33 protein-coding genes are annotated in these 47,630 nt (G+C 72.2%); 16 read left to right on the top strand and 17 right to left on the bottom strand.

Annotation, left to right across the window (positions count from 1 at the left end):
- Window positions 1–290: 290 nt before the first annotated feature.
- The 5 genes from ACZ63J_RS38310 to lepB all read left to right on the top strand — a co-directional run bounded on the left by ACZ63J_RS38310 (window position 291) and on the right by lepB (window position 6,099).
- A complete protein-coding gene (locus ACZ63J_RS38310; RefSeq protein ID WP_465407180.1) occupies window positions 291–2,621 on the top strand; it encodes a CapA family protein in 2,331 nt (776 codons plus the stop codon).
- Window positions 2,618–3,574, top strand: a complete 957-nt coding sequence (locus tag ACZ63J_RS38305) for an NlpC/P60 family protein (RefSeq protein ID WP_465407182.1) — start codon at window positions 2,618–2,620, stop codon at window positions 3,572–3,574. Before ACZ63J_RS38310 ends, ACZ63J_RS38305 begins: the two co-directional genes overlap by 4 nt.
- 305 nt (window positions 3,575–3,879) lie before the next feature.
- On the top strand, window positions 3,880–4,905 hold the full coding sequence (locus ACZ63J_RS38300; RefSeq protein WP_465337062.1) for a S1 family peptidase: 1,026 nt from the start codon (window positions 3,880–3,882) through the stop codon (window positions 4,903–4,905).
- Window positions 4,906–4,985: 80 nt separating this feature from the next.
- Entirely contained in the window at window positions 4,986–5,315 is a 330-nt protein-coding gene (locus tag ACZ63J_RS38295; protein WP_465407184.1) for a nuclear transport factor 2 family protein, read from the top strand.
- A gap of 34 nt (window positions 5,316–5,349) precedes the next feature.
- Window positions 5,350–6,099: a signal peptidase I gene (gene lepB, locus ACZ63J_RS38290; RefSeq protein ID WP_465407185.1), complete on the top strand. Its 750-nt coding sequence runs from the start codon at window positions 5,350–5,352 to the stop codon at window positions 6,097–6,099.
- 3 nt (window positions 6,100–6,102) lie between these two features.
- Here the strand turns inward: lepB and ACZ63J_RS38285 are convergent, their stop codons facing one another.
- From ACZ63J_RS38285 to ACZ63J_RS38275, 3 genes are all read right to left on the bottom strand, one after another.
- On the bottom strand, window positions 6,103–7,956 hold the full coding sequence (locus ACZ63J_RS38285) for a glycoside hydrolase family 9 protein (RefSeq protein WP_465407187.1): 1,854 nt from the start codon (window positions 7,954–7,956) through the stop codon (window positions 6,103–6,105).
- Window positions 7,957–8,315: 359 nt separating this feature from the next.
- Window positions 8,316–12,932 (bottom strand): RHS repeat-associated core domain-containing protein, encoded by a 4,617-nt coding sequence (locus ACZ63J_RS38280; protein ID WP_465407189.1) that lies wholly within the window; start codon window positions 12,930–12,932, stop codon window positions 8,316–8,318.
- 373 nt (window positions 12,933–13,305) lie between these two features.
- On the bottom strand, window positions 13,306–13,998 hold the full coding sequence (locus tag ACZ63J_RS38275; protein WP_465407191.1) for a M15 family metallopeptidase: 693 nt from the start codon (window positions 13,996–13,998) through the stop codon (window positions 13,306–13,308).
- 97 nt (window positions 13,999–14,095) lie between these two features.
- Between ACZ63J_RS38275 and ACZ63J_RS38270 the strand changes: the two genes are divergently transcribed.
- Window positions 14,096–14,917 (top strand): HEAT repeat domain-containing protein, encoded by an 822-nt coding sequence (locus ACZ63J_RS38270; RefSeq protein ID WP_465407193.1) that lies wholly within the window; start codon window positions 14,096–14,098, stop codon window positions 14,915–14,917.
- Here the strand turns inward: ACZ63J_RS38270 and ACZ63J_RS38265 are convergent.
- The 5 genes from ACZ63J_RS38265 to ACZ63J_RS38245 all read right to left on the bottom strand — a co-directional run bounded on the left by ACZ63J_RS38265 (window position 14,903) and on the right by ACZ63J_RS38245 (window position 23,856).
- The gene (locus ACZ63J_RS38265) at window positions 14,903–19,237 is read right to left on the bottom strand and encodes an Hsp70 family protein (protein ID WP_465407195.1); all 4,335 of its coding nucleotides are present in this window, start codon (window positions 19,235–19,237) and stop codon (window positions 14,903–14,905) included. The genes ACZ63J_RS38270 and ACZ63J_RS38265 overlap by 15 nt on opposite strands.
- On the bottom strand, window positions 19,234–20,028 hold the full coding sequence (locus ACZ63J_RS38260) for an FHA domain-containing protein (protein WP_465337073.1): 795 nt from the start codon (window positions 20,026–20,028) through the stop codon (window positions 19,234–19,236). The genes ACZ63J_RS38265 and ACZ63J_RS38260 overlap by 4 nt, the downstream gene beginning before the upstream one ends.
- A gap of 2 nt (window positions 20,029–20,030) precedes the next feature.
- Window positions 20,031–21,218: a right-handed parallel beta-helix repeat-containing protein gene (locus ACZ63J_RS38255; RefSeq protein ID WP_465407196.1), complete on the bottom strand. Its 1,188-nt coding sequence runs from the start codon at window positions 21,216–21,218 to the stop codon at window positions 20,031–20,033.
- A gap of 66 nt (window positions 21,219–21,284) precedes the next feature.
- Window positions 21,285–23,060, bottom strand: coding sequence for a serine/threonine-protein kinase (locus ACZ63J_RS38250; RefSeq protein ID WP_465407198.1), 1,776 nt, complete (start codon window positions 23,058–23,060; stop codon window positions 21,285–21,287).
- 220 nt (window positions 23,061–23,280) lie between these two features.
- Window positions 23,281–23,856, bottom strand: a complete 576-nt coding sequence (locus ACZ63J_RS38245; protein ID WP_465407199.1) for a TetR/AcrR family transcriptional regulator — start codon at window positions 23,854–23,856, stop codon at window positions 23,281–23,283.
- A 103-nt stretch (window positions 23,857–23,959) separates the two neighbouring features.
- Here ACZ63J_RS38245 and ACZ63J_RS38240 point away from each other — a divergent pair, with 103 nt between their 5' ends.
- The gene (locus tag ACZ63J_RS38240) at window positions 23,960–25,009 is read left to right on the top strand and encodes an aldo/keto reductase (RefSeq protein WP_465337082.1); all 1,050 of its coding nucleotides are present in this window, start codon (window positions 23,960–23,962) and stop codon (window positions 25,007–25,009) included.
- 18 nt (window positions 25,010–25,027) lie between these two features.
- Here ACZ63J_RS38240 and ACZ63J_RS38235 read toward each other — a convergent pair whose 3' ends face one another.
- From ACZ63J_RS38235 to ACZ63J_RS38220, 4 genes are all read right to left on the bottom strand, one after another.
- Window positions 25,028–26,434: an SMP-30/gluconolactonase/LRE family protein gene (locus ACZ63J_RS38235; RefSeq protein ID WP_465407201.1), complete on the bottom strand. Its 1,407-nt coding sequence runs from the start codon at window positions 26,432–26,434 to the stop codon at window positions 25,028–25,030.
- Entirely contained in the window at window positions 26,431–28,209 is a 1,779-nt protein-coding gene (locus ACZ63J_RS38230; RefSeq protein ID WP_465407203.1) for an RICIN domain-containing protein, read from the bottom strand. Before ACZ63J_RS38230 ends, ACZ63J_RS38235 begins: the two co-directional genes overlap by 4 nt.
- 221 nt (window positions 28,210–28,430) lie before the next feature.
- Window positions 28,431–29,438, bottom strand: a complete 1,008-nt coding sequence (locus tag ACZ63J_RS38225; protein ID WP_465407205.1) for a right-handed parallel beta-helix repeat-containing protein — start codon at window positions 29,436–29,438, stop codon at window positions 28,431–28,433.
- Between the two features lie 13 nt (window positions 29,439–29,451).
- Window positions 29,452–31,347, bottom strand: coding sequence for a pectate lyase family protein (locus ACZ63J_RS38220; RefSeq protein ID WP_465407206.1), 1,896 nt, complete (start codon window positions 31,345–31,347; stop codon window positions 29,452–29,454).
- 498 nt (window positions 31,348–31,845) lie between these two features.
- On the opposite strand from ACZ63J_RS38220, the gene ACZ63J_RS38215 reads away from it, so the two are divergent.
- From ACZ63J_RS38215 to ACZ63J_RS38195, 5 genes are all read left to right on the top strand, one after another.
- Window positions 31,846–34,473, top strand: a complete 2,628-nt coding sequence (locus ACZ63J_RS38215; RefSeq protein ID WP_465407208.1) for a HAMP domain-containing protein — start codon at window positions 31,846–31,848, stop codon at window positions 34,471–34,473.
- A gap of 1 nt (window position 34,474) precedes the next feature.
- Complete coding sequence (gene pgsB / locus ACZ63J_RS38210) at window positions 34,475–35,656, top strand: poly-gamma-glutamate synthase PgsB (RefSeq protein ID WP_465407210.1); 1,182 nt, start codon at window positions 34,475–34,477, stop codon at window positions 35,654–35,656.
- Window positions 35,653–36,135, top strand: a complete 483-nt coding sequence (locus ACZ63J_RS38205; protein ID WP_465305687.1) for a poly-gamma-glutamate biosynthesis protein PgsC/CapC — start codon at window positions 35,653–35,655, stop codon at window positions 36,133–36,135. The genes pgsB and ACZ63J_RS38205 overlap by 4 nt, the downstream gene beginning before the upstream one ends.
- Window positions 36,136–36,149: 14 nt before the next feature.
- Entirely contained in the window at window positions 36,150–37,058 is a 909-nt protein-coding gene (locus ACZ63J_RS38200) for a hypothetical protein (RefSeq protein WP_465407211.1), read from the top strand.
- 227 nt (window positions 37,059–37,285) lie between these two features.
- On the top strand, window positions 37,286–37,675 hold the full coding sequence (locus ACZ63J_RS38195) for a hypothetical protein (RefSeq protein ID WP_465407213.1): 390 nt from the start codon (window positions 37,286–37,288) through the stop codon (window positions 37,673–37,675).
- A 1-nt stretch (window position 37,676) separates the two neighbouring features.
- Here ACZ63J_RS38195 and ACZ63J_RS38190 read toward each other — a convergent pair whose 3' ends face one another.
- Both ACZ63J_RS38190 and ACZ63J_RS38185 read right to left on the bottom strand, forming a co-directional pair.
- Window positions 37,677–40,424 (bottom strand): AfsR/SARP family transcriptional regulator, encoded by a 2,748-nt coding sequence (locus ACZ63J_RS38190; protein WP_465407215.1) that lies wholly within the window; start codon window positions 40,422–40,424, stop codon window positions 37,677–37,679.
- 144 nt (window positions 40,425–40,568) lie between these two features.
- The gene (locus tag ACZ63J_RS38185; RefSeq protein ID WP_465305695.1) at window positions 40,569–41,087 is read right to left on the bottom strand and encodes a lytic polysaccharide monooxygenase auxiliary activity family 9 protein; all 519 of its coding nucleotides are present in this window, start codon (window positions 41,085–41,087) and stop codon (window positions 40,569–40,571) included.
- Window positions 41,088–41,363: 276 nt separating this feature from the next.
- On the opposite strand from ACZ63J_RS38185, the gene lexA reads away from it, so the two are divergent.
- Entirely contained in the window at window positions 41,364–42,017 is a 654-nt protein-coding gene (gene lexA, locus ACZ63J_RS38180; RefSeq protein ID WP_465305697.1) for a transcriptional repressor LexA, read from the top strand.
- A gap of 6 nt (window positions 42,018–42,023) precedes the next feature.
- Here the strand turns inward: lexA and ACZ63J_RS38175 are convergent, their stop codons facing one another.
- Window positions 42,024–43,229, bottom strand: a complete 1,206-nt coding sequence (locus ACZ63J_RS38175; RefSeq protein WP_465407217.1) for a cytochrome P450 — start codon at window positions 43,227–43,229, stop codon at window positions 42,024–42,026.
- A gap of 99 nt (window positions 43,230–43,328) precedes the next feature.
- On the opposite strand from ACZ63J_RS38175, the gene ACZ63J_RS38170 reads away from it, so the two are divergent.
- Both ACZ63J_RS38170 and ACZ63J_RS38165 read left to right on the top strand, forming a co-directional pair.
- Window positions 43,329–44,777, top strand: a complete 1,449-nt coding sequence (locus tag ACZ63J_RS38170) for an MFS transporter (protein ID WP_465407219.1) — start codon at window positions 43,329–43,331, stop codon at window positions 44,775–44,777.
- 112 nt (window positions 44,778–44,889) lie between these two features.
- A complete protein-coding gene (locus ACZ63J_RS38165; protein ID WP_465407221.1) occupies window positions 44,890–45,642 on the top strand; it encodes an SDR family NAD(P)-dependent oxidoreductase in 753 nt (250 codons plus the stop codon).
- Between the two features lie 20 nt (window positions 45,643–45,662).
- Here ACZ63J_RS38165 and ACZ63J_RS38160 read toward each other — a convergent pair whose 3' ends face one another.
- Together ACZ63J_RS38160 and ACZ63J_RS38155 are read right to left on the bottom strand one after the other, a co-directional pair.
- Entirely contained in the window at window positions 45,663–45,914 is a 252-nt protein-coding gene (locus tag ACZ63J_RS38160) for a DUF4287 domain-containing protein (RefSeq protein ID WP_465407223.1), read from the bottom strand.
- Between the two features lie 77 nt (window positions 45,915–45,991).
- The gene (locus ACZ63J_RS38155; protein WP_465407224.1) at window positions 45,992–46,774 is read right to left on the bottom strand and encodes a class I SAM-dependent methyltransferase; all 783 of its coding nucleotides are present in this window, start codon (window positions 46,772–46,774) and stop codon (window positions 45,992–45,994) included.
- A gap of 77 nt (window positions 46,775–46,851) precedes the next feature.
- On the opposite strand from ACZ63J_RS38155, the gene ACZ63J_RS38150 reads away from it, so the two are divergent.
- A complete protein-coding gene (locus ACZ63J_RS38150) occupies window positions 46,852–47,454 on the top strand; it encodes a TetR/AcrR family transcriptional regulator (protein WP_465407226.1) in 603 nt (200 codons plus the stop codon).
- Window positions 47,455–47,630: the final 176 nt, after the last annotated feature.

The raw sequence follows: 47,630 nt of genomic DNA, 5'->3' as shown, positions 1-47,630 counted from the left end.
AAATCCTCCCCCCCCCCCCCCCCTCGAACCCCCCCCCCCACACCAAACACCCCACCCCCCCCCCCCCCCCCCCCCCCCCCCCCCCCCCTTTCTTCCCCCCCCCCCCCCCCCCCCAGGTCCGGGGTTTTGTTCGTAAAGTTCTTTAACTAACTCGGCCCGAGAGCTGGACAAGCATCTCGTGAATGAGTTACAACAGAGGCATCGAGTGCTCGCCTGCCGCAGCGCACTGGACTCAGTGGAGTTGTCCCCTCATCAACGTCGAGCGGGTGGAGCGCAGCGGTGGGAATCACGTGAAGACGTTCGGCGCCTTCTTGATGGCTGTGGTCGTTTCGGCGGCCGTCCTGTACTTGAGCTTCGAGGACACGGGCCAGTCCAGCACTCCCGACGCTCCGACCGCGACAGTCTCCGTCACCGACGAGGCCGGTGCGCCGGTCGCGGCGACCGTGGCCGCCGACGGCGCTACCGGACGGGCTTCGAGCGCGGGTCTCGCCCGGGTGCCACTGGGCAGCGGCCCCGCGCTCGCCGTGGTGTCCGCTCCGGGGTTCCTCGCCGAACCCGTCCCGCTCGGACTGGCGGACGTCGGCCGCACCGTGCCCGTGCGGCTGCTGTCCGACCACGGAGGAAAGCGCTTCGCCGTGCACTCCGCGGGTGACGTCATGTTCGGCCGCCGTTACCAGGACGCCCCGGGCACCCCGCTGATCCCCGGCGCCGACGCCGCCCGGGGCGCGGCGGACGTCGTCGCGGCCGTGGCTCCCGCGTTCCGGCTCGGCGACCTGCGCACGGTCAACCTGGAGACGGTCGTCAGCTCGGCGCCACCGGAAGCCTCGTACCCGGGAAAGCGGTTCATCCTCCAGTCACCACCCGCCACGACCGAAGGGCTCAAACGGCTCGGCGTCGACGTCCCGTCGCTGGCCAACAACCACACTCGCGACCTGCAGGACACCGGGGTGGCCGACACCACGAAGGCCCTGACCTCGGCGGGTTTCCCGATCGTCGGGCTCGCCGACGGCGACCGGCCGCAACCGGCGTACCACACGCAGGTGCACGGCACGGACGTGACGATGTTGTCCTACACCAGTGTGGACGGCAGCTTCGTCAACAACAGCTATCCCCACGCAGGTGACGACGCCGAGGCCTGGCAGCACGAGCTCCGCCACTGGCGGTTCGGCTCGCGCGTGCCCGACGCCGCCCGGACCATCGGCGACGCCTGGCGCCTGTACCAAAAACTCGAGCCGAAGCTGACCCCGGCCGAATCCGGTCCGATGTGGACATCGCTCACCCGGGTCTACCCCGAGCTGCAGGACTGGGTGGCCGGACGCGGGCACAGCGGCCCGGCGCCCTGGAACCCGGCGACGTCCCCCGGCGAGATCACCGCCGCGAAACGCGGGCTCACGATCGTCCAGCTGCACTCCGGGTTCCAGTTCCAGACCGCTTCGGCGAAACCGACGCGGGACATGGCCCGCGCCGCGATCGACGCGGGCGCGGACATCGTGATCTGCCACCACCCGCACGTCCTGCAGGGAATGGAGTGGTACAAGGGGCACCTGATCGCCTACAGCATGGGCAACTTCGTCTTCGACCAGGACTTCCTCGCGACCTTCTCCAGCGCTTTCCTGCGCACGGTCTGGGAAGGCAACCAGCTCGTCGAAGCGCGGCTCGTGCCGGTCGAGATCGACGGCTACCGGCCCGCGGTCGCCACCGGCGCCGCGGCCCGGCGCACGGTGAACGGCGTCTGGGCCGCCGGCCTGCGGGACGCCCAGACCCAGCGCGCGAAGGACCGGAGCGTGGTGACCACGCCGATGACGCGGGACGCGGACTCCCGCCCGGCGCAGTTCCGGTTCGACCACGGCACCGCGCGGATCACCGCCGACCCGCCCCCCGAACAGCGGGTCGCGGTCACGGTTCCGGCGCACGGCGACGCGCCCGTTCCGGGCGGCGGGCTCGTGCGCCCGGACCCCGGCGGGCCGCCGGGCCTGGCGGTCGGGCGCGACCTGTTCGGCTGGGGGCACTTCGAAGACAACACCGCCGACGGGGTCGCGAGCGGGGCGACGCACTGGCCCGCGAGCGCCGGCCCGGTCGTCGGGGGTGGCGCCCTCGGCACGGCCGGCTACCTGCGGGCCGGCGGCCGGCCGGCACACCCGGTCGCGCGGGTCACCCTGCCCCGGCACCGGGAGCAGGCGCCGGACGGCGCCCCGCTGGACCCCGAGCCCACCTACAGTGTCCGCGCCCGGGTGCGGGTGCCGGCCGGGACCACGGCGTTGCTGCGGGTCGCGGCCTACCACTTCGACGACAGCGATCCGACCGAAGCCCCGGACTCCCGGCTCCTGCGCACGGTGGACCGCACAGTCGCGGTTCCGGCCGACGGCGCCTGGCACGAGATCTCCGCCGACCTCTCCCCCGCCGACCTCGACCGCGACGGCGTCCAGGCGAACATGGCCCTGCTCTATGCCGGGGCGGGCCCCGGAACCGGGCTCGTCGACGTCGACGACCTGGAGCTCGTCGAATGGCGGGCGGTCGCCGGGCTGCCGCCCGAATGGGCTCCCTACGACTACGTCCGCAACCCGGGTGACACTCCCGCGAACGCCGTCTTCAGTGGACTGAAAGCCGAGCCGCAACCATGAAACCCTTGCTGTCACTGGCCATCACCGCGTTGACCGTCCTGATCGGACTGCCGGCTCAGGCGGCTCCGCCCGCGTACCACTACGAGCGTGCCGCGGACCCGGCACGCACCCTCGTCGTGAACAGCTCCGGCGTCACCGTCGCGACCCTGACCGACGGCGCCCGGACGGCAGTCTTCCGCGGCCCCGCCCGGACGTTCGCCGAGCCGGCGGCCACCACCGCCACCGTATCCACTCAGGACCGGATTCGCCTCGCGCCGCGGGCCTGGCACCTCGGCGGGGAAACCGACGGCGAGCTGGGCGCGTGGCTCGCGAACACCCTGGCGGGCAGCCTGCCCGACGACGGTCCCGACGTCCTCGACCTCGCGATGCAGTACCGCCGGGACACCCCGGACCTGGTCACCGGCGCCGGGGTCCGCTACGCCGGCCGCGCCTTCTTCGGGCCGATGGTCGGCGGCAAGCGGGTCACCGGCTCGGACTTCGTCGACTATCTCGGAGTGCCCTGGACCTACGACGACGGTGTGGTGCAGGAGCCCGATCCCCTGCATAAGGACGCGTTGGACTGCAGCGGGTTCCTGCGGATGGTGTTCGGCTACCGGGCCGGCTACCCGCTCGGGCGGGACCCGGCGCCCGGGCGGCTGCCCCGGCAGGTCGGGGACATCGCGACGGCCGGGCCGGGCACGGTCGTCGTCGCCGACACCGGCGCCGCGCCGCCGGCGGCCCAGCTCGCCCGGCTGCTGCCCGGCGACCTGCTGCTGTTCGACCTGGACCCCGAAGACGGCCCGGTGCTCGACCATTCCGGCATCTACCTCGGCCTGGATTCGGCCGGGCAGCCGCGGTTCGTCTCCAGCCGGAAGTTCCACAACGGCCCGACGATGGGCGACACCAACGGCGCGTCGGTGCTCACCGGGGCCGGGGTGTTCGCCCGCGTCTTCCGGCTGGCCCGGCGGCTCTGACCCGCTCGTCACCGACGGCCCACGCGTGATCGCCGGGCCGGTCGCGAGCGGGAACCCGTGCTGCGGCAGGCCAAGCGGCTCGCCCCGAGTGCGACCCGGCGCGGACCCGGCCGACTTTCGTCGGACCTTTCCGTGTGGTTTTTACCCACCATGTCCTGTTTGGGGGATTTACCACTGACCGTTCGGTGGGAAACAAACCTTCGTCGGTGGTGCGGCCCTCGCGGAAGCTGGATCGTCTCGCGGTGTCCCACCGTGGCACTCCCCTCTCGCCAGTCTTCTCCCCCAAGACGTCCCGGAGGATTTTGATGACTTCCCGGAAGAAACTCGCCGGCTTCACCGCGTTCGCCTCGGCCGCGCTGGCGTGCGCGCTGTGCGTGCCGGCCGCCCACGCCGCGCCGCTGTCGGCCGAAGCCGCGTTCACGCTCGCGCAGAGCAACGCGATGGCGCAGGCCGACCAGGTGACCGACGCGCTGGGCGCCGCGTCGGGCGGTTACTACCTCGACAACGGCAAGGCGATCGTCAACGTGACGACCGACGCGGACGCCAAGAAGGTCGAAGCGGCCGGGCTCACCGCCAAGAAGGTCGCGCACACCTTCGCCGCCCTGACCGGCGTCAAGGAGGCCTTGGACAACGTCCGGAACGTGCCGCAGACCGCCTGGGGCATTGACACTTCCACCAACCAGGTGGTGGTGACCATCTTCTCGGCCGCCACGAAGGCCACCGCGGACAAGGTCACCACCGCCGCGAAGCAGTACGGCGACAGCGCCCGCGTCGAGTACCAGACGGGCAAGCTGGAGCTGTACATCGCCGACGGCGACGCCATCCAGAACAGCCAGGGCCGCTGCTCGCTCGGCTTCAACGTCAAGCGCGGCAGCACCCCGTACCTGCTCACCGCCGGGCACTGCACCAACCTCGGCGGCACCTGGAGCGGCGGCGACGTCAGCGGCGCCCGGGTCGTCGAAAGCGACTGCCCCGGCGCGGACTCCGGTCTGCTGACCCGCCCGAACGGCACCGGCCCCGGCCGCATCAACACCGGCCAGGCCATCACCAGCGCGGCCGCGCCGAAGGTCGGCGAGCGCATCTCGAAGCAGGGCTCGACCACCGGCGGCGGCACCGGCCAGGTGACGTCGGTCGACCAGTCGGTCAACTTCGACGTCGGGGTCCTCAACCACGAGTTCGGCACCACCGCCCACACCGACCACGGTGACTCCGGCGGCCCGGCGTACGACGGCTCCAAGGGTCTCGGCACCCTGTCCGGCGGGAACACCACGGTCAGCTACTTCTACCCGCTGACCCGGGAGCTCTCCGCCTACGGCCTCACCCTGGCCTGACGCGCCACCCGTGGCGCCGCTCCCGGTGGGGGCGGCGCCACGGTTCGCGTGCGCCCGCGGATCGGGTAAGGATGGATGTCATGACCGACGCCGCCGTGCCGCCCGCCGTCCAGCGGATGATCGACGCCACCAACCGCGGGGACGACGCCGCGTTCGTCGACACCTTCGGCGAGGACGCCTACCTCAACGACTGGGGCCGCGAGTTCCGCGGGAAGGACGGCGCCGCGAGCTGGAACTCCACCGACAACATCGGTGTCGGCGCGCGGTTCGAGCTCCGCGGCGTCCGGCCCGGCGAGGCCGAGGGTGAGTACCTGGTCGACCTCACCGTGACCAGCCGGCGGTTCAACGGCGACGGAACGTTCGAGATCCGGATCAGCGACGGCCTGATCACTCGCCTGGTCATCAGCTGAGGCGACCCGGCACCATGATCAGTAGCCTGGTGCCGTGGCCGACTCCGATTCTCCCGACCCCGCCGCCGATGCACCTGGAGAGCACGGGGACCACCCGGCCCCGGCCGGGCGGCGCCGCGCGCGCAAGAAGCGGCCGTTCTGGCAGGAGCTGCCGATCCTGCTCGTGGTCGCGCTGGTGCTGACCATCCTCATCCAGCAGTTCGTCGCCAAGGTCTTCCTGATCCCGTCGGAGTCGATGGAAACCACGCTGCACGGCTGCACCGGCTGCTTCGGCGACCGGGTGCTGGTCGACCGCGTCACCTACGACTTCACCGGCCCCTCCCTCGGCGACGTCATCGTGTTCCGGGGCCCGCAGTCGTGGACCGAGAACGAGATCGCCCCGCCGGAACCGGCGAACTTCGTCACCAAGGCGCTGCGCGAAGCCGGGTCGCTGGTCGGCTTCGCCCCGCCGGACGAGCGCGACTTCGTCAAGCGGGTCATCGCCGTCGGCGGGCAGACCGTGCAGTGCTGCGATCCCCAGGGCCGCGTCCTGGTGGACGGCAAGCCGCTCGACGAGCCGTACGTCCGCCCGCTCCCCGCCGACAGCCCGGGGCAGACGTTCGGCCCGGTCACCGTCCCCGCGGGCCGGCTCTGGGTGATGGGCGACAACCGCGGGAACTCGTGCGATTCGCGCTGCCAAGGTGGTGGCGGTGTCAACGGCACCGTGCCCGTCTCGGACGTCATCGGCAAGGTGCGCCTGATCGTGCTGCCGCCGTCGCGCTGGAACACCGTGACCGCGCGCTGATCCTCAGCCGGCCGCGGTCAGGCTGAGGGCGAGCGTGCCGGTCGCGGTGTAGTCGTCGGCCGGCTCGTTGGTCGCCCACGTCAGGATGTTGTCCAGGTAGCGCGACGTCGTCGAGTCATACGTCTTGTACGACGGGTCGCTGCATTCCCGGTAGCCGTCGGGCAGCGGGTCGATCGTGTCGAACTGGCCGGCGCCGGTCGGGCCGTTGGCCACCCCGCCGACCGCGACCGTGCCGGAGCCGGTGAGGCTGCCCGCGAGGTTGGCGACCTGGTTGTGCACGCACTTCGGCCAGGTGCTGCCCTCGCCGATCATCATCGAGATACCCCACGCGTTCGAGCCCAGGAGGTACCCGCGCTGCTGGGTGGCGAAGGCGTCGTAGTCGTGCTTGCCGGTCAGCCGGCCGTACAGCAGCGCCGTGGTCAGCAGGCCGAACGCGTGGGTGGCGCCGTCGCCCTGCGAGACCGGGACGCCGGTGCGGAACGGGCTCTTGGCCGCCTGCGCCGTGCCGCCGGCCAGCTGGCGGGCCAGGTCGGCGGTCAGCTGGGCCTCGGTGACGGCCAGTTTCGGCGCGCCCGCCTGCCGCAGCAGGCCGACCAGGTCGGCGTGGGCGAGCGCGCTGACGTCGTAGAGGTTGAGCGAGTCCTGGTCGCCACTGGCGAGGTAGGACTTGGCGTATTTCCCGGCATCGGTCGCCCAGCCGGCGGTGCGGCTGTCACCGAGTGCCTTGGCCGCCAGGGACAGCTCGGTCGCGCCCAGCTCCAGGTCGTCCAGGTACGACGACTCCGGGTAGTACCCGTGCGGGAAGACCGAGACGATGCTGCCGCCGCCGGTGTTGGCGCGCGCGTAGATCGCCGCCGCCGTCGTCAGGTACTGCGTGGCCTTCGCCCGGTCCGTGGCCGCCAGGTTCTGGGCCGCCAGCGCGAACGTCGCGGCGACGCGCCCGGCCAGGTTCGGGCTGATCTTCGCGCCGGGCTTGTTCGCCGCGAACACCGGGCGGTACTTGATGAAGTAGTCCGGGTCGCCGGCCTTGACGTCGAGCGCGTCGTCGGCTTCCGGCAGCCGCCACACTTCGTGGTCGCCGACAAAGCCGTCCTTCGTGCTGCCGACGCCGATGCCGACCTGCGCGTAGAGGACGCCGTGCCCGGCGTCCCACATCTTGTCGAGGTAGTCCAGGCCGAACCGGGCCTCCGCGGCGAGCGACGCGCTCGGGTGGGATCGCTGGGACAGCAGCAGGTTGGCCACTGTGTAGGAGGTGGTCGCGGTGAACTTCAGGAAGTCACCCGCGTCGAACCAGCCGCCCGAGACGTCGACGGTGGCGCCCGTCTTCGTCAGCTTGCCCGTGATGGTCTCGTCGTCGAACTTCGGCACGTCGTAGACCGCGGCCGTCCGGTCGGTGAGGTGGCTCGCCTTGCGGTTCATGGGGCCGGGGACGACGTCCGAGCCGTCCCGCTGCAGCTGGAAGAACTTCACCGTGTCCTCGACGAGCGGGGCGAACAGCGCGCTCGCGGTGTCGACCTTGAAGCTCGGCGAGACCGTGTCCCCCACCTTGATCCGGTAGGTGCCGGCCGTCCGCACCGCGGAGAGGTCGATCGGGTAGACGGCCGGGTAGGCCGAGCTCCACTTCCCGGTGCCGGCGCCGACCTTGCCGGTCAGCACCGACCGGCCCGCGGTGTCGATGACGGTGAACGCGGCCCCGGCGTTCGCCGTGGTGCCCATCAGGTAGGCGGCCTTGGTTTCCCCGGTCGAGTAGCCGACCTGGTCCACCCGGATCCGGACGGCGGTCGCCGCCGCGGCGGGTGGGAAGCTCACTGACACGACCGCGGCCAGCACCGCGACCGCCGCTGTTCCGAGACGCATGGGTCCTCCGGGGCAAGGGCGGCGGCCGATGGTTAGGAAAGTTTCCTAACCATGTCGGAAAGTACCGCCCCACCGGAGCACCGGTCAACGGCCCGGACCGATTCGTTTCCCGGCCCGGGCAGCGCGGCGGCCTCCCTGGCGGCGCTGCGCGGCTGCTCGGCGATGCTGATGGGCCGGCGGACCTACGACATCTTCTCCCGGCAGTGGCCCGGCGCCCCCGGCGAGTACGCCGCGCACCTCAACACCGTTCAGCACCGACGTCACCGACACCGTCGCGGCGTTGAAGCGGGAACCGGGCGGGGACCTCGCCGAGGGCGAAACCCTGCACCGGCGCTACCGGCCGCGGCGGACCTGACCGGCTACTTCTGCCACTGCCCCGGCTTGGGCACACCCGGCAGCGCCGTGGTGTTCGTCCAGCTGGTCTGCGGGTTGGCCAAGCCACCACCAGGCTGCTTCCACAGCTGGAGGTTGATCGGGCGGCCGCTCTCCATCGCCGCGGCGAAGGAGTGGTGGCCGTCGCCGGCGAGCTTGAGCTGGTTCGAGCCCGGCGGGTAGTAGACCTTGACGTCCAAGGGCGTGTCCATCAGCCCGTCCTGCTTCCACTTCGCGATCTTGTCGTCGATCACGCCCTGGAAGACGTGCTCCTGCATCGGGGTCACACCGCCGTAGTTGCTGCCGCTGATCTTCTGCGGCTCCGGCTTGAACGTGTACTCCCCCTGCAGCTTGCTCGGCGCGCCCGGGCCGGGCTGGTGGAAGTCCGCCTTGCCCGGCGGCGGTGTCGGCGCCGGGTTGCCCGCGGTGCCCGGCGCGCCGCCCGAATCCGGCTTCGGGTGCGACGGCCCGGGGGTGTCCGGCTTCGGCTCCGGCGCGGCCGGCGTGTCGGGCTTCGGTTTCGGCTTGGGCGGCACGATGGGCTTGCCGTTCGGCCCGAGCTCCGGTTTCGGCTTCGGCTTGGGCGGCACGATCGGCTTGCCGTTCGGCCCCAGCTCCGGCTTCGGCTTCGGTTTCGGCTTGGGCGGCACGATAGGCCTGCCGTTCGGACCGAGCTCCGGCTTCGGCTTGGGGGTGCTGCCGCCCGTGTTGCCGGCGTCGTGCCCGCCCCTCGGGGTCTGCGGAGCACCGCCACCCGCGGACTGCGAGTTGGTGGAGCAGTTCATCAGGCCCAGCGCGTCGAACTCCGCGTACGGGTCGGGCACGTAGGCGTACGGGTCCGGCCCCGGTTCGAGACCCAGCGGGTCCTGGCTCAGGTACCGCGCCGTCGCCGGGTCGTAGTAGCGGAAGACGTTGTAGTGCAGGCCCGTCTCGGCGTCGGCGTACTGGCCCGGGAAGCGCAGCGGTGTCGGCGCCGCGGTCAGCTCCCGGCCGTGCGCGGTGCGGCGGCTGGTCCACACCAGCCCGCCGCGCTCGTCGAGCAGGTCGGTCGGGGTGCCGACGGCGTCGGTGACGAACGTGCGCACCCGCGTGCCCTGCGCGTCCCGCTCCCGCTGGGCGACCGGCGTCACCGTGCCGGGCAGGTGGTCCCACGTCACGACCCGGCCGGGGCCGGCCTCCTCGACGAGCGTCGTGCCGTCCCAGGTGTAGATCGTGGTGGCGGTGCTGCCGTCGGCGCCGTGGCGGGTCTTGCCGATGCGGCGGCCGAGGGGGTCGTAGTGGTAGCGCCACACCGCGCCGTCCGGCGTGGCCGCGGCCGTGAGGCGGTCGCCGGACCACGTGAACCTCAGCGCGCCTTGGGCGACCCGCCGCCCATAGCCGTCCTCGGTGACCGCGAGGTCCGCGGGCGGCAGCAACGTGCCGGTGGGGTCGTACCGGTACTCCTCACGACCGTGCGCCGCGGCAACGCCGACGACGCGCCCGGCGACGTCCCGGGTCACCGTCGTCGCGCCGGTGACGTCGTCGCGCAGCGCCGACAGCGTCCCGTTCGCCTGGTAGCCGAACGACCGCCGCTGCACCGGGACGCTCCCGGCGACGACGGTCTGGCCGAGCAGTTCGCCGTTGCCGCCGAAGGTCTGGCCGAGCTGGGCCGCCCCGTCGTGGCGGCTGACCACGCGGGACGCGGTGTCGTGGCGGTAGACGATCGCCTGCCCGCCCGCGAGCAGCCCGACCGGCCGGTCGAGGTCGTCGAAGAACCAGGTGCTCTCGGCGCCGCCCGGGGTGCGGCGGTGGAGGTAGCCCGACTCGTCGTACTCGAACGTCACGCTGCGGCCGTCGACGGTCTCGCGGACGACGCGGCCCAGCGCGTCCCGCTCGAACTCCACAGTGGACTCGCCGTTCGCGGCGTGCGCCAGGTGGCCGACGGGGTCGTACCGGTAGGTGGTGGTGCGGTCCGGCGCGCGCACCTCGACGAGGTTGCCGATGAGGTCGTGCCGGTAGGTCGTCACGAGCCCCGCGGGATCGGTGGCGCGGACCAGCTGCCCGGCCGCGTCGTAGGCGTAGGTGCGGGTGTGCCCGGCGAAGTCCGTCTGGGCCCGCAGGCGGCCCAGCTCGTCGTAGCGGTAGTGCCAGGTGCGGCCCTGCGGATTGGTCACCGAGGTCAGGCGCAGCTCGGTGTCGTAGCCGTAGACCGTCCGCGCGCCCGAGGGCTCGACCAGGGCGGTGAGCACGTCGAACGGGCCGTACTCGCGGCGGGTGACCCGGCCGAGCTCGTCGACGTGCTCAGTCTCGTTGCCTTCCCCGTCGTAGCGCCAGAAAGCCCGCTCCTGCCGCGGCCCGACCCGCCCGGCCCGGCGGCCTTCGACGGTCCAGCTCAGCGCGACCGCCCCGGCCGCCGTCGGCCGGCCGAACTGGTCGGGCTCCACCCCTTCGGGAGCGGGCGGCTCGTCGTCGCCGCCCAGCGAGATCGACGTGGCGACGCCCACCGGGGTGGTGCGCGGGTCCGGCGCGGTGTCCTCGTACTGGCGGCGCCAGCTGGTCTCTCCACTGTGGACGGTGATCGTGGCGCCCTCGAGCAGCACCACCGAGCCGTCGGGGCGGTGCACCTCGGCCAGCACGCCGTCCTCGTCGTAGCCGTAGCGCGTGGTGCGGCCCAGCGGATCGGTGCGGGAAAGCAGCCGGTCGTAGCGGTCCCACTCGGAGAGGGTCACGCCGCCGATCGGATCGACCTCGCGCACGACCTGGCGCGCGTCGTTGAGGTGGAACTCCGTGACGTGCCCGAGCGAGTCGGTGTGGCGGGTGACGCGGTCGCCGTAGGTGAAGGTGCCGCTGAGGAAACCGCCGTCGCCGGTGGTGCGGACGCACCGGCCCAGGTGGTCGTAGGTGTAGGCGTAGTGGACGTCGTTGCGGTCCCGCCACGCCGTCAGCCGCCCGGCCTCGTCGTACTCGAACCGCTGCGCCTGCCCGGAGGAGTTCGTCACCGCGGCCAGGTTGCCCTGCGGCGAATAGTCGAAGCGCAGCGCCGTGACGTCCGGCAGGCCCTCGCCGAGGACGACCAGCTCGGTGACGCGGCCACGCTGGGTCCGCAGCGCGACGCGGACGCCGTCGTCGCGGCGCAGCAGCGTGGGAGTGCCGAAGTCGTCGTAGAAGACCTCGACCCGCTGCTCCCCCTCGAACGCGCGCAGCGGCACCACGCGCCCGGCGCCGGAGAACTCCAGCACGGCGTCGTCGGTGGTCAGGGTGTACGTGTCGCCGTCGCGGGTCAGCGGCCAGCGCGCGCCCTCCAGCGGCAGCTGCTCACCGTGGGGGTAGACGAGGATCATTCCCGTGGGCGAGAAGTAGCAGACGTGCTCGTCGTCCACCTCGAGCCGCTGGTCCACAGTGGACGACCAGGAGACGCCGAACCAGTGGCCCGCCCGGTAGGTCGACACGTGCGTGCGCGCCAGCACGAGCGAGCCGAGCTCGAGGTCCCGCTGCTCGAGGATCACCTCGCCGCTCGCGACGTCGACGGGGTCGTCCTTGCAGACGCGGTTGTCGGGGCCGGGGGCGGTGTCGCGCGGGTTGTCCGGCTTGTTCGACGACGGCGTGGTGCCGTTGCCCTTACCGCCGGGCGAGCCGTTCGAGCCGTTGCCGTGGCCGCCGCCGGAGCCGCCGGGTGTGCTGTCGCCGTTGGAGCCCGAGCCGGACGGCGACGTGGTGTCGTTCTTGGGTGGCGGGCCGTCGTTCTTCGGCGGGTTCCCGTGCGCGCCGGAGGTGGTGGTGCCGTCGCCGCCCCCGCCCTTGGGCTTGGGTTCCGGCGCCTTCGGCGTGCCGTCGATCTTCGGGGCCTTCGGCGGCGGGGCCGCCTTGCCGCCGGTCTTGAGGCCCTTCAACGCCTTCGCGGCGTCGTCGAAGAGCGAGCCGGCCTTCTTCAGCAGCGGGATGAGCGCCTTGAGGGCCTTCACGAGCCGGGTGACGAGGTCGGCGATCTTGGACGCCGTCTTGGCGACCGCCGCGACCACCTGCGGGACGACCCAGGTCAGGCCGATGCCGAGGGTGAACACGACCTGCAGCGCCCAGCTGATCAGGTGCCCGACCAGCTCGGCGATGATGTCGCGCACCAGCGACCGGACCGCGCCGACGACCTCGCCCGCGGTCTTCACCCCGCTGGACGCGCCCTCGCAGCCCTTTTGCGCGCTTTCCAGCAGGGTGACGGTGTCCTGCGAGCGCTGCCGGTAGGCGTCGGCCGCCGGGCCCGTCCACGACTGCAGGTCGGCCTTGACCATGTCCCCGAGGTCGGTGCCGACGCTCTGCAGCTCACCGGCGATGTTCTTCCAGGTCTGCGACTGCGCCGCGATCTCGTCGGCGTTGCCGGTGAGGCCGTTGAGCGCCTCTTTCAGCGGGCCGACGTGCTCGATCAGCCACCCCACCCCGGCGGCGAGGATCGCGCCGAAGGGATCCATGGCCATCGAGAGGGCGTCGAGGGCCGTGCCGACCGCGCCCATCGCGACCGACGCCCAGTCGCCGCTCTCGATGGCGGACTTCAGGTCGTTCGCCGTCTCCAGCAGGGAGATCCCGGAGTACGCCTTCGTCGAGTCCTGCGTCGGCGCGACCAGCGGGTTGCTCATGGGAAGGGACCATCCTCGTCGCAGAGACAGTCACGGGCTCACCGTGGCCGGCCCGAGATCGTTTCCCAAGCTACCAATCCCCCGGGGCCGGCCGCCGGGACCTCCGGCCCGGTTGCCCGATCGCACACCCACGATGTCCTTTTGGACGCTTCCCCACCGCCGGCGGCGGGGACGGCCTGGGACCCGTCTGCTCGCGAGGGTGGCCTGCAGTGTGATCTAGGGGACCCGGCCGGCGCCCGGCTGACCGGGCAGTTCGCCTCGAGAATCGTCGGCGCCCGTCGACCGGGCGCGGGTCCCACCGCCGCCGGCGGCGGGGACGGCCCGGGACCGCCGCCGACCCCTCCGGCGGCGGTCCCGGGCTTTTCCCCGAGGGTCAGGGCTTCTCGAAGTGCTGGTAGTCGATCGGGGTGTCCCAGGACCCGCCCCAGGTCCAGCCGCGGGTGGTGAACGCCTGCTCGGTCGCGTCACCGGCGTGGATCATGCCCGGCGCGTGCTGCGTGCGGTCGACGTACGGCGCGCCGTTGGGCGGGTAGACCGCGCCGCTGCCGGAGATGTACGGGTTCTGCACGGTGTTGATGTCGATCGCGCGGCCGTAGGAGTGGTTGGACCAGGCCGTGCCCCCGGTGATCGCCCGGCAGTTGAACGCCGACGTGTTGTTCGCCGCCATCGAGGCGTCGTCGTCGGAGTTGTACTTCTCCACGGTCTCCATCCGCTCAATGGGGAACCGGCCGAAGTACAGGTCGGCGAAGGTGTACGCGACCTCGACGGCACGGTCGGCGTTGACGATCAGCTCACCCTGGTGCGCCGCGCCGTCGAAACCGAAGAACGTCAAGCTCACCAGCCGCAGCTGGTCGGGCGCGACCGGGCAGCCCTCGTGCCAGCTGGACGCGAGCCGCTGCGCGGTGACCGGCTTGATGACGGCGATGAAGGGACGGAGTCCGCTGTTGGCCGGCGCGGCGAGCTCCACGGTCTGGCCCGGCGTGGCGGCCGGCGCCTGGGTGGCGCCGGCCAGCACCACGGACAGTGCGAGAGTGACAACGGCAAATATCCTGGTTCTGAGTTTCATGCCGCCACCACGCTTCGCCCCGGTGCCCGGCTGAGGCGGAGTCGGATTGATCACAGCCGGGCAACCTCGAGCTCACCGGCGGAACCGAGGAGGACCGATGCCGTGGTGGCGCCGGAAGAACGACGCCGGGGTCCCGGTGCCGGAGCTGACCGCCCGGCTGGGCAGCCCCGACGCGCCGGTGCGCGTCGACGCCGCCCGCGCGCTGCGGCGACACCCGGATCCGCGTGCGGTGGACCCGCTGTTCGACGCGCTGCGGCGCGGGCCGTCCGAGAAGGCGGCCGGGGTGATGCTCGAGGCACTGGGCAGAATCGGCGGCGACGAAGTCGTGGCGCGGCTGTCGACGCTGGCGCTCGACGCGGTGTGGTGGGCTCCCCTGCCGGCGGACCTCCACGACGACGACCTCCCGGTGATCCCCGCGGTCCACTGGGTGGTCAAGGCGCTGCTCGGGGCGGGCGGCCCGGAGCCCGCGCTGCACGCGCTGTCCCGCGCCCTGCGGGACCCGCGGCCCGAAGTCCGGCGGAGCGCCGCGCTCGGAATCCGTGACATCAGCGGCGGCGACCTGCTCGGCTGGGACGGGCTCGGCTGGCAGCGGCTCGGCTTCTCGAACCGGGACGAAGGGACGGCGGAGCGGGACCAGGTCGTGGCCCTGCTGTGCACCGCCTTGTCCGAGGACGACGACTGGCTCGTCCGGTTCCACGCCGTGCACGCGTTGCTCGTCCTCCGCGACCCTCGCGCGGTCACCACCCTGATCACCTGCCTCGCCGAGGACGACCACGGCCAGGTGCGGTACGGGGCCGCCGTGGCCCTGGGCCGCTCGGGCGACCGCCGAGCCGTCGAACCCCTCCGCCGCGCGCTGCTCGCGGACCCGGACCACGCCCCGGCGATCAGGGAAGCCCTCAGCTCGCTACGGTCGGCCTGAGCTCCCTCCCGCTTCGGTCAGCAGCGGGTGGACGGCGGTGACACCGAGCACCACCGCCCCGCCGGGCTCGGCGGAAACCACCACGCCGACGACGTCGCCGTGCTCGTCCAGCACCGGTCCGCCGACATCGGCGGGCGACACGCGCAGTCCGACGTGGAACAGCCTCGCGCCGGCCGCCACGCTGAAGCGGTCGACCAGGCCGGTGCCGCCGTCGGCGGTCTGCAGCGGGTCGCCGAGGCGCACGAGCGCGGGGTAGCCCAGGGGCGGCGGGTCGGCGTCGACCGGCTCGGCCAGCCGGAGCACGGCCACCTCGTGCTCCGGTGCGTCCGGCCGGTGGATCCGGGTGACGGCCCGGGCGCCCTGTCCGGTGGTCACGACGGTTTCGGCGGTGAGGGCCGGCCCGGCGGTGACGACAAGCCGGTCCGAGACCAGGAATCCGGCGCGCGACTCCGCGCCGACCTCGACCCGGACGAGCGCGGAGCTCACCGCGCCGGACCCGGCCGGGCGGAACTTCCGGTACCCGTCGGCGTCCCCGGTTTCGGCGAGGCAGCGGGCGTACCGGCGGCGGTCGTCGGCCGACACCGGCGGTGTGTCGAGCGCGGCCAGCGCCTGCCGGTAGTCCCCGGCCTCGTAACAGGCGCGGAACCGGCGCAGCGGGTCGGGCTCGGCCAGGGCCAGCCGCACGAGGACCGCGTTCCACCGGGCGATCCTGGCCGCCACGTCGCGCAGCGCGGTCAGCCGCGCGGTCAGCTCGCCGGTGAGCCGGGCGGTCTCGGCGAAGTCGGCTTCGAGCTCACCACCGGATTGGTCGACGTGGTTCAGCGCGGCGACGGCGGCCTCGCGCACCGCCTCCCGCGCGTGCCGCAGGTCCAGGTCGGTCTGGCCGGCCTGGCTGAACATCTCGACCAGCAGCGCGGTGTCGGCGTCGTCGGCGCCCGCCGCGGGCACGTGCGTGGCCTGGCGGTGGCGGAACTCCTGCCACGCCGCCTCCGTGTCGTCGTCCATTGTGGACGCCGCCAGCTCCCGCAGCCGGTCGCGGCGGTCGGCGAGGTCCTGCTGGCGCTGCTCGACCTCGCGCTGCCGGTCGTAGCTGCGGGTCAGCTCGGCGACCTCCCGCGGTGAAAGCAGGGTGGTGTCGGTGATCCGGATCGAGCTAGCTTGCCCGGTGGCGCGGTCCCGCGCGGTCACCGAAAGCACGCAGCTGGCGTCGATCTCGAAGGTGACGTCGATCTGCGGCACGCCCTTTTCGGCGGGCGCGATGCCGGCCAGCTCGAACTGGCCGATCTTCGACTCCGCGTCGAGCCCGCCGTTGAAGATCTCGATGCGCACCGAGGACTGGTTGTCGTGGTGCGTGGAGAAGACGTCCGAGCGCGTGGCCGGGATGGTCGTGTGCCGCGGCACGAGCTCGGACAGGCTTTCGCGGTCGTGCTCGTCGTGCACGCGGATCCCGAGCGAGAGCGGCGTGACGTCGAGCAGCACGATGTCGTCCAGCGAGCCGTCGCGCATCGCGCCGAGGAGCGCGGCGCCGCCGGCCACCGCGGTCCGCGGGTCGGACACCACGGTGCGGGTCAGCCCGAACGCCCGTTCCACGGTTTCCCGCACCAGCGGCGAAAACATCGGGCGGCCGATCAGCACGAGGTGTTCGGGGCGGGTGGTGGCCGCGGCGCTGAACGCGGCGCAGACCTCGTGCAGGTGCTCGAGCTGCCCGGCCAGGATCGTCGCCAGCTCGGCGCGGGTCAGCTCCAGGCCGACGGCGCCGGCGCCGAGGCCGCGCAGCTCGCACTCCGCGTGCTCCCGCGCGGACAGCTCGATCTTCAGGCTCTCCGCGGCGATCGCCAGGCGCCGCCGCGCCGCGCCGCTCGCCGGCACCGTGATCCCGCGCCGGTCCAGCCGGTCCGCCAGCGCCTCGGTGAGCACCGTGTCGAAGTCCTGGCCGCCGAACTGGCTGTCCCCGCCCACTTCCTGCACGTCGTAGACGTTCTCGCCGACGTCGAGCAGGCTCAGGTCGAGGGTGCCCGCGCCGAGGTCGACGACGGCGATCGCGCCGTCGAGCCGCCGTTCGCGCGCGGCGGTGATGCACGCGGCCGTCGGCTCGTGGATCAGCCGGACGAGGTCGACGCCGGCGATGCGGCACGCCGCCCGCGTCGCCGCCTTCTGGTTGTTGGTGAAGTACGCCGGGATCGTGACGACCGCCCGCGGCCGCTCCAGCCGCAGGTCGTGGTTCCGCTCGGTCCAGGACAGCCAGTCCTCCCGGACCACGCCGAGCTCATCGGCGGCCAGGTCGGCGACGCGCTCGCGCACCCGGTCGGCCAGGAAGGCCTCCACCAGGCCCCGGGCGTGCCGGACGAGCCGGGCGGCGACCTCTTCCGGCCGGAAGGTGCGGTCGCGGACCTTGAACACCGTGCCCCGGCCCATCTTGCGCTTGGCGGCGTCGATGTGGCCGACGAGCCACGGCACGAGCGTCTCCTCGCCGTGCAGCCCGACCAGCTCGTTGCCGTCACGGTCCAGGCTCACCGTCGAGGCGAAGTGCACTTCGCCCTTCCACGGGCAGAACACCGGCTGCCGCGTCTCGGTGTCGTAGACGGCCGCGGCGCAGGTCGTGGTGCCGAGGTCGAACCCCCAGATGCCGCTGTAGCGCGCTTCGACGTCCGCGCGGGCCTGGGCGACCCAGGCCTGGGCGCGTTCTTCGAACCGGACCCGCTCCCGCGTGACGAGCGCGTCGGTGACCCTCGCGGTGAGCTCCGCGGGCACCAGGCCGTCGTGGACGAGCTCGCGGAGCACCCCCGCGGCCCGGGTCCCGGCGCCGCGGGCCTCGACCACGGTGAGGCAACGCCGCACGAGCTCACCGTGGTCACCGGTCTTGCGCAGGCACTCGGCCAGCCGGAGGTCGTCGGCGGCGTCGTCGCCGAGCCGGCGGACGAGGCAGTCCGCCGCCGCGGCGAACGAGCCGGCCGCCATGTACAGCGGGACCGCCCGCTCCAGCTGCCCGATGCGGTCGTACAGCGCGGCCGCGCCGGCGGTGTCACCCCCGGCTTCGCACGCCTCGGCCCGGGCGGCGAGCGCGTCCGGGGTGTCGTCGTCGCGCAGCACGCGGACCGCCTCGCCGAACCGGCCCGCGCGCAGGAACAGCTGGTGGGCGCGGAAGAACTCACCGCCGTCCTCGGCCCGGGCGGCCGCCAGGGCGTGCTCCCCGGCCGCCTCTTCGACCCGGCTCCACGCGCGGAGGGTGTCCCGCCGGTCGGCGCCGCCGCGCAGGAGCTCGCCGAAGTGCCGTCGGGTCACGCCGAGGAGCGTGGTGAGCACGCCGGCCAGCTCAGGCTGCCGTGCGGCGGGCTCGCCGCGGTCGAGAACCCGCCGCAGCTGCCGGGCGGCCTCGGTGAAGTCCTCACCCTCGATCAGCCGGTGGATCCCGGCCACGAAGCGGTCCACGAGCCGCTCGCCCTGTCCGGCCGGGCAGGTCACGAGGGCCTCGGCGAACCGGCCGAGCTCCTCGTGGCACCGGCTCACCCCGTCGGCCCGGTCGGCTTCTTCGAAGGCGGGCAACGCTTCCGCGTACCGGCCGGCCTCGGCCAGCAGGTCGCCCAGCCGCCCGGCCAGCGCCGTGACGACCGCGCCGTCACCTCGTTCGCGGGCGAGAGCCAGCCCGGCTGTCACGTCGTCGGGCTCGGCGCTGGCGAGGCAGGCGTCCAGCGCCCGCTGTTGCTGTTCCGGGGTGCCGGCCAGCCGGACGGCGGCCGCGCCCTGCCCGCGCAGGACCCGGACCTCGAACAGCTCCGGCGCCAGTTCTTCGGGCAGGTGCGCGAAGAACAGCCGCCACATCTGCTCGTCGCGCGCGAAGTCTTCGGGCGGGTAGCCGCGCAGGACGCGGGTCACGACGTCGAGGTCGAGCACCCCCGCCGCCCGCCACCGGTCGAGGGTGCGCACGATCGACGCGGCGTCGCCGAGGAGCTCGGCCAGCCTGTCCCGGGCGCGCAGCTGTGGCGCCGGTAGCCGCAGCCGCGTCGCCACCTCGAACACGACCGTCGCCGCGGGCCGGTCCGCACCGGTGAGCCAGGGTTCGTCGGCCGCGGTCAGCGGGTAGTGCTCGGCCGGGATCCGGGCGTCGTAGCGCCGGAAGAGCTCCTCGGCTTGAACGGTGTCGACGCGCAAGGCCAGCCGCAGGGCGTCTCCGTAGGCGCGGGCCGCCCGCTCGGACGGCGGACCGGAAGGGCCCGGAAAAGCCGCTTCGAGGCGGGCCGTGGCGCGCGCCAGCCGCTTCGCCGCACCGCCGCCGAGCAGGTCGCGAAAGGTGCCGGGACCGGAAATCCGGGCCTCCCTCATCCGGGGAACGGCGCGGGCGGTTCGGGCAGCTCGAGCCATTCCAGGTCCATCGGCACCAGTGTGGTCGAAAGCACGAGCTCACGCAGCAGGTTCACGGTCAGCGTCAGCCCTACGGGCTCACCCACCTCCTCGCGCCGCAGGCCGTGCACCCCGGCGTCGGAAAGCCGTTGCCGGACCCGGGAAACGAGGTGCTCCACGCGCTTGGCCGTCCAGTTCTCGCGCGGCTGCCGCTCGGCGAGCTCGGCGGCCGCCTGCTGCCGGGACAGCGGCAGCGGCTGGGGGTCGTACCCGAGGTACCGCTGCCCGAGCACCGCCAGCACGAGGTGCTCCTCGGGCGAGAGCCGCCAGCGTTTCGGCGGCGCCGTCGGGTGGGTCGGACGGCGGGTGGTGACACCGGCTTCGCCGTCGGAGACGAGCAGCTCCAGCACGTGCTCGCGGGTGCCGCGCAGGAACAGCGCGGTGTACCCCTCGGCCAGCGGCAGCGGTTCGCTGTCGCGGTGCAGCAAGACACTGTCGGACAGCCGGATCGGCGAGCGGCCGGTGTTGCTCAGCCACCAGCGGTCCCGCTCGCGCACGAGCTGCCCGTGGACCCGGCTGATCCGCACGTCCTCCTCCCCGACGCAGACGTCGACCTCGAGCCGGTTGCGCCCGAAGGTGACCCGGCTCCCGGGGGACGGCGGCACCGCGACCCCACCGGTCACGGTGAGCGCGCTCAACGTGCCCGGCACGGTGTCGGCAACGCCGTGGCGGAGGCTGCGCTGGCGGTACGGGTCGAGTCGTCCGGTGGCCACGGCTACCTCCGCTCGTAGGCGCCGATGTCGAAACCCGCGCCGGCCGGGCGGGCGACACCGTCGAGATCGGTCGCGGGGGCGTGCACCGGGCTGCCGGCGTCGATCGCGGGCGAGCCGGCGGTCAGGTGGTAGTCGCCGCGGGCGGGGTCGGCGAACCCCGGGTCCCCGGCGAAGTTGTGGTCGGCGGTGAACGGGCCGGCGCCGACCGGGCCGTCCCCGAACACATTGTTGCGCAGGGTGTTCGTGCCGGCGAACCGGTCGGCGTCGACCAGCACCGAGCCGCGGGTGTTGCCGGCGAAGGTGTTGTTGACGATCTCGACGTCCCGCATGGTCCCGGTCGACTCCACCCAGAGGCTCAGCCCGGCCTGCGCGTTTCCGGTGGACAGGTTGTCGAAGACCCGGACCTTCGAGAGCAGCCGGGTTTCCGAGTAGTCCTCGACGGCGAGCCCGATCCCGGCCTTGGTGGCCTCGCGAGTGCCGCCGACGACGTCGGCGTAGACGTCCACCGCCGACGACGAATCGACGTAGATGTCGGGACCCCGGTTTCCGGTGACGACGTTGTGGTGGATCTTCACGCGGGCCGCGTCGTCGTACTTGACGTCGATGCCCTCTTCGCCGTTGTTGTGCACGCGGCAGCCGGACACCTCGACGTCCGACGAGCCGGACGCGATGCTCAGCGCCTCGTGGTCGGCGGCGGTGCCGCGGGCGTTCGTGCCGTGGATGTCGCAGCCGGTGATCCGCACCCGCCGGGAGCCGACCAGCACGAGCCCGCCGTCGCGGGAGCCGTCGACGCCGAAGCGGGTGAACACGAGGTCGTGGGCGCCGTCGGCGTACACGCCGAAGCCGGTCGAGCCGGCCACCGTGATGTCGGTGAACTCCAGCCGGCCGTGCCCGCCCAGGGCCAGGCCGCCGCCCCCGGTCAGCACCGCTTTGCCGCCGACGCCGGTGAACCGGATCGGCCGGCCCGGGGCGCCGTCGTGGCGGACGGTCAGCCCACCCGGGTAGCTCCCGGCCTCGATCGCGACCGTGTCCCCCGGGCGGGCCGCGTCGGCCGCCGCCTGGACGGTGGTGTACTCCGCGTGCGGGCCGACGTGCCGCGTCCGCGGCGCCGGTCCGGCAGACCCCTCGACTGTCGGCCCGGCCACGCTCGTCACCAGGAGCGCCACGCCGGCCAGCACCCGCATCACCATTTCCCGTCCCGCCTCTCCCCCGGCCGCACTCTTTCTAGCCGAGGCCGCCCGGGACCGGTCCCCGGTTCACGGCAGCCGCCGGACGAGGTCCTCCGCCAGCGAGCGCGTGGACGCGCACAGCGCGTTCCCGTCCGCCGCCGCGGCGTCCTGGACGGACACGACGACGACCTCCTCCCGCTGCGGGGCGGTGCCGCGCAGCACGGGCAGCACCGGGGTGTAGAGGCGGTGCACGATTTCGACGGCGCACTCCGGCTTCCCACCCGGCACCGGCGCCACGACGGCGTTGCGGTTGCCGACGCGGATCCGGTCGCCGGGCACGTCCGAGTCGGCCTCGATCGGCCATTCCCGGCTGTACTCCACGGAGATCGTGCGCGGGTCGTGCTCCCAGGTGCAGCCCCAGCCGCCGAACTCGCGGTCCGGCGCCTTGGCCTGGCCCAGCGCTCCCGACGTCTCGGAGACATCGAGCAGGCCGCAGGCGTCGACGCGGGCCAGCGACCACTCCGGGAACGGCCGCTCGCGCACCGGCAGGGGCCCGTTGGCGAGCTTGGCCAGCACGCCGGAGAGCACCGCCTCCGAGAAGGCGCACAGCGGCGCGTCCGGGGCGCGGTCGGTCGGGTGCGAGGTGACGACGATCCGGTTGGCGTCGGCCAGCGAGATGGCGCGTTCACAGGCGCCGTCGCGGATCTCGGGCCGTTCGATGTCGCCCACCCGGCCGGGCACCGGCGGCCGGGTCGGGTACCGCTGCGGGCCGGTCAAGGAGAGCACGGTCTGCACCTGGCCGGTCTTGTCGGCGAGGGTGGTCGTGACGACGCAGGTGCCGAAGTCCAGCACCTCGGGGTCCACGAACGGCTCCCCGAACGGCGCGAGCGAGTCGGTCGAGATCGCCGCGCACGGGTCCGTCTTCCCCGGGTCGGCGCCGAGGGTGTTCGGCCCCGCCGCGACCGGGGTCGCCGACGGCGGCCGCGTCAGGAAGAACCCGGTCACCAGCGCGGCGACCACCACCACCGCGGCCCCGGCGAGCAGCCGCCGGCGCAGCCGCCGTCGCGGCTTGCGGGGTGCGGGCGCGTCCGCGGTGAGCAGCGCGACCGCGTCGGCGGCGGCGGGCCGGTCGGCCGGGTGCCGGGCCATCAGCGCGGCGAGCACCGGCGCCAGCCGCCCGGCGCGCTCGGCGGGCGCGGGCCGGCCGCCCGCGGCGCGGCGCATCTGCGCGAACGGGCCGGCCTCGCCCGTGCCCCACGGCGACCGGCCTTCGACGGCGGCGTAGAGGGTGGCGCCGAGGGAGAAGACGTCCGAGGCGGGCCCGGCCTCACCGCCGTCGGCCACCTCCGGCGCGACGTACCCGAGCGTGCCGGTGAGCTGGGCGCCGCCGGTGCGGGTGACCTCGGTCCAGCGGGCGATGCCCAGGTCGGTCAGCTTGGCGACGTCGTCCGCGGTCACCAGGACGTTGCCCGGCTTGATGTCGCGGTGGACGATGCCACGCGAGTGCATGTCGGCGAGCGCCGCGGCGAGCTGCGTGCCGATCCGCCGGACCCGGTCCTCGGGCAGCGGCCCGTCGTCGTCGACGAGCTCCTCGAGGCTCCGCGCGGCCAGGTACTCGGTCACCAGCCACCGGCCGTCGCCGTCGAGAACGGTGTCGAACACCGTGACGACGTTCGAGTGCAGCAGCCCGGCCCCGATCCGCGCCTCGCGCCGGATCTGGCCGGCGTCCTCGCCCAGCGACCGCTTGAGCGTCACCGGCCGGCCGAGCTCGAGATCGACCGCTCGCCAGACCACGCCCATGCCACCCCGGCCGAGCTCCTCTTCCAGCCGGTAACGGCCGGCCACGACTCGCCCCTTGCCCACGCGGGCAGTGTACGAAAGCCGTGTCGGCCCGCTGACCCCGCGTCACCGCGGCGCCGGCCGGACAGCCAAGATGAGCAGAGCGTAGGCAGCGAAGAAGCACCAGAACCCGGGGCGCGAGGCGCGCCCCCGGAACCGGAAGCTCAGCCGCACCAGAGCTGCCACGAACTCCAGCCTGCCGCGCACTGTCTCCGTTGCATGCGGCGCTCTCGAGCAAGACTCCTCAGACCGGGCGGGGCGGCGCAGCCAGGCCCGAGAAGACAGCGGCGATCAAACGCCTCCCCTGCGCCGCGCCTTCCTCGGTGTTCGCCACGCGCCACAGGAAGCTCATCAGCATGATGATGTCCGCCGGGTCGTGGCCGGGGGCGATCGTGCCCTCGGCGACACACGCGTCGACCAGCTTCGTCACCGCCGCGGTGGCCGGCACCCAGGTTGCGTCGATCACCTCCTGGGCCACCGCGCTGTGCAGGGCGTCGCCGAGGCCGTGCTTGATGCGGATGTAGCCGGAGAGCGTTTCGAACCACTCGATGAACGCGGCCTTCGCGGACGGCCGGCGCGCCAGCACCTCGTCGGCGGCGAGCGTCAGGCGTTCGATGTCGTGCTGGTACGCCGCGAGGATCAGGTCTTCCCGGGTCGGGAAGTGCCGGTAGAGCGTGCCGGCGCCGACACCGGCGCGCTTGGCGACCTCGCTCAGCGGCACGAGCGGGTTCTGCGCGAACAGCTCGTGCGCGGCCTCGATGATCGCGACGCGGTTGCGCGCCGCGGCCCGGCGCTGCGTGCCGTAGGTCCCGTCGGTCATCCCCGGATCATGCCTCATCTTTGACATGCGGAGAATCCTCCGCTAGTTTCGAGGTTACTTGCGGAGGATCCTCCGCGAGTTCCCCTCTCGCAGAAGGCACCTCATGCGCTACGTGAAGCTCGGCACCACCGGTCTCGACGTCTCGCCCGTCGCGATCGGCGCGATGACCTACGGCGAGCCCGACCGCGGCCACCCCGTCTGGTCGCTGGGCGAAGAACAGGCCCGGCCGCTCGTCAAGCACGCGCTCGAGGCCGGCATCAACTTCTTCGACACCGCGAACATGTACTCGAACGGGTCCAGCGAGGAGATCCTCGGCCGCGCGCTGAACGACTTCGCCGACCGCGACGACGTCGTGATCGCCACCAAGCTGCGCCACCCGATGCGGCCCGGCCCCAACGGCCGCGGCCTGTCCCGCAAGGCCGTCATGACCGAGGTCGACCACTCGCTGCGGCGGCTCGGCACCGACTACATCGACCTCTACCAGGTGCACCGCAACGACCACGCGACCCCGCTGGAGGAGACGCTCGAGGCGCTCAGCGACCTCGTGAAGGCGGGCAAGGTGCGCTACCTCGGCGCGTCCTCGATGCCCGCGTGGGAGTTTTCGAAGGCCCTGCACCTGCAGAAGCACCACGGCTGGGCGCGGTTCGTGTCCATGCAGGACCACTACAACCTGCTGCACCGCGAGGAAGAGCGCGAGATGATCCCGCTGTGCCTGGACGAGGGGGTCGGCACGATCATCTGGAGCCCCCTGGCCCGCGGCCGCCTCGCCCGGGCCTGGGACGACGCGAAGGCGACCGAACGCTCCGCGACCGACGGCGCGTTCGCCGACCTGCTCTACTCCCCCGCCGAAGAGGCCTCGAACAAGGCGATCGTGGACGCCGTCGGGCAGGTCGCCGACGCCCACGGCGTGAGCCGCGCGCAGATCGCCCTGGCGTGGCTGCGCCACCAGCCGGTGGTCACCGCCCCGCTGGTCGGCGCCGGTTCGGTGCGGCAGATCGACGACGCGGTGGCGTCCCTGGACGTGGTGCTCACCGACGACGAGGTGCGCTCGCTCATCGCGCCGTACACACCCCGGTACGACTGGCAGGGTGTCTCCGACGAAGCCGAGCTCGACGCGATCCGGGCCCGCGTGCCCGGCATGGCCCTGAAGTGACCACGCCGGGCCGCGAACTCAGTACGGCCAGCCGGGCACGTTCAGCCGGACGCTGTACAGCCCGAAGTTCCCGCTGTCGCCACCGCCGGACGGCGTGCCCGAAGTGATGAACAGCGTTTTCCCGTCCGGCCCGCCGAACGCGGCGTTCGTCGCGTTGCGGCCCGCCGAGATGGTCCCGAGCGCCTGTCCGGACGGCGAAAACACGTGGACCACGCCGTCCCCGTAGGTCACCTGGTAGACGTTGCCCGCACAGTCGATCGTGCCGCCGTCGGTGCCCGCCACCGCCGCGAAGTCACTCCGGGCGCCGGTGCTCCCGTCGGCGTTGACCGGGTACCGGTAGATCTTGCCGGTGGCGTTCCCGCCCACGTACAGCGTCTTGCCGTCCGGGGACAGCTCGATCCCGTTGGGCTCGCGGATGGTGTCGTCGATCAGCGAGACGACGCCGTCGCGCACCCGGAACACGCTGGTCCGGCCCGCCATCCCGTCCGGTCGGTCGGCCCGCTGGAAGTCCGGGTCGGTGAAGTAGACCGTGCCGTCCGGGCCTTCGGTGACGTCGTTCGGGGAGTTGAACGCCCGGCCCTGGTAGTTCGCGGCGAGCGTGGTCCGCTGCCCGCCGGCCAGGTCGTACCGGGAGACGCTGCGGTTGTCGTGCGTCGCCGCGATGAGCGACTTCCCGTCACGGCTCAGCGCCAGCCCGTTGCTGCCGGCGTTGGGCACCACCGTGGTGAACGCGCCCGTCGCCGGGGTGTAGCGCAGGATGTCCGACGGCTGGACGTTCTGCGCACCCGCGCCGTCGTGCATGTTGGTCAGCAGCAGGGTCTGGCTCGCCTTGTCCCAGGTCGGCCCCTCCAGGAAGTTGAAGCCGTCCTGGATCTTGGTGGCGGTGAGGTGGGACGAGGGCAGTGGCGAGCCGAACGGGCCTGACGGGCAAAGGCCGTCGGGCGGTGGAGTCGTGGTGCTCCCGGGCAGCGTCCACGCCTGGTTCGCGCCGCCGGTGCACGCCCAGGTCTGCAGCCGGGTGCCGTCCGCGCTGGACACGCCGGTCGCGTCCAGGCACTTCCCGGACGCGGTGTTGACCAGGGCGCCGGTGCGGGCGGTCCAGCGTTGCGCGCCGGTGCCGTTGCAGTCGTAGACCTGCACGGCCGCGCCGTCGGCCACCGAGCCGCCGGCGACGTCGAGGCACTTGCCCGACGCGGCGACAACCGTGCCGTCGGCGGTGACGGTCCACCGCTGGGCCGTGCCGCCGGTGCACGACCACAGCTGGACCCGGGTGCCGTTGGCGCTGCCGGGGACGTCGAGGCATTTGCCGCCGATGCCGGTGATGGCGCCGGTGCCCGCCGCCGTGGCCGGGACGGCGACCACCGTCACCCCGGCCACGGCGAGGGCGGCCGCCGCGGCGAGCCGGCGTCCGAAGTGGACGTTCACGCCGGGACCGTCCACCGCTGGTTCGGCCCGCCCGTGCAGGTCCAGAGCTGCACCTGCGTGCCGTTGGCCGTGCCACCGCCGGTCACGTCGAGGCACTTCCCGCTGCCGGCGTTGACCAGGGAGCCGTTCGCGCCGGTCGTCCAGCGCTGGTTGGCGCCGCCGAAGCAGTCCCACAGCTGCACCGCCGTGCCGTCCGCGGTGCCGCTCCCGGTGACGTCGAGGCACTTGCCGAGGCCGCGGACCGTGCCGTCGGTCGCGAGGGTCCACTGCTGGTTCGGGCCCGAGGTGCAGTCCCACAGCTGCGGCCGGTTCCCGTTGGTGGTCGAGCCGCCGGTGACGTCGAGGCACTTGCCCAGCGCCGAGACCGCGCCGGTGCGGCCGGTCGGCGGCGGGGTGGTGCCGCCGGTACCGGGCCAGGTGAACGTCGCCATCGCGCCGCCGGCGAGCTGGTACCCGAACGTCTGGCCGCCGTAGGACACCTGGAAGTTCTGCGTGCCGCCGCTGTTGAGCGCGACGAGCACGATGGTCCCGTCCGGGTTGCGGAACGCGACGTTCTGGACGCCGCCGTCGCCGTAGCCGGTCGAGTCGATCCGCACCGCGCCGGGCTGGACGAACTTGCTGAGGTGCCCGAGGACGTAGTACTCGGCGTTGTAGGTCACGTTCGAGCCGTTCGTGGTGACAACGCCCGTGCAGTTGGTGCAGCTGCCGATCACCGGTCCGTGGTTGTTGTCCAGCGCCATGTTCCACGTCGTGACGGTCTTCGCCCAGTTGCGGGTGGCGCCGATCGCGAGGTTGATCCCCTGCCACCGCAGGGAGTCCGCGAAGGTGTTGCCCGACTCCGTGCCGGAGCACTCGGTGAAGAAGATGTCCTTGTTCGGCTGGGCGTTGTGCACAGTGGACTGTCCACTCGGGTTCCCGCCGTAGCAGTGCCAGGCCGAACCGGCGACGTTGTTCCCGGCGCCGTTGTTGACCTGCTGCGCGTAGCTCGTGTCGTCCCAGTTGTGGTCGTACCCCAGGATCTTGGCGTTCTGCCCGGCGGAGCGCAGCTTCGGCGCGAGGTTGTTGATGACGTTCACCTGCTGGCCGGCCGACATCGGCATGCCCGGGTAACCCGGTGGCGAGAACTTGGGCTCGTTCTGCACGCTCAGGTAGTCGATCGGGGCGCCCGCGGCGCCGTAGGCCTGGGCGAACTTGACCAGGTAGTCGGCGTAGGTGCCGACCTGGCTGTCGTTGAGGTTGCCGCCGATCAGGTTGTTGTTGTTCTTCATCCACGCCGGCGCGCTCCACGGCGTGGCCATGATGGACAGTTTCGGGTTCAGCGCCTTGGCCTGCTTGACCAGCGGAAGGATGTAGGCGTTGTCGTGGGCGACGGAGAACCGCGTCAGGCCGGGGTCGGCGGCGCCGTCGTCGTAGGTGTAGAAGCTGCGGGAGAAGTCGGTCGCGCCGATCGGCTGGCGCAGGAAGCTCAGGCCGACCCCGCTGCCGGGGTTGAACAGCGCGTTCATGATCTCGTCACGCCGCGGGGAGTTGTTGATGTTCCACGCGGCGGCGTCGGTGAAGGAGGCCCCGAAGCCGACCATCGACTGGTAGGTGGTGTTCGGGTTCACGGTGATCACCGGCCCGCTGCCGCCGCTGCCGAAGGTCACGCTTCCCTGCTGCCGCAACAGGTTTCCGCGGTCGGGGGTGGTGAGCCACACGTTCGCCGACGTCGCCGCCGACGCCGGGCCGGCCGGGACGGCGAGCGTGGCCGCGACGACCACCGTCACCACGGTCATCCCACGCCACCGTTTTTTGTTTCTGGACAGCAGAAGCATGCCACTCCTCACGAGTGCGGAGACAGTGGCGGCTGTCGGACAGTCCGGGGCTACCCCTCGGTGATCGAGGCTTTCGAGGTGAGATTGATGGTAAATACCTATTATTTTCGGTGTCAAGAGCTCTGTCCCGATGATCGGGAACCGGGGCGGTGACTCCGGGTGAGCCACCGCCGCGGGCCGGCTCAGCTCCCCGGCGTCACCGGGGTCTTCGACACCCCCTTGCCGCCGGTCGCGGTGTTGGAGGCGCCGATCACGTTCGGCGACTTCTGCGAGACGCAGCTGCTCTGGTTCGTCGAGTTGATCCCGTAACCCTGGGCGTTGGTCAGCGTGAACGTGTTCTTCGTGAACGTGTTCCCGCAGCCGGCCTTGCCCCAGACGTTGTGCGTCTGGAACCCGTCGAGGTACGGGTGGATCACCTTGTTGCCGGTGATCGTGTACTTGTCACCCTTGACGTCGATGGTGGAGTCGCCGGAGTTCTGGTTCTTCTCCCCGGTGCCGTCCAGGGTGTTGCCCGAGATCACGCCGTCGTGCGTGCCCTCCTTGATGTCGATGCCCTCGGCCGCCACGTTCGGGCCGATCTTGTTGTCCAGCACCTGGCCGTAGTTGCTGGCGTCGGGGTCCTTGCCGCCGTTCGCGCCGTAACACTCCCAGTTGCTGTTGGCCGAGCCGAGGTAGACGCCTTCGCCGTACCCCGGCTCTTCCTTGCCGGTGTTGTAGACGGTCGAATTCTTGATGACGCCGTACGCGCTGCTCTTGCGGAAGTGCACCCCTTCGTACCCGATGTCGTGCACGCTCACGCCGTCGATCGTGACGTGGGACGCGCCGTCGAGCACGATGCCCTTCTTCGAGTCCTTGACCGTGAACCCCTTGAGGTTCCAGTAACTCGCGCCCTGCAGCCACAGGCCGTAGCCGGTCTGGCCGGACGGGCAGTCGGTGTCACCGGGGTTGAACAGCGGGTCGTGCAGCACGGCCTTCGCACTGCCGGTCAGGGTGATCGGCGCGGCCGCCGTGCCGGGCTTGGTCGCCACGAACGCGCCGCTGTAGTCGCCGTCGGCCAGCACGATCGTGTCACCCGCCTTCGCCGCGGACAACGCCGAGGAGAGCTGCGCCGCCGTCGAGACGTTGATCGTCGTCGCCGCCGGGTGGACCAGCTGGCCCACCAAGGACAACGCCGCGAGAGTCTTGATCATCGGTTCGCTCCTTTCAGCCCACGTTCTTCAGGAACAACGACTTCGCGGTGCTGGTCTTCGTGTCGTCGACACCGTGGCCGTTCGTGTAGTCCTTCTGCTCGTTGTGCGCCCAGTCCACGATCGGCTTGCCACCGACGTCCAGGTGGTGGAACTTGGTGCCGTCCCAGCCGAACTGGTAGATCTTCGTGTGGTCCGGGTAGTACGGCGTGTAGGCCGCGCCGGCGGTGACCTGCTTGGTCATGGTGTTGTTGAAGAAGACGTTGCGCGGGCCCGAAGAACCGGACCACTTGACCGCCTTCTGCCCGGTCGACCAGTAGATCGGGAACCACGTCGAGTCGTCCGGGGCGTCCCCGCCTTCGTCACCGCAGTGCGCCGTGCAGTTGCCCGAGCGGTGGGCGAAAGAGACCTTGTTGGTGTTCAGCTCGAACAGGTTGTTGCGCTCGTAGCCGCCGTGGATGTTGAAGTCGGAGTCGATGTCGTTGCCGATCACGACGTTGCCCGAGGCCGACCACTGGAACGTGAAGTGCCGCAGGTCGCGGGTGGTGTTGCCGGCGTAGAGCGAGTCCCAGACGCGGGAGCCGCGGAAGTAGCCGTTGCCGCCCTTGCCCTTGTTCCACGAGCCGTCGAGCTCGTTGTTGACGATCTGGAGGTTCTTGGCCTCCTCGGTGACGATCGGGTGCGACCCGGTCATCGTCGCGTGCGTGTTGCGGACCCAAGAGTTGGCGGCCCACTTGAACACGATGCCCTGCATGGCCAGCGACGGCGCGAGGTTGCCGTAGTTGTCCTTGGCCTGGGCTTCGGTGACCCCCGGCGGGGCGACCTGGCCGTAGGTGAAGTCCTCGAAGCCGACCCCGACGATCGGGTCCACGATGGGCGACGCCTTGGACGCGTACGTCGCGCCGTCGATCGGGGCGGAACCGTCCGAAGTGGAGTCGACGGGGACGTCGTACTCGAGCGGCTTGTCAATGGACACCGTGTGGTTCTTGGTGTCGATCGCGGTGATGGTGAACCACTGCTGGCGCATGTGGAGGTTCTGCAGCGGCCAGGTCGTGGGCACCGCGTTCATCGACTGGTAGAACTTCATCGAGTTGGCGGCCCGGATGTTGATGAACCCGCCGACCTTCATGTTCGTGGTCTTGGCGCTGGTGGCCAGGTAGACGGTCTTGTCACCGGTGCGCGCCGCGAAACCCTTGTCACCCGGCTTTTCGCGCAGCTTCGCGCCCGCCTTCCAGTGCACGTTGACCGTGCCCTCGAAGATGTCCTTCCGGTTGGCCGGCGCGGACTTGTACTGGCTGGCGTAGCTCGGGTCCACCCCGCGCGACTGGACGCGGAACAGGCCGCGGCCCGGCCACAGCCAGCCGCCGGAGCCGTCCTCGTAGTTCATCTCGTGCTGGTCCCACTGGTCGCCGTCGGGCGTGACGACGTCGTACTCGGTGTTCTTGTCCGGGGCGTAGACGAACTTCGTCTTGTCCATGCCGGCGCCGCGCAGGATCAGGTAGCTCGCGTCGACGTGGATCTCGTGGGTGACGTTGAGCGTGCCGGCCGGGAAGGTGATCAGGCTCAGCTTGGTGTAGCTCGCCGACGGTGTGCACGACGAGTGGATCTTGTCGATGGCCGACTGGATACCGGCGGTGTCGTCGACCCCGTCGTCCGGCTTGACCTTGTAGGTGCTCGCGAGCTGGGCCGCGGTGATCGTGCAGCTCGCGCTCGGGTTGACCGCGCTCGCGCCGGGCAGGTCCTGCCCGCCGCGGAAGCCGGCCTTGCTCCAGTCGTAGAGACCGGGCACGGGCGCCGCGCGGTTGCCCGCCGACGTGTCGAGGCTCGTCAGCGCGCCGGGCCCGGGCGCCGCCGCGGACTGGCTCAGCCCGGCCGCGCCGGCCGCGACGCACAGCGCCGCGGTCACGATCACGACTGTTTTTCTGCGTGACAAGGAAACCTCCGAGAGGATGCGCGTTTCGGGGTACACAAAGGACCATGAGCGGTCTTGTGGTCGATCGGTCCGCCGGAAGCCGGCGGACGGGGCACGAAGTGTGCGTTACCGGCGCGAGATCGCCGGGAAGTGGATCGCCTGTCTGGACAAAACTCCTCCGTCGCTGACTGGTTGTCACCAGGACTGCATGAAGGCGGCGTTGAGCAGAACCATACAACCGGGAACCGAGTTAGTAAAGTTACTTTCCAAATTAAGGCACCACGGTGGCGACACGGACGACCACCGTCGGTCGCGACGGGGGTTGACAGCGAGGGCGTGGCGGATCATCCTGAGGCTCGTTCGGAAAGAAACTTTCCTAACAATCGTGGATGTGGACCACCAGTGCCCGGCCACCCGACCCCGGGCCCGCGTTCGCGTCCTTCCCCCGGCCCAGTCACCACGGGCGGCCCCACCAGGCCGCCCGTCCTAGGAGCGTGCATGCGCACCCGCCCCTCCCCCAGTGCGCCGCTTCGCCGGCTGCACGACCGCCTGCCCGAAGCCGGTTTCCCGCGCGGCGCCGGCGCCGCGTCGGCGACCGGGTTCGTGCTCCTGCTGCTGGTGGCCGCGTTCTGCTTCTTCGGCCCGTTCACGCTGCTCAACGACCCGCCGTCCGGCGCGGCGGCCCAGCAGCGGGACGCCGAGTCCCTCGCGAAAGTCGTCGCGGCGTCGGCCACGTCGGCGGCCCACGACCTGCAGGTCGTGGCCGGATCGAAGGCCCTCGACGAGCCGGACGACGGCCGCCTGCTGAGCGCGTTGAGCACGGTGTACCCGTCGTGGCGCGGGGCGGCGCTCCTCGACGCGGGCACCCGCACGCTGCGGGCGGCGTACGGCGAGCCGGTCCCGGCCGACGAGCTCGCGAGCGCGGGCCGGCTCACCGTGCGGCCGGTGGCGCGTCCCGGAGAGGTCCCCCGGCTGCTCAGCGCGATTCCCCTGGCCGGCGGGCGGGTGCTGGTGGTGTCGACCGCGCTGCGCGTGCCCCCGCCTGGCCAGGCGCCGCAGCAGAACATCCGCCTTGTGGCGGCGGGTGGCGCGGTGTTGTACGCCGGTGGCGCCGAGGTGCCTGCTTCGGTGGGCCCTTCGCTGGACACGGCCTCGGCCGCGGCTTCGGCGGGGTCCGGCGTGCTGGTGGGGGCCGGTTCGGAGCCGGTTGTCGCTTACGCGCCGGTGCGGAGCGCGGCCTTCGCCGGTGATCTCGGGCTGGCGGTCGTGACGGTGACGTGGCTGCCTGCGGACAGCGCCCCGCCGAGGTGGCCGGGCGAGGTCTTCGGGATTGCGCTGGTGGTGCTGGCGGTGGTGGGCACGTTCCTGCTGCGGCGTGGTTTGGTGCGGCCGATCCGGCGGTTGCGCGCGGACGCCCTGGCCGTCGCGGACGGGGATCGCGCGGAACCGGTGAGGTCAACGCGGACGGCGGAGGTAGGCCGGGCAGCGGCAGCGATGGAGACGATGCGGCGGCGGTTGCTCGGCGATGCCCTCGGCAGTGCGTCCGCTGGTACCGCAGAGCGGAGCATCGGTGCCCGGCGGTTGCTCGGCGATGCAGAGACGGCGGCTGCCGGTCCTTCCCCGCAGGGCATACCCGCCCGGCTGCCCGCAGAGCGGGACATCCGCGCAAGGCGGCTGCTCGACGACGCTGAAACAGCGGCTGCCGCTCCTTCCCGACAGGGCATACCCGCCCAGCTGCCCACAGGTACCGCACAGCGGCGCATCCGCGCAAGGCAGCTGCTCGACGACGCTGAAACGGCGGTTGTCGCTCCTTCCCGACAGGGCATACCCGCCCAGCTGCCCACAGGTACCGCACAGCGGGACATCCGCGCAAGGCAGCTGCTCGACGACGCTGAAACGGCGGCTGCCGCTCCTACCCGGCAGGGCATACCCGCCCAGCTGCCCACAGGTACCGCACAGCGGAGCATCGGCGCACGACTGCTCGGCAAACCCCGCTCGGCGACCACGCACCGCGGCACGCCCGCCGGCGCCCTAGCCCGCCGTGGCATCAGCGCCCGGCTGCTCGGCAAGTCCCGTTCGGCGACCGCCCACAGCGGCACCCCGGCCCGCACCGCCCGCCGAGGCATCCCCGCCCGGCTGCTCATCGGCGTCGTCACCCTCGCCCTCCTCGGCTGGTCCGCCGCGGTCTTCTGCGCCCTCGGCCTCCAAGGCACCCGCGTCCCCTCCACCCTCATCGCCGAGCAGGAAGTTCGGCTCGACCGCTCCGCCGATGCCCTCCGCTCCGGCCTCACCCACGGCCTCGCCGAACTCCGCGGCGCGGCCCGGCTCAGCTCCGGCGAGCCCGACGCCGCACTCCCCGCCCTCGTCGACCGGTTGGTGACCGATCCCGCCTTCCGCAGTGTCTACGTCACCGATCCGGCCGGGACCGTCCGCGCGCTCGGCGGGCGCGCACCCCTGCGGGACGGCCCGATTCCCGCCGGGGACGGGCTGCGGCAGCACAACACCAGTGGCCGCGTGCCCGTCGTCTACGCCTCGGTGCGGCTGGACGGCGATCGGACGCTCGTCGGCGAGTTCGACGTCACCCGGCTCGCGCAGCCGCTGCAGTCCGCCGGTGCACGGGTGCGGGTGCTCGACAGCGGTGACCGGACCATCGTCGACACCCAGGGTTACCTCGCCTTCCAGCAGCTCGGCGACCCCGGTCTGCGCGCCGCGACCGCCGCCGCTCGCGGTGGGCAGTCGCCGGGCCAGGTCAACGGTGCCGCGCTCGTCGCCGCCCAGAGTGTCGCGCAGCGGGGGCCCGCCAGTGCGCTGGGCTGGGTCGTGCTGGCCGAACAGCCCGTCGGCGGCCTCGGCGCCGCGGACAACTCCGTCCGGGCCGCCGCCCTGCTCACCGCCGTCCTCGCGGTGCTGCTCGGCGGCTGGCACGAGCTGGTCGTCGTCCGGCCGCTGCGCCGGGTCGCCGCGGCCGCGGAACGCGCCGCCGCCGGTGATCCGGAAACCGTGTACGCGCAACGCCTCGACGAGATCGGCACCGTGGCGTCCTGTGTGGACCTCTGCCGCCGGGAGCTGGCCGCGGGCACCGTGGCCGACGAAGAAGCACCCGTGCTCGTCGGGAACCGGTCCTGACATGGTCTTCCTCTACTGCGTCCTGCTGCTCGGCGCGGGCGGGCTGCTCGCCGGCGGGATCGTCGAACAGCGTCACCACTACGCGCACCTGCGGTCGATCCCGCACCGCTTGCTGGTCAACGGCATCCGCGGCAAGAGCTCCATCACCCGGCTGTGCGCCGGCGCCCTGCGCGCGGGTGGCATCGTGACCGCGGCGAAGACCACCGGCACCGCGGCCCGGTTCATCCACCCCGACGGCAGCGAGGAACCCGTCTACCGCAAGTTCGGCCTCGCCAACGTCGTCGAGCAGCTCGCCATCGTCCGCCGCGCCGCCGCGCACCGGCCGAACGCGCTGGTGATCGAGTGCATGGCCGTCCAGCCGGACCTGCAGGAGCTCAACCAGGAGAAGCTGATCCAGTCCACGATCGGCGTGCTGTGCAACGTCCGCGAGGACCATCTGGCCGAGATGGGGCCGACGCTCGACGACGTCGCCCGCTCGCTGTGCCGGTCGATGCCGGTGGGCGGGGTGTGCGTCACGGCCGAGCGCGAGCGGCTGGCGATCCTGCGCGAGGAGGCCGCCCGGCGCGACTGCGAGCTCGTCGTCGTCGACCCGGAGTCGGTGACCGACGCCGAGCTGAGCGGGTTCACCTGGATCACGTTCAAGGAGAACGTCGCCATCGCGCTCGCCGTGGCGGACCGGCTGAGCGTGCCGCGGCAGCTCGCGCTCGAGGGCATGTGGGCGGCCCCGCCCGATCCGGGGGTGCTGCGCGTGCACCACTACCGGTCCGCACGCGGGCGGCTGCGGTTCGCGAACGTCTTCGCCGCCAACGACCCGGAGTCGACGCTGATGAACATCGAGCAGCTGCGCGGGCAGCGCGCCATCGGCGACCCGCTGCACGTCGTCATCAACTGCCGCCCGGACCGCGTGGAGCGCAACGGCCAGATGGGCGCGCTGGTGCCGTCGATCGCGCCCGAACGGGTGCTGCTGATCGGCGAGCCGACGCGCAGCGCCCGCGTCGCCATCCCGGACGGGTGGCACGACCGGGTGATCGACCTCGGTGGCCACCGGCCCGCCGGGGAGCTGGTGCGGGAGCTGCTCGCCGGCCAGGACGGCGAGCTGTCCGTCGTCGCCATCGGCAACATCCACGGTCAGGGTGAGCTGCTCGTCGAGGAGCTCGCGAAGCTGCCGGCCGGTCAGTCGTGAACACCATCGGGCTGGCCCCCGAGATCGCCACGATCGGCCTGGCCATCGGCCTGCTGCTGTCCCTGGTCTGCTACCTCACGACGAACCTGTCCCCCGGCGGCATGATCACCCCCGGCTGGCTGGCGCTGACGCTCGTCGAGGACTACCGGCGTGCCGCGGTCATCGTGTTCATGACGGCGCTGACCTACGGCGGCACCAAAGTGCTGCAGCGCCTGGTGATCCTGTACGGCAAGCGGCTCTTCGCGGCGGTGGTGCTGCTCGGGGTCGTGCTGCAGGTGTCGCTGGTCGTGTTCCTGCAGGCTGGGTTCCCGCTGCTGTTCGTGCACCAGACGCTCGGGTTCGTGGTGCCGGGGCTCATCGCCTACCAGCTGGTGCGCCAGCCGCCCGGCGCGACGCTGCTGGCGACCGGCGGGGTGAGCGTCGTCAGCTACGCGGTGCTCGCCAGCGGCGCCCTGATCGGCCTCGTCCCGACGGTGTGAGTGGAGGGAAGCGCATGTGGCGCAGGTTCGGGCGGGTTCTGGTGCTGGCCACGGTGATCGTGGTGTCCGGGACGGCGTCGGTGTACTACGCGCGCCAGGAGCAGGACGAGCTGGCGATCACCGCCGTGGCCGCGACCGCCGGCGCGACGCCGATGGGCGGCACCCACCGGTTCGCCCGCCTCACCGACCCGCCGCGGACGGTCCTGACGACCCCCGGCGGCGCGGTGCTGGCGACGATGACCGACGGCGCGCGCACGGTGGTGCTGACCGGCCCGGCGCGGGTGTTCCGTGAACCGAGCTTCCCGTCGGCGGCGGTGACGAGCACGGCGTGGGTCCGGCTCGCACCCCAGCCGTGGACCGCGGGAGCCGAGCGGGCGCCGTGGTTCGGCCCGTGGCTGGCGGGCGCGCTCGGGAGTACCACGCCCGACGTCCTCGGCGTCGCGCTGCAGTACATCGAAGGCGCACCAACGGTTTTCGACCCGGCCGGCGTCCGCATCGCAGGCGACGCCGCGTTCGCCGACAACGCGGACTTCGACCGTTATCTCCACGGCTCCGGCACGCTCGACAGCGCCGGGTTCGTCCGGCTGGTGTACGGCTATCGGGAGGGATTCCCGGTGCGGGGCAGCGGACTGCCTCGGGAAGCCGTCACGATGTCGGCGTCGGGCCCGGGGACCGCGGTCGTGCCGGACGCTCACCGCCCGGCGACTGGTTACTCGCGACTGCAGCCTGGGGATCTGCTGTTCTTCGCGCCGGCGCCGAAGGGTGAGGTGTCGCAGGTGGGCATCTATCTTGGGGTCGACGGCGATGGTCATCGGCGGGTGCTGTCCAGCCGGAAAGCCGCTGATGGGCCCAGTTTTGGTGCGTCTTCGCTTGATGGTGAGAGCAAGTTCGCGCAGGAGTTCCGCTCGGCGAAACGGTTGTAGGCCGCGCAGAATGGTAGGTCAGCCCGAGCCGTCCCGGATCACCCCACGTCGGTGACCCGGCCGGGGACATCGCGACCGGATGCGAGGGACTATGCCCTTCCAGTGGCAGATCGCGACCTCCAGCGCAGCGCGTGCGCTGATCACGTTGATCGGTGTGTTCGCCGGTTCGGCCTTGACCGGCCGAACCCAGCGAAGACAGTGGAATCGGACGAAGCAGATCGACACGTGTGCCGGCGTTCTCGCCGAAGCGACACGAATCAGCCACGCACTCGCGGCCAAGTGGCGGCGGGGCACCCCCGGTCGAGTGGGTCACCTGGAACCAGGCGCTCGCGGCCGTCTGGCTGGTCGGCGAGGCGGAAGTCGTCGAAGAGGCATTGAACATCGACAAGACTTTCTGGATCCAGAACGATCGGATCAACCGCGGTGAAATCACCGAGGATTCGGTGTGGACGCCCGTCCTTGACCTGATGGACGCCGATCGGTTGAAGTTCGTGAACGCTGTCCGAGCGCACATCGTCGAATCGGGCAAGCCGCTGACCGCGGTGCCCTCCGGCCGCACGGTGCTCGATCAGCCGCCGTCCGATCCCCACGCGCAAGAAATCCCTCACCCGTTGTGAGCTACGGCTCGAGGTCGTCCAGAAGCTGCCGCAGCCGTTCCGCGTCCTCGTCACGGCCCTGCCCGCGAAAAAGCTCGAGCGCCTCCCCCCACGCGGTCCGAGCCACGTCACGATTGCCCAGCGCCGCGTGTGGATGGCCGAGCCCCTCCAGGGTCTCCGCCACCTGGAACAGGTTCGTGCGGTCCCGCCGCAGGGCGAGCGCCTGCTCGTAGTACCCGATCGCGCGCTCGTGGTGGCCCGTGTGGTGCTCGATGTAACCGAGGCTGTCCACGGCGTTCGCCTTGCCGTTGCTGTCCTCGTGGTCCTCGTAGTACGGCAACGCGGCTTCACAGTGGGCACGCGCGGTGTCGAAGTCGCCGATGCGGGCGGCGAACCAGCCCGCGTGGTTCAACGCGCGGGCCACCCACACCGGCTGCGCCGCCGGGCGAAAGAGCGAAAGGGTCTGGGCGGCGTGTTCGTACGCCCGCTGCCCGTCGCCCTGACCCGCCACCGCCCAGGACAGGACGTGGTGGGCGAGCGCCTGTTCCGTGTGGTCGTCGTGCTGCTTCGCCAGTTCCAGCGCCTGGCTCAGGTGCCCGATCGCTTCCTCGGTCCGGCCCAGGTTGACGTACGCGTCGCCCAAGAGGCGGTGCGCCCGGGTCCGGGCGGCCGGGTCGGGGGCCGCGTCGAGGGCCGCGCGCCAGACCGCCAGGCGGTCGTGGCGGTGGCCGCGCCAGAGGTGGAACGTGTGCAACGCCCAGGCCAGGTGCCACACCGTGTGCGGCAGGCCGAGTGACACCGCCGTCTGCTGCGCGGCCAGCAGGTTGCCGTGCTCACGCTCGAACCACGCCATCGCCGCCTGGTCGTCGCGCAGCGGCTCCGGTTCGGCGCCGGGCGCGGCCGACGGGGGCCGCATGGGCGGGCGGTGCGGGTCGACCAGGCTGTCGGCCGCGTACGCGGTGTGGGTGTAGAAGTCGAGCACCCGTCGCAGCGCCGCCTCCCGGACGTCGGCGTCGAGCTCGCGGCCGGCGGCGTAGTCGCGGACCAGGTCGTGCATCGTGTAGCGGGCGCCCGGGCGGCGCGTCAGCAGGGACGCCTCCTCCAGCGTGCCGAGGACCTTCGCCGCCCGCCGGGGCGGCAGCCCGGTGAGCGCGGCCGCCGCGGGCAGGCCGATGTCGCGCCCGGGCGCGATGCCCAGGAGCGCGAAGACGGTCCGCTGCTCGTCGCTCAGCCCGCGCAGTGACCAGGACAGGACCGTGGGCAGGCTGATCGTCGGTTCGTCGTCGTCGAGCGCGTGCAGGCCCAGCTCGCGCATCTCGGCGGCGAACTCGGCCAGCGGGATGTGCGGCCGGGTCTGGGCGTGGCGGCTCACGATCGCCAGGGCCAGTGGATACCGGCCGCACAGCCCGATCAGCTCGTCGGTCGCCTCGGACTCTGCCGCGACGCGCGCCTCGCCGAGCCGCTCCACCAGCAGGCGGTGCGCTTCGTCCCGGGTCAGCGTGTCCAGCTGGAGGTGGCGGGCGCCGTAGCGGGTGATCAGCGTGGCGAAGTGCCGCCGTCCGGTCACGACGACCGTGCCGGCCGAACCGCCGGGCAGCAGCGGGATCACCTGCTCGGGGCCACCGGCGTTGTCCAGCACGATCAGCATCCGCTTGCCCTCGACCGTCTTGCGGTACAACGCCGCCTGGGCCTCGGGGTCGGCCGGGATGCGGTCGGGGTCGACGCCCAGCGTGTCGAGGAAGCCGCGCACCACGACCGCCGGCTCCACCGGGTCGCTCGCGGGCGAGAACCCGTGGAGGTCGGCGAACAGCCGGCCGTCGGGGAACTCGTCGCGGCGCAGGTGCGCCCAGTGCAGCGCCAGCCAGGTCTTGCCGATCCCGCCGGCGCCGGCGAGGGCGGAGATCTGCACCGTCCGGCCCTGCCCGGACCCGATGCCGGCCGCGGCGTCGAGCGCGGCCAGCTCGTCCGCCCGGCCGACGAACGACCCCGGCGCGGGCGGCAGCGAGTGCGGCACGACGCCGGTGTCCGGCCGGGCGGGCGTGGTCAGCTCCGGGTCCCCGCGGAGGATTCGCCGGTGCAGCTCGCTCAGCGGCGGGCTGGGATCGGCGCCGAGGTCGCCGGCGAGCCGCTGCCGGGTCTGCTCGAAGTGCCGCAGGGCGTCGGCCTGGCGGCCGCAGCGGTACAGCACGACCATGAGCTGACCGGCCAGGCGTTCGTCGAGCGGGTGCGAACGGGTCCGCGCCGTCAGGCCGGGGAGCAGCTCGGCGTGCTCGCCCCGGCGCAGCCGCAGGTCGGCGTGGTCCAGCTCCACGGCGAGGTGGTCGGCCTCCAGGGCCTGGCGCAGGTCCCGCGCCCACGGCGTGTCCAGGTCGGCGAGCGGGCCGTCGTGCCAGAGCTCGAGTGCCTGCTCGAACAGCGCGGCGGCGTCGGCGTCCTCCGCGGCGCGAGCCCGCGTGGCCAGCCGGCGGAAGCGGTGCAGGTCCACCAGCTCCGGGTCGACGCGCAGGCGGTAACCCCCGGCGGACCGCTCGATGACGGGCCCGGGCAGGGAGCTCCGCAGCCGGGACAGGTAGCTGTACAAGGTGTTTCGCGCCCGGTGCGGCGGCCGGTCGCCCCAGACGCGTTCGATCAGCTGCTCGACCGAGACCGGCTGGTTGGCGTCGGCGAGCAGGGCCGCCAGGACCCAGCGCTGCCGGGCGTGACCGAGCTCTACGGGGCGGCCGTCGACCGCCGCCCCGACCGCGCCCAGCAGGGTGAACGCCACCGCCATCGCGCACTCTCCTCCCCCGAGGTGACCTGGCGATTCAAGCTACACCCAAGATCGGGCCACGGTCGGCCGGGCATGGTGGTGGGTGTCCGGCGAAGGGGGAGGTGCCGGCCGCCCGGGAGCCGCGCGCTCCCGGGCGGCCGGGGCTCAGCCGACCTGCAGGTCGATGCAGGAGTAGAAGGCGTTCGCCGTGTCGGCGATGTTCCACACGGCCAGCACCGTCTGCCGTCCGGTGTGGCCGGACAGGTCGACCTGGTGCGAAACGGTTTCCGGCGGCTGCTCGTTGTTGCCGCTGATGTCGGCGACCTTGTCGTTGCCGATCCAGTACTCGTAGTTCGACGTCTTGTGGCGCGCGGTGAAGGTCCACGTGAAGGTCGCGTTGGCGCCGATCGGCGTGGCGTGCCAGCCCTTGTTGTTGTCGTTGAGCTCCGCGAACTGCGCGAGCCCGCCGTTGCAGGACTTCAGGCCCTTCGGCCCTTCGACGCTCTGCGGCTCGTACGTGATCTGGCCACAGGACACCGTGCCCTGGGCACACTGCGCCTGACGGCTGGCCGGGGAGTTCACGTAGCCGTGCGCGCTCGCGATCCCGGCGGGGTTGAGCACCACCAGCACCGGGGCGAGGAGAGCACCCGCGGCGACCGCGACCAGCTTCCGGTTCGCTTTCATACCAGCTCCTTCGGGGACAGGCTCGCTTCCCGCCGCCGGGCACGGCGAAATCACGGCCGCGGCCCCGGTAAGAGGCCTGCCGCTCGCGGGAAGGGGTTCGAGCGAAGGAAAATTGTGGTCTAGACCATACGTCCGATCGAGACTCAGGTCAACAGATGGCAAAGTGCGGGTTCATGTTGGTAAGACGCCAACCGTCACCCGATGTTCCGGTGAGCGGGACCGACACGCCGGGGCCAGGCGGCGGCGCGCGGGGCGGATGCCTCTAGGATTCGGCCGGTGACCACCTACGACGACACCTTCGACCACCTCGACGCCTCGGCCCTGCCGGAGCGGCAGCAGCGGATCCTGGTCGCGATCCGGGACTGGGTGGTCCGGCACGGCTACTCCCCCAGCACGCGCGAGATCGGCGAGGCCGTCGGCCTGCTGTCGACGTCGTCGGTGTCGAAGCACCTGGCGAGCCTGGAGGACAAGGGTTTCCTGCGCCGCGGCGCCACGGTGTCCCGCCCGATCGACGTGCGTGCGTTCCTGCACGGCCCCGCCGCGGCCGAGGACGGCGACTCGGTCCCGGTGCCCGTGGTCGGCGACATCGCCGCCGGCACCCCGATTTCGGCGGTCGAGCACGTCGACGACGTCCTCAAGCTGCCCCGCGACCTCACCGGCCGCGGCACGGTCTTCGGCCTGCGCGTCCGCGGCGACTCGATGATCGACGCCGCCATCTGCGACGGCGACATCGTCGTGGTGAAGCAGCAGGCCGAGGCCCACTCGGGACAGATCGTCGCGGCGATGATCGACGAAGAGGCGACGGTGAAGGTGTACCGCCGCCGCAACGGCCACGTCTACCTCGAGCCCCGCAACCCGGCGTACGACGTCATCGACGGCGACCGCGCCACGATCCTCGGCACGGTCGTTTCGGTGCTGCGCAGCGTCTGACCCGCTTCACCAGGTGACGGGCAGCTCGTAAACCCCATACACCGACCCGTCGTGCTTGAACGGGATCCGCTCGACCTCCGTCGCCAGCGCGAGGGTCGGGATCCGCCGGTACAGCGTGCTGTAGACGACCTGCAGCTCGAGCCGGGCGAGCGGCTGGCCGAGGCACTGGTGGATGCCGAACCCGAACGCGACGTGACGACGCGCGTCGCGGTTCAGGTCGAGGCGGTCTCCGTCCGGGAACACCGCCGGGTCGCGGTTCGCGACGTCGTTGGCCAGGATCAGGCCCTCGCCCGCGCGGATCACGTGGCCGTCGACTTCGATGTCCTCCAAGGCCACGCGGCGGCGTCCGTTGTGCGTGATGTTCAAGTACCGCAACAGTTCCTCGACCGCGGACCGGACCAGCGCGGGGTCGTCGGACTCCCGCAGCAGCGCCAGCTGGTCCGGGTGCTCCAGCAGGGCCAGCGTGCCGAGCGCGATCATGTTCGCCGTCGTCTCGTGGCCGGCGATGAGCAGGAGGACGCCCATCTGCGCGGCCTCCAGCCGGGTCAGCTCGCCCGCGTGGACCCGGGCGGCGAGACCCGAAAGCAGGTCGTCGGCGGGGCGCTCGAGCTTCTCGCCGACCAGCCGGTCGAGGTAGCCGACGAGCGCCTGGTGGCCGGCGGCCCGCTCCTCGGGCTTCGCGTCCCGCCGGATGATGACCTTGCTGTTGTCCTGGAAGAAGCCGTGGTCGGCGTACGGGACGCCGAGCAGCTCGCAGATCACCAGTGACGGCACCGGCAGCGCGAACGCCTCGACGAGGTCGACCGGCTTCGGCCCGGCCAGCAGCTCGTCGAGGAGGTCGTCGACGATCTTCTGCACCGCCGGGCGCATCGCCTCGACGCGGCGGATCGTGAACGGCGCCGTCACCATCTTGCGCAGCCGCGCGTGCTCGGGGTTGTCCATCAGGATGAAGCTGATGCCGGTGCCGCCCTTCGGCAGCGGCGCCGGGCTCGGGTAGCCGGGACGGGTGATGTCGGCGCTGACGCGCGGATCGGCCAGCAGCGTGCGCTGGTCGGCGTGCCGGGTCACCAGCCACGGCGTGCTGCCGTCCCACAACCGGACCCGGGCGAGGGGTGTTTCGCCCTGCAGCGCGCGGGCCGCGGGCGGCGGGTCGAACGGGCAGCCGGCGGCGCGGGTCATCGGGAACTCGGGGGTCTCGGCGGTGCTCGTCATCGTTCCTCCGCGGTGGCCGTCAGTTCGTGATCAGTCAACCCACGACTGCTACGCTAAGTCAAGCGACTGCTTTAATTCGGACATCCGGAGGACCTCCCCGTGCTCGACCCATCCACTCCCGCGAGAGAGGCCTCCTCGCGCGGGAACCTCGTCGTCGCGGTCCTCGCGCTCGCGGGCATCACCGTCTCGCTGATGCAGACGCTGGTGATCCCGCTGATCCCGGCCCTGCCGGGGCTGCTGCACGCCTCCGCCGCGGACGCGACCTGGGCCATCACCGCGACCCTGCTCGCGGGCGCGGTGGCGACCCCGACCATGGGCCGGCTCGGCGACATGTACGGCAAGCGGCGGATGCTGCTGATCAGCCTCGGCGCGCTGGTCGCCGGCTCGGCGATCGGCGCGCTCTCGGACACGCTCGTGCCGATGGTCGCCGGGCGGACGCTGCAGGGCCTCGCCGCGGGCGTGATCCCGCTCGGGATCAGCATCATGCGGGACGAGCTGCCGGCCGAACGGCTCGGCTCCGCGACGGCGCTGATGAGCGCGTCGCTCGGGGTCGGCGGCGCGCTGGGCCTGCCCGCGGCGGCGCTGCTCGCCGAAAACGCCGACTGGCACGTGCTCTTCTGGACCTCGGCCGGGCTCGGCCTGGTCGTCACCGCCCTGGTCGTCGCGCTTGTGCCCGAGTCGCCGGTGCGCACCGGCGGCCGCTTCGACGTCCCTGGCGCGGCGGGGCTTTCGATCGCGCTGGTGTGCCTGCTGCTGGCGATCTCGAAGGGCGCCGACTGGGGCTGGGGCAGCGCGGCGACGCTGGGCCTGTTCGCCGCGGCGGTGGTCGTCCTGCTGCTGTGGGGACGCTGGGAGCTGCGGACCCGGCAGCCGCTGGTGGACCTGCGGACCACGGCGCGGCGCCAGGTGCTGCTGACCAACATCGCGTCCGCGGTGTTCGGCTTCGCGATGTTCGCGATGTCGCTGGTCCTGCCGCAGCTGCTGCAGCTGCCGGCGGCCACCGGCTACGGCCTCGGCCGGTCGATGCTGACGGTGGGCCTGGTGATGGCGCCGTCCGGGCTGGTGATGATGGTGCTGGCCCCGGTGTCCGCGCGCATCTCCCGCACCCGCGGCCCGAAGACGACGCTGATGCTCGGCGCGGTCGTCGTCGCGGCCGGGTACGGCCTCGGGATCGTCCTGATGAGCGCGACCTGGCACCTCGTGCTGGTCTCGAGCGTCATCGGCGCGGGGATCGGGCTGGCGTACGGCGCGATGCCCGCGCTCGTGATGGGGGCGGTGCCGGTGTCGGAAACCGCCGCGGCCAACAGCCTCAACACGCTGATGCGGTCGATCGGGACGTCGGTTTCCAGCGCCACGGCCGGGTTGGTGTTGGCCCGGCTGACCGTCCGGTTCGGACCGGTGGACCTGCCGTCGGAGGGCGGGTTCCGGTTGGTGCTGGCGATGGGCTCGGCCGCGGCGCTGATCGCGCTGGCCGTCGCCGCCTTCCTGCCGCGGCACTCGGTCCCCGCTCCCCCGAGCCCGCGGCCGGCGGCGGCGGTGGGCCGCTGACCGACGGCCGCGGCGGCGGTTCGCGAGCGGTGCGCGTCCGGTCAGCGTGGGGCGGAAACCTTCGGTCAGCGCCGGGCCACCACGGCCCGGCACCGACCCGGAGGAGCCGGACATGACGAAGAACGCCTTGGTGACCGGGGCTTCGCGAGGGATCGGCCGCGCGGTCGCCCGGCGGCTGGCCGCCGACGGCGCCGTGGTCGCCGTGCACCACGGCGGCAACGAGGTCGCCGCCAAGGAGACCGTCGCGCTGATCGAAGACGCCGGTGGGCGCGCTTTCGCCGTAGCGGCCCGGTTCGGGGAACCCGGCGCCGTCGAGCTGCTGGCCGACGCGGTCACCGAAGCGTTCGGCGCCACCGGGCTGGACATCCTGGTGAACAACGCGGGCATCGGCTCGCACAGCACCATCGGCCAGGTGACCGAGGAGGAGCTGGACCGGATCCTGGCCGTCAACGTCAAGACGCCGATGCTGCTGGTCCAACGGCTGATGCCGCTGCTGAACGACGGCGGCCGGGTGGTCACCGTCGGCTCGATGGCCTCGCGGATCGCGGTGCAGAGCCAGATCGCCTACACCGTCAGCAAAGCCGCGGTCGAGGCGCTCGCGCCGACCCTGGCGAACGAGCTCGGCCGCCGCGGGATCACGGTCAACACCGTCGCGCCCGGGCCGATCCGGACCGACCTGACCGAGCCGCTGCTGGCGATCCCCGAGGCGGCCGCCGGGCTCACCGCGATGACCGCGCTGGGCCGGATCGGCGAACCCGAGGACGTCGCCGACGTGGTCGGGTTCCTGGCCGGGCCGGGGGGCCGTTGGATCACCGGCCGCACCTTGGACGTCTCCGGCGGCACGTACCTCGGCCCGATCGCCTGAGCCGGCGCCGGCCGCCCGGGTCAGGCCCGGGCGGCCATGCCGTCGAGGTGGAGCACGCCGTCGGTGTGGTGCTCGGCGACGAACTCGGAGCCCTTGGTGACGAGCCGCGCGATCGCCGTCGCGTGGCCGTGTCCGAGGCCGTGGTCGGTCTTCAGCCACGAGACGATCTCGCCGTGCTTCGTGAGCTTCTTCTCCGCCGCGAGGCCGAGGAACGCACGCGGGGTGATGCCGGTCTGCTTCTCGGCGTTGTCGAGGTAGGCCTGGAAGGACATGGGGACTCCCGGGGATCGGCCGAAGGTTCTTCGGTCTGGCTGACTGGTCCCCAAGGTCTCACCGACAACTTTTTTTGTCAAGACTTCCGCGCGACCACCGCCAGCGTGGTGTACGGCAGCGTGAAGCCACCGCCGAGCGCGTCGATCGCCGCGCCGACGCCGGAAAGCACGTCCGCCAGCGCTTCGGGCTCGAGCCGCGTCAGCCCGCCGGTGGTGGGCAGCAGGTCCAGCCATTCGTCGCGGGTGTAGGACTGCGCCCAGTCGAACGACCACCGCTCGGGCTCACCGAAGCGTCCCGACTCCCGGATGCCGTCGGCGAATTTCGTGAACATGACTTCGTAGAGCTCGCCGGGACTTCGCTGCTCCGCGGCGAGCGGCCACTCGGGCCGCACCCGCCGGAGCCCCTGGGCGACGGCGTCCGCGACCGGGGCCGGCGGCTGGAACACGTGCGCGAAGAGGGCGAGCACCCCGCCCGGGCGCAGGACGCCCGCCACCTTGGCGGCGCCGGCGACGGGATCGACCCAGTGCCAGGACTGCCCGGCGACGACCGCGTCGAAGGTCCGCCCGGCACTGTCCCAGTCCTCGAACTTCGCGACTTCGACGTCAACACCGCTGCCGCGCGCGAACTCGGCCATCCGCGGATCGGGATCAACCCCGAGCACCCGGCGACCCGCGGCACCGAGCTGCCGCGCCACGATCCCGGTGCCACAGCCGACGTCGAGGAAGTCGGGGCCGGGACTGGCGGCGACCACACGGGCCACCAGTTCGGCGGGATACTCGGGCCGAGCCCGGTCGTAGCGTCCGGCGTCGACCCCGAAGGATTCAGCGAAGGCACGCGCCTCATGAGGTTGAGTGGGCATGCGCCCACTTTAATGGGCAAGCGCCCACTCGGGCAACCACCCGAGCGTTCGCCCGGGGCGTAACGGAGAATGAGGACATGCCCACCGGTGTCCACCTGCGCGACGTCCGCCAGCAGCTGTTCCAGGCGGCGGAGCGGATCCTCCTCCGCGACGGCCCGAACGCCCTGACCAGCCGAGCAGTCACCACGGAGGCAGACGTCGCAAAAGGCGTGCTCCACCGCCACTTCACGGACTTCGACGCGTTCCTGGCCGAACTGGTCCAGGACCGCATCACCCGCCTGACGGACCAGTCAGCACTCCTGGAGGCATCAGCAGGAACCCGCACGGTCTCAACAAACCTGACAGACGCCCTGACCGAGCTGTTCGACCCGGTCTCCATCGCGCTGACAAGCCTGGTCTTCATCCGAGACGAGCTCCGCACCCGCCTACGCCGCCCAAACGACAACGGACTGCCGTTCCTAACAGAAGCAAGGGAGATGCTGACGACCTACCTGACAGCAGAACGCGCCCAAGGCCGCATCGCAGCAGACGCCAAGGTGGACTCCCTGTCCCTGTCCCTGATCGGCGCAAGCCACCTGCTCTTCGCAGGCCGCCAACCAAAAACCCTCCCCGACCCAGCAGAGCTGGAAAAACTGATCGAGACAGTAATGGCCGACGTCCTCCAACGCCGCCTGCTGTAGCCGATCCAAAATGGACGAACCCCGAAAACGCAACCACACGCGGGGGTCCGGGGGCTCGCCCCCGGCGGAGGCGTGGGGGGGCGGCCCCCCCCCAATCCAAACCAAAGAGACCCCCTTTTTCTCTTTCCCCCCCCAGGGCCCCCCCCCACACCCCCTGCTCTCCCCGGGTCACCCCA

Source organism: Amycolatopsis sp. NPDC104863, assembly GCF_055582965.1.
Note: the sequence above shows the minus strand (reverse complement) of the source record. Positions and strands in the feature narration are given on the sequence as shown.

Coding starts and splice junctions, on each gene's coding strand:
- ACZ63J_RS38305 (WP_465407182.1), top strand. CDS start 2,618: ATGAAACCCTTGCTGTCACTGGCCATCACCGCGTTGACCGTCCTGATC.
- ACZ63J_RS38300 (WP_465337062.1), top strand. CDS start 3,880: ATGACTTCCCGGAAGAAACTCGCCGGCTTCACCGCGTTCGCCTCGGCC.
- ACZ63J_RS38295 (WP_465407184.1), top strand. CDS start 4,986: ATGACCGACGCCGCCGTGCCGCCCGCCGTCCAGCGGATGATCGACGCC.
- ACZ63J_RS38285 (WP_465407187.1), bottom strand. CDS start 7,956: ATGCGTCTCGGAACAGCGGCGGTCGCGGTGCTGGCCGCGGTCGTGTCA.
- ACZ63J_RS38280 (WP_465407189.1), bottom strand. CDS start 12,932: ATGAGCAACCCGCTGGTCGCGCCGACGCAGGACTCGACGAAGGCGTAC.
- ACZ63J_RS38275 (WP_465407191.1), bottom strand. CDS start 13,998: ATGAAACTCAGAACCAGGATATTTGCCGTTGTCACTCTCGCACTGTCC.
- ACZ63J_RS38270 (WP_465407193.1), top strand. CDS start 14,096: ATGCCGTGGTGGCGCCGGAAGAACGACGCCGGGGTCCCGGTGCCGGAG.
- ACZ63J_RS38265 (WP_465407195.1), bottom strand. CDS start 19,237: ATGAGGGAGGCCCGGATTTCCGGTCCCGGCACCTTTCGCGACCTGCTC.
- ACZ63J_RS38255 (WP_465407196.1), bottom strand. CDS start 21,218: ATGGTGATGCGGGTGCTGGCCGGCGTGGCGCTCCTGGTGACGAGCGTG.
- ACZ63J_RS38245 (WP_465407199.1), bottom strand. CDS start 23,856: ATGACCGACGGGACCTACGGCACGCAGCGCCGGGCCGCGGCGCGCAAC.
- ACZ63J_RS38240 (WP_465337082.1), top strand. CDS start 23,960: ATGCGCTACGTGAAGCTCGGCACCACCGGTCTCGACGTCTCGCCCGTC.
- ACZ63J_RS38230 (WP_465407203.1), bottom strand. CDS start 28,209: ATGACCGTGGTGACGGTGGTCGTCGCGGCCACGCTCGCCGTCCCGGCC.
- ACZ63J_RS38225 (WP_465407205.1), bottom strand. CDS start 29,438: ATGATCAAGACTCTCGCGGCGTTGTCCTTGGTGGGCCAGCTGGTCCAC.
- ACZ63J_RS38215 (WP_465407208.1), top strand. CDS start 31,846: ATGCGCACCCGCCCCTCCCCCAGTGCGCCGCTTCGCCGGCTGCACGAC.
- pgsB (WP_465407210.1), top strand. CDS start 34,475: ATGGTCTTCCTCTACTGCGTCCTGCTGCTCGGCGCGGGCGGGCTGCTC.
- ACZ63J_RS38200 (WP_465407211.1), top strand. CDS start 36,150: ATGTGGCGCAGGTTCGGGCGGGTTCTGGTGCTGGCCACGGTGATCGTG.
- ACZ63J_RS38190 (WP_465407215.1), bottom strand. CDS start 40,424: ATGGCGGTGGCGTTCACCCTGCTGGGCGCGGTCGGGGCGGCGGTCGAC.
- ACZ63J_RS38185 (WP_465305695.1), bottom strand. CDS start 41,087: ATGAAAGCGAACCGGAAGCTGGTCGCGGTCGCCGCGGGTGCTCTCCTC.
- ACZ63J_RS38175 (WP_465407217.1), bottom strand. CDS start 43,229: ATGACGAGCACCGCCGAGACCCCCGAGTTCCCGATGACCCGCGCCGCC.
- ACZ63J_RS38165 (WP_465407221.1), top strand. CDS start 44,890: ATGACGAAGAACGCCTTGGTGACCGGGGCTTCGCGAGGGATCGGCCGC.
- ACZ63J_RS38160 (WP_465407223.1), bottom strand. CDS start 45,914: ATGTCCTTCCAGGCCTACCTCGACAACGCCGAGAAGCAGACCGGCATC.
- ACZ63J_RS38155 (WP_465407224.1), bottom strand. CDS start 46,774: ATGCCCACTCAACCTCATGAGGCGCGTGCCTTCGCTGAATCCTTCGGG.
- ACZ63J_RS38150 (WP_465407226.1), top strand. CDS start 46,852: ATGCCCACCGGTGTCCACCTGCGCGACGTCCGCCAGCAGCTGTTCCAG.